At 37.0% G+C, this 57,671-nt stretch carries 47 protein-coding genes (1 of these 47 running past the window's edge); 19 read left to right on the forward strand and 28 right to left on the reverse strand.

Features of this window, described 5'->3' with window-relative positions; all coding sequences use genetic code 11:
• A partial coding sequence (locus tag I215_RS08070) for a hypothetical protein (RefSeq protein WP_008991472.1) occupies positions 1–592 on the forward strand: 592 nt, incomplete at its 5' end.
• A 98-nt stretch (positions 593–690) separates the two neighbouring features.
• On the opposite strand, the gene I215_RS08075 is transcribed toward I215_RS08070, so the two are convergent.
• Positions 691–1,239 (reverse strand): DUF2911 domain-containing protein, encoded by a 549-nt coding sequence (locus I215_RS08075; RefSeq protein ID WP_008991473.1) that lies wholly within the window; start codon positions 1,237–1,239, stop codon positions 691–693.
• Positions 1,240–1,507: 268 nt separating this feature from the next.
• Here I215_RS08075 and asnB point away from each other — a divergent pair, with 268 nt between their 5' ends.
• Both asnB and gyrB read left to right on the forward strand, forming a co-directional pair.
• Positions 1,508–3,178 carry an asparagine synthase B gene (gene asnB / locus I215_RS08080; protein ID WP_008991474.1) on the forward strand — a complete coding sequence of 557 codons (1,671 nt, stop codon included), beginning with the start codon at positions 1,508–1,510 and terminating at the stop codon, positions 3,176–3,178.
• A 365-nt stretch (positions 3,179–3,543) separates the two neighbouring features.
• Positions 3,544–5,484, forward strand: coding sequence for a DNA topoisomerase (ATP-hydrolyzing) subunit B (gene gyrB / locus I215_RS08085; RefSeq protein ID WP_008991475.1), 1,941 nt, complete (start codon positions 3,544–3,546; stop codon positions 5,482–5,484).
• A gap of 118 nt (positions 5,485–5,602) precedes the next feature.
• Here gyrB and I215_RS08090 read toward each other — a convergent pair whose 3' ends face one another.
• The 11 genes from I215_RS08090 to I215_RS08140 form a co-directional block, all read right to left on the reverse strand.
• Positions 5,603–8,464 (reverse strand): glycosyl hydrolase 115 family protein, encoded by a 2,862-nt coding sequence (locus I215_RS08090; protein ID WP_008991476.1) that lies wholly within the window; start codon positions 8,462–8,464, stop codon positions 5,603–5,605.
• Between the two features lie 26 nt (positions 8,465–8,490).
• The gene (locus I215_RS08095; protein ID WP_237738941.1) at positions 8,491–9,525 is read right to left on the reverse strand and encodes an endo-1,4-beta-xylanase; all 1,035 of its coding nucleotides are present in this window, start codon (positions 9,523–9,525) and stop codon (positions 8,491–8,493) included.
• 101 nt (positions 9,526–9,626) lie between these two features.
• The gene (uxuA, locus tag I215_RS08100; protein WP_202802597.1) at positions 9,627–10,796 is read right to left on the reverse strand and encodes a mannonate dehydratase; all 1,170 of its coding nucleotides are present in this window, start codon (positions 10,794–10,796) and stop codon (positions 9,627–9,629) included.
• A gap of 28 nt (positions 10,797–10,824) precedes the next feature.
• Positions 10,825–11,565: an SDR family NAD(P)-dependent oxidoreductase gene (locus I215_RS08105; protein ID WP_008991479.1), complete on the reverse strand. Its 741-nt coding sequence runs from the start codon at positions 11,563–11,565 to the stop codon at positions 10,825–10,827.
• Positions 11,566–11,596: 31 nt separating this feature from the next.
• The gene (locus I215_RS08110; protein WP_237738942.1) at positions 11,597–13,753 is read right to left on the reverse strand and encodes an alpha-glucuronidase family glycosyl hydrolase; all 2,157 of its coding nucleotides are present in this window, start codon (positions 13,751–13,753) and stop codon (positions 11,597–11,599) included.
• Between the two features lie 153 nt (positions 13,754–13,906).
• The gene (locus I215_RS08115; RefSeq protein ID WP_008991481.1) at positions 13,907–14,929 is read right to left on the reverse strand and encodes a LacI family DNA-binding transcriptional regulator; all 1,023 of its coding nucleotides are present in this window, start codon (positions 14,927–14,929) and stop codon (positions 13,907–13,909) included.
• 442 nt (positions 14,930–15,371) lie between these two features.
• A complete protein-coding gene (locus tag I215_RS08120) occupies positions 15,372–16,220 on the reverse strand; it encodes a hypothetical protein (RefSeq protein ID WP_008991482.1) in 849 nt (282 codons plus the stop codon).
• A gap of 98 nt (positions 16,221–16,318) precedes the next feature.
• Positions 16,319–17,113 (reverse strand): hypothetical protein, encoded by a 795-nt coding sequence (locus tag I215_RS08125; RefSeq protein WP_008991483.1) that lies wholly within the window; start codon positions 17,111–17,113, stop codon positions 16,319–16,321.
• Positions 17,114–17,237: 124 nt separating this feature from the next.
• Entirely contained in the window at positions 17,238–17,807 is a 570-nt protein-coding gene (gene traK, locus I215_RS08130; protein ID WP_008991484.1) for a conjugative transposon protein TraK, read from the reverse strand.
• 98 nt (positions 17,808–17,905) lie between these two features.
• Entirely contained in the window at positions 17,906–18,394 is a 489-nt protein-coding gene (locus I215_RS08135) for a hypothetical protein (RefSeq protein ID WP_008991485.1), read from the reverse strand.
• A gap of 750 nt (positions 18,395–19,144) precedes the next feature.
• Positions 19,145–19,855, reverse strand: a complete 711-nt coding sequence (locus I215_RS08140) for a hypothetical protein (RefSeq protein ID WP_040460055.1) — start codon at positions 19,853–19,855, stop codon at positions 19,145–19,147.
• Between the two features lie 544 nt (positions 19,856–20,399).
• Here I215_RS08140 and I215_RS08145 point away from each other — a divergent pair.
• A complete protein-coding gene (locus I215_RS08145) occupies positions 20,400–22,037 on the forward strand; it encodes an AraC family transcriptional regulator (RefSeq protein WP_008991487.1) in 1,638 nt (545 codons plus the stop codon).
• 178 nt (positions 22,038–22,215) lie between these two features.
• Here I215_RS08145 and I215_RS08150 read toward each other — a convergent pair whose 3' ends face one another.
• A complete protein-coding gene (locus I215_RS08150) occupies positions 22,216–22,881 on the reverse strand; it encodes a response regulator transcription factor (RefSeq protein ID WP_040460088.1) in 666 nt (221 codons plus the stop codon).
• Positions 22,882–23,137: 256 nt separating this feature from the next.
• On the opposite strand from I215_RS08150, the gene I215_RS08155 reads away from it, so the two are divergent.
• The gene (locus I215_RS08155) at positions 23,138–23,842 is read left to right on the forward strand and encodes a hypothetical protein (protein ID WP_008991489.1); all 705 of its coding nucleotides are present in this window, start codon (positions 23,138–23,140) and stop codon (positions 23,840–23,842) included.
• A gap of 1,333 nt (positions 23,843–25,175) precedes the next feature.
• Here I215_RS08155 and agaR read toward each other — a convergent pair.
• From agaR to I215_RS08190, 7 genes are all read right to left on the reverse strand, one after another.
• Positions 25,176–25,946: a transcriptional repressor AgaR gene (gene agaR / locus I215_RS08160; protein ID WP_008991490.1), complete on the reverse strand. Its 771-nt coding sequence runs from the start codon at positions 25,944–25,946 to the stop codon at positions 25,176–25,178.
• Between the two features lie 170 nt (positions 25,947–26,116).
• A complete protein-coding gene (locus tag I215_RS08165) occupies positions 26,117–27,553 on the reverse strand; it encodes a Gfo/Idh/MocA family protein (RefSeq protein ID WP_008991491.1) in 1,437 nt (478 codons plus the stop codon).
• 33 nt (positions 27,554–27,586) lie between these two features.
• Positions 27,587–28,573, reverse strand: a complete 987-nt coding sequence (locus I215_RS08170; protein WP_040460058.1) for an amidohydrolase family protein — start codon at positions 28,571–28,573, stop codon at positions 27,587–27,589.
• On the reverse strand, positions 28,566–29,396 hold the full coding sequence (locus I215_RS08175; protein ID WP_008991493.1) for a class II fructose-bisphosphate aldolase: 831 nt from the start codon (positions 29,394–29,396) through the stop codon (positions 28,566–28,568). The genes I215_RS08170 and I215_RS08175 overlap by 8 nt, the downstream gene beginning before the upstream one ends.
• Positions 29,397–29,400: 4 nt before the next feature.
• The gene (locus tag I215_RS08180; protein ID WP_008991494.1) at positions 29,401–30,345 is read right to left on the reverse strand and encodes a carbohydrate kinase family protein; all 945 of its coding nucleotides are present in this window, start codon (positions 30,343–30,345) and stop codon (positions 29,401–29,403) included.
• On the reverse strand, positions 30,335–31,276 hold the full coding sequence (locus tag I215_RS08185) for a 1-phosphofructokinase family hexose kinase (protein ID WP_008991495.1): 942 nt from the start codon (positions 31,274–31,276) through the stop codon (positions 30,335–30,337). Before I215_RS08185 ends, I215_RS08180 begins: the two co-directional genes overlap by 11 nt.
• A complete protein-coding gene (locus tag I215_RS08190) occupies positions 31,273–32,415 on the reverse strand; it encodes an SIS domain-containing protein (protein WP_008991496.1) in 1,143 nt (380 codons plus the stop codon). Before I215_RS08190 ends, I215_RS08185 begins: the two co-directional genes overlap by 4 nt.
• Before the next feature lie 391 nt (positions 32,416–32,806).
• Here I215_RS08190 and I215_RS08195 point away from each other — a divergent pair, with 391 nt between their 5' ends.
• The 6 genes from I215_RS08195 (at position 32,807) to I215_RS08220 (ending at position 42,993) form a co-directional block, all read left to right on the forward strand.
• The gene (locus I215_RS08195) at positions 32,807–35,728 is read left to right on the forward strand and encodes a SusC/RagA family TonB-linked outer membrane protein (protein WP_040460061.1); all 2,922 of its coding nucleotides are present in this window, start codon (positions 32,807–32,809) and stop codon (positions 35,726–35,728) included.
• A 16-nt stretch (positions 35,729–35,744) separates the two neighbouring features.
• A complete protein-coding gene (locus I215_RS08200) occupies positions 35,745–37,394 on the forward strand; it encodes a RagB/SusD family nutrient uptake outer membrane protein (protein WP_008991498.1) in 1,650 nt (549 codons plus the stop codon).
• A 99-nt stretch (positions 37,395–37,493) separates the two neighbouring features.
• Positions 37,494–38,825 (forward strand): DUF3472 domain-containing protein, encoded by a 1,332-nt coding sequence (locus I215_RS08205; protein WP_008991499.1) that lies wholly within the window; start codon positions 37,494–37,496, stop codon positions 38,823–38,825.
• 369 nt (positions 38,826–39,194) lie between these two features.
• Positions 39,195–40,181 carry a sugar phosphate isomerase/epimerase family protein gene (locus tag I215_RS08210; protein ID WP_008991500.1) on the forward strand — a complete coding sequence of 329 codons (987 nt, stop codon included), beginning with the start codon at positions 39,195–39,197 and terminating at the stop codon, positions 40,179–40,181.
• 30 nt (positions 40,182–40,211) lie between these two features.
• Positions 40,212–41,807: a beta-N-acetylhexosaminidase gene (locus I215_RS08215; RefSeq protein WP_008991501.1), complete on the forward strand. Its 1,596-nt coding sequence runs from the start codon at positions 40,212–40,214 to the stop codon at positions 41,805–41,807.
• 379 nt (positions 41,808–42,186) lie between these two features.
• A complete protein-coding gene (locus tag I215_RS08220) occupies positions 42,187–42,993 on the forward strand; it encodes a zinc-dependent peptidase (RefSeq protein ID WP_083852492.1) in 807 nt (268 codons plus the stop codon).
• On the opposite strand, the gene I215_RS08225 is transcribed toward I215_RS08220, so the two are convergent.
• Together I215_RS08225 and rpe are read right to left on the reverse strand one after the other, a co-directional pair.
• Positions 42,986–43,969 carry a YpdA family putative bacillithiol disulfide reductase gene (locus tag I215_RS08225; protein ID WP_008991503.1) on the reverse strand — a complete coding sequence of 328 codons (984 nt, stop codon included), beginning with the start codon at positions 43,967–43,969 and terminating at the stop codon, positions 42,986–42,988. The genes I215_RS08220 and I215_RS08225 overlap by 8 nt on opposite strands.
• Positions 43,966–44,628 (reverse strand): ribulose-phosphate 3-epimerase, encoded by a 663-nt coding sequence (gene rpe, locus I215_RS08230; protein ID WP_008991504.1) that lies wholly within the window; start codon positions 44,626–44,628, stop codon positions 43,966–43,968. The genes I215_RS08225 and rpe overlap by 4 nt, the downstream gene beginning before the upstream one ends.
• Before the next feature lie 285 nt (positions 44,629–44,913).
• Here rpe and I215_RS08240 point away from each other — a divergent pair, with 285 nt between their 5' ends.
• The 3 genes from I215_RS08240 to I215_RS08250 are packed head-to-tail and all read left to right on the forward strand — an operon-like array spanning position 44,914 to position 46,747.
• Positions 44,914–45,741: a sigma-70 family RNA polymerase sigma factor gene (locus tag I215_RS08240; RefSeq protein ID WP_008991506.1), complete on the forward strand. Its 828-nt coding sequence runs from the start codon at positions 44,914–44,916 to the stop codon at positions 45,739–45,741.
• A gap of 49 nt (positions 45,742–45,790) precedes the next feature.
• Entirely contained in the window at positions 45,791–46,375 is a 585-nt protein-coding gene (locus tag I215_RS08245; protein WP_008991507.1) for an FMN-dependent NADH-azoreductase, read from the forward strand.
• A gap of 3 nt (positions 46,376–46,378) precedes the next feature.
• The gene (locus I215_RS08250) at positions 46,379–46,747 is read left to right on the forward strand and encodes a nuclear transport factor 2 family protein (protein WP_008991508.1); all 369 of its coding nucleotides are present in this window, start codon (positions 46,379–46,381) and stop codon (positions 46,745–46,747) included.
• Between the two features lie 166 nt (positions 46,748–46,913).
• Here I215_RS08250 and I215_RS08255 read toward each other — a convergent pair whose 3' ends face one another.
• The 4 genes from I215_RS08255 to I215_RS08270 form a co-directional block, all read right to left on the reverse strand.
• Positions 46,914–47,777 (reverse strand): sigma-70 family RNA polymerase sigma factor, encoded by an 864-nt coding sequence (locus I215_RS08255; protein ID WP_008991509.1) that lies wholly within the window; start codon positions 47,775–47,777, stop codon positions 46,914–46,916.
• A 316-nt stretch (positions 47,778–48,093) separates the two neighbouring features.
• Entirely contained in the window at positions 48,094–49,953 is a 1,860-nt protein-coding gene (locus I215_RS08260) for a M61 family metallopeptidase (RefSeq protein WP_008991510.1), read from the reverse strand.
• A 73-nt stretch (positions 49,954–50,026) separates the two neighbouring features.
• Positions 50,027–50,839, reverse strand: a complete 813-nt coding sequence (locus I215_RS08265) for a Cof-type HAD-IIB family hydrolase (RefSeq protein WP_008991511.1) — start codon at positions 50,837–50,839, stop codon at positions 50,027–50,029.
• A 9-nt stretch (positions 50,840–50,848) separates the two neighbouring features.
• Positions 50,849–52,165 carry a serine hydrolase domain-containing protein gene (locus I215_RS08270; protein ID WP_008991512.1) on the reverse strand — a complete coding sequence of 439 codons (1,317 nt, stop codon included), beginning with the start codon at positions 52,163–52,165 and terminating at the stop codon, positions 50,849–50,851.
• Positions 52,166–52,520: 355 nt separating this feature from the next.
• Here I215_RS08270 and I215_RS08275 point away from each other — a divergent pair, with 355 nt between their 5' ends.
• Positions 52,521–53,291: a S1/P1 nuclease gene (locus I215_RS08275; protein ID WP_008991513.1), complete on the forward strand. Its 771-nt coding sequence runs from the start codon at positions 52,521–52,523 to the stop codon at positions 53,289–53,291.
• Positions 53,292–53,370: 79 nt separating this feature from the next.
• On the opposite strand, the gene I215_RS08280 is transcribed toward I215_RS08275, so the two are convergent.
• On the reverse strand, positions 53,371–54,246 hold the full coding sequence (locus I215_RS08280; RefSeq protein WP_008991514.1) for an AraC family transcriptional regulator: 876 nt from the start codon (positions 54,244–54,246) through the stop codon (positions 53,371–53,373).
• Positions 54,247–54,469: 223 nt separating this feature from the next.
• Here I215_RS08280 and I215_RS08285 point away from each other — a divergent pair, with 223 nt between their 5' ends.
• The 4 genes from I215_RS08285 to I215_RS08300 all read left to right on the forward strand — a co-directional run bounded on the left by I215_RS08285 (position 54,470) and on the right by I215_RS08300 (position 57,286).
• Positions 54,470–55,069 (forward strand): hypothetical protein, encoded by a 600-nt coding sequence (locus tag I215_RS08285; RefSeq protein ID WP_008991515.1) that lies wholly within the window; start codon positions 54,470–54,472, stop codon positions 55,067–55,069.
• 294 nt (positions 55,070–55,363) lie between these two features.
• A complete protein-coding gene (locus I215_RS08290; protein WP_008991516.1) occupies positions 55,364–56,209 on the forward strand; it encodes an alpha/beta fold hydrolase in 846 nt (281 codons plus the stop codon).
• On the forward strand, positions 56,209–56,685 hold the full coding sequence (locus I215_RS08295; RefSeq protein ID WP_008991517.1) for an RNA polymerase sigma factor: 477 nt from the start codon (positions 56,209–56,211) through the stop codon (positions 56,683–56,685). The genes I215_RS08290 and I215_RS08295 overlap by 1 nt, the downstream gene beginning before the upstream one ends.
• Positions 56,669–57,286: a hypothetical protein gene (locus I215_RS08300; RefSeq protein WP_008991518.1), complete on the forward strand. Its 618-nt coding sequence runs from the start codon at positions 56,669–56,671 to the stop codon at positions 57,284–57,286. The genes I215_RS08295 and I215_RS08300 overlap by 17 nt, the downstream gene beginning before the upstream one ends.
• A gap of 28 nt (positions 57,287–57,314) precedes the next feature.
• Here the strand turns inward: I215_RS08300 and I215_RS08305 are convergent, their stop codons facing one another.
• Positions 57,315–57,671, reverse strand: partial view of a hypothetical protein gene (locus tag I215_RS08305; protein WP_008991519.1) — the 3' portion only. 42 nt of this gene lie beyond the right edge of the window; the window shows 357 of its 399 coding nt (coding positions 43–399); its start codon lies beyond the right edge, outside the window — the gene reads right to left on this strand; its stop codon occupies positions 57,315–57,317.

The raw sequence follows: 57,671 nt of genomic DNA on the forward strand, positions 1-57,671 counted from the left end.
AGTAATTCTAAAAAACCTATTTTTGATTGAATTACTTTATGTGATATTGGTGAAGAGCCCTCCAACACCACTAAGGAATACAAACCGAGCAAAGTTAACAGAAGGAGCTTACATCCCATCGACACGCCGTAATCAATGGGTTTATGCTCTGGTTTATAAAACTAAAATTATGCAGAATATCATTAAACTAGCCCTTCGCTTATCTATCGCTTTAGGATTTTTATCAGCGGTGGCCGATCGACTTGGATTGTGGGATGAAGAAATCTCTAATTGGGGTACTTGGGAATCATTTTTGGATTATACAGCATTTATAAACCCGTGGTTTCCTGAGTCAATGATCCCAGCTATTGGATTTGTAGCAACAGTTCTAGAGGTAGTATTTGCTGTCTTTTTATTGATCGGATTTAAAACCTCTCTCTTTGCAAAATTAAGCGGTTATCTGTTGCTGATATTTGCACTGTCCATGACATTTTCCTCTGGAATTAAAGGAGTCTTTGATTATTCCGTATTAACAGCTGCAGCTGCTTGTTTTGCCTTGAGTGAAATGAAAACAAAATACTTAGAAGTTGACTCTTTAATTCAAAGAGGATAAGAGCGCTAAGAAAAATTAGAATAATAAAATAGCGGAGAAACTAACTAAAGTAACTCCGCTCTTTTTATTAACTAGTGGACCATTGTTTGGTCTGTTTTTTAGTACTGGTAGGATAATGGAACTGCTACACGAACAGTATCCCATCCCATTACCATCTGAGCGCCAGCGTCTCCATTAGGAGCAAATGTAATACCAAAGGCCTCAAGACTTTCCTCTGAGGTACTTGGTTTAACAGTGATGCGAGCAACGTCATTATCTGGGTTATACGAATAAGCACCCCAAACATCTAAATCTTTACTTAGGATTATAGTCCACTCATCTTTTCCAGGAATACTGAACAAACTATAAGTTCCTGCTGCGATGGTTTGATCACCAAAACCAGTTTCTTTATAAAATTTGATTTCTGTAGCTTCATTAGCACCAGTTCTCCATACATCGCCAAAAGGTGCTAGGTCGATACCTACGGTTCTGTCTTTTAATTGTGGTCGGCTGTAGACTACTTTAACTAGGGGAGCTGCATTTTTTTCAGGTCGGAAATAAGCAATATCAGCCGGGCTTTTGTCAAGTCCGCTAAACTTTTGAGCTTGTAGTTCTGCTCCAAAAATCATCGTGAGGACAAAAAGGCTTGCAATAATGGTTTTTATCATAGTGTCGTTGTTTGTTATTAATTGAACATTAGGATTTAAATACTTTTCAAACTTAATTATAAAGTGGCAAAAACAACCTAGAACTTACATTTTATTAACACCAATATTAATTTTTTTTATAATTTATTTCATTTATAACTGAATCATTGTTTTTAAGTTTTAATTTGAAAGGTAAATGGTTATATTGGTTTTTATATTGAAACAAATGAACCAATTTTGCCTTGTAAATCATTATTTGAGAATCATCAAATTATAAAAATAGAAAGCTATGTGTGGAATTGTATGCGCATTTGATTTAAAAGAAAGTGCAGAGGACTTAAGACCTCAGTTATTAGAGATGTCTAAAAAAGTCCGACACAGAGGACCAGATTGGAGTGGTATTTATAGCGATGAGAAAGCAATTTTAGCGCACGAACGTTTAGCAATTGTAGATCCAGCTTCAGGGAAACAACCTTTATTGAGTAGCGATGGGAAGCTAGTTCTTGCTGCAAACGGTGAGATTTATAACCACAGAGAGCTTCGTAAAAGATTCGAAGGTTCTTATGAGTTTAAGACAGAATCTGATTGTGAGGTTATCTTGGCACTATACAGAGAAAAAGGTGTTGACTTTATCGATGAGATGAACGGTATTTTTGGATTTGCCATATATGATGTTGAAAAGGACGAGTACTTTGTAGCTAGAGACCATATGGGTATTATTCCACTTTATATAGGATGGGATCAAAACGGAACCTTTTATGTGGCTTCAGAATTAAAAGCACTAGAAGGTGTATGTACTAAAATTGAATTATTCCCTCCAGGACATTACCTTCATAGTTCAAATGGACAATTTAAAAGATGGTATACTAGGGATTGGACAGAATATGATGCGGTTAAAGATAACCAAACAAGTATTGATAAAATAAAAGAAGCATTGGAGGCTGCTGTACATAGACAGCTCATGTCTGACGTGCCTTATGGAGTGTTACTTTCAGGAGGATTAGATTCCTCAGTAACCTCTGCCATTGCTAAAAGATATGCAGAAAAAAGAATCGAATCTGATGATTCTACAGAGGCTTGGTGGCCGAGGTTACACTCCTTCTCTGTGGGGCTTGAAGGGTCGCCAGATTTAGCAGCTGCTCAGAAAGTAGCTGATCATATCGGGACTGTACACCACGAGATCAAATTTACCATTCAAGAAGGATTGGATGCTATTAAGGATGTAATTTACAACTTAGAGACCTATGATATAACAACCATTAGAGCCTCTACTCCAATGTATTTAATGGCACGTGTGATTAAATCTATGGGGATAAAGATGGTGTTATCAGGTGAGGGAGCCGATGAGCTTTTCGGAGGATACTTATACTTCCACAAAGCACCAAACGCTCAAGAGTTTCATGAAGAAACCGTTCGTAAACTAAGCAAACTTCACATGTATGACTGTCTGCGTGCTAATAAATCATTAGCCGCATGGGGGATCGAAGGCAGAGTGCCGTTTTTAGATAAGGAATTCATGGATGTGGCCATGAGCATAAACCCACAGGATAAAATGATCAACGGCGAGCGAATGGAGAAATGGGTAGTGCGTAAAGCATTTGAATCCTATCTTCCAGAGAGTGTTGCTTGGAGACAAAAAGAACAGTTTTCTGATGGTGTTGGATACAGCTGGATCGATACTTTAAAGGAAATGGTTAATGCTGAGGTAAGTGATGAGCAATTGGCAAATGCAAAATTCCGTTTCCCAATTCAGACGCCAACCTCAAAAGAAGAATTTTACTACCGTTCTATCTTCCATGATCACTTCCCATCAGATGCCGCCGCTTTATGCGTGCCACAGGAAGCATCAGTAGCATGTAGTACTCAAATTGCGTTAGAGTGGGACGAGGCCTTTAAGAACATGAACGATCCTTCTGGTAGAGCAGTTGCAAAAGTGCACACCCAGGCTTATGAGAGTTAAAAAATTGCTTTTTATATATTAGAACTTCGGTTTTAAGACACGGAAATCTCGCTTATGCGAGATTTTTGTGTTTTAGGCCGCATCCAAAAACCTCTATAACGCCTAAAAGGCGTTTTAAGGTGGTTTTAAAGCAATTTAAGCAACTTTCGGAAATTAACAATATGTTGATAAGTTTCGTTCTCCAGAGGCTAAAAGCTTTTATTTACGGCTTAATTTTCGTATATTTGTAGGTATTCCAAACAATACAATCCAAGCATTTATTTGATGTTTGAAGTTACCTAAATTAGCATAGAAGGAAAGGTTTAAAAAAGTTTTAGAGCAACTAAACTTTAACCTTCGTATTGAATAATTTGAAAGGAAAATTTATGAGCGAAGAATTGAATAAACAAAATTATTCGGCCGATAGTATTCAGGCCTTAGAAGGAATGGAGCACGTTCGTATGCGCCCATCGATGTACATCGGAGATGTTGGGACTAGAGGACTTCATCACCTTGTTTACGAGGTAGTGGATAACTCCATCGATGAGGCCATGGCTGGGCATTGTGATACCATTCGAGTCACTATCAATGAAGATAATTCCATTACTGTAGAGGATAATGGTCGAGGTATCCCAGTTGACCTTCACAAAAAAGAAGGAATTTCTGCTCTTGAGGTTGTAATGACCAAAATTGGAGCTGGAGGTAAATTTGACAAAGATTCATATAAAGTTTCTGGAGGATTACACGGAGTAGGGGTTTCTTGTGTGAACGCACTCTCTGAATCCCTCACCGCAACTGTATACCGCGAAGGGAAAATTTGGGAACAAAACTACGAGCGAGGTAAAGCAGTTCACCCTGTTAAATCCATAGGGGAAACAGAGCTTAGAGGTACCATGGTGACCTTTAAGCCGGATGATACGATATTTACACAAATCACAGAGTTTAGCTATGACACCCTAGCGAGCCGTATGCGAGAACTCTCCTTTTTAAATAAAGGGATTACTTTAACCCTTACTGATAAACGTCAAAAGGGCGAAGATGGTGAGCCTGTATTTGAAAGATTCTATTCCGAGGAAGGATTAAAAGAATTTGTTCGGTATTTGGATGGAAATAGAGATTCTCTAATTCGTGAGGTGATCTATATGGAAGGGGAGAAAAACGATATCCCTGTTGAGGTTGCAATGGTATATAACACCTCATTTAATGAAAATTTACATTCTTATGTAAACAACATTAATACCCATGAAGGCGGTACCCACCTTTCAGGTTTTAGAAGAGGATTGACTACTACCCTTAAAAAATATGCGGATGCATCAGGGATGTTAGATAAACTCAAGTTTGAGATTGCTGGAGATGATTTTAGAGAAGGTCTTACAGCTATTGTTTCTGTAAAGGTTGCTGAACCTCAGTTTGAAGGGCAGACCAAAACCAAACTAGGAAATAGGGAAGTAACATCTGCTGTGTCTCAGGCGGTTTCAGAAATGTTAGAAAATTATCTTGAGGAGCATCCAGATGATGCCAAATCCATTGTTCAAAAAGTTATTCTTGCTGCTCAGGCCCGGCATGCTGCCCGTAAGGCGCGCGAGATGGTGCAGCGAAAAACTGTGATGAGCGGTGGAGGATTACCTGGTAAATTGTCTGACTGTTCAGAACAAGATCCTGCAGTTTGTGAAATATTCCTTGTCGAGGGAGACTCGGCGGGTGGAACAGCTAAACAAGGTAGAGACAGAAACTTCCAAGCGATATTACCACTTAGAGGTAAGATTTTAAATGTTGAAAAAGCCATGCAACACAAGGTTTTTGAAAATGAAGAGATCCGAAACATCTTTACCGCTTTTGGTGTTACTATTGGAACTGAGGAGGATAGCAAAGCACTCAACTTAGAGAAACTACGCTACCATAAAATTGTTATTATGTGTGATGCGGATGTGGATGGGTCTCACATTGCGACCCTTATTCTAACATTCTTCTTCCGGTATATGAGAGAACTAATAGAGAATGGTTATGTCTACATCGCGACTCCACCTTTATACCTAGTTAAAAAAGGTGCCAAAAAAGCCTATGCGTGGGATGACAAGAAACGTGATGAGTTAAACAAGGAATACGGAGGTAGTGCTGTTATTCAGCGATATAAAGGTCTTGGGGAGATGAATGCTGAACAGCTTTGGGATACTACTATGAATCCAGAGTATAGAACCCTGCGACAAGTGACCATAGATAATGGTAGTGAAGCAGATCGTATCTTCTCCATGTTAATGGGAGATGAGGTTCCACCACGGAGAGAATTTATTGAAAAGAATGCTGTGTATGCTAAGATTGATGCATAGGTCTTAGATATAGCAAAGATTAACATAAAAAGATCAAACCCGATTACTAAGAAAAGTAGTCGGGTTTGCTTTTATTACTAACCGTAGGAATGGGGGGCTAATTGCTAATTAAGTACACTTATTTATCAATCTTTTTGAAACTTTGCTCAGGACCTAAGTATGATTTTTTAAGTCCACCGGTATCAATTACAATCTTTTGAAGCACTAATCCACTATCTATTAAATAATAGTACAGCTGATGGTTTCCAGCTTTATCTAATTTATGGGTGGTAGTGATAACCTTTATGTTATTAGCTACAGACATTTGCCAATCGCGGTGGGTGTTTTCTTGATGAAAATTAACTAGTTGTGGGGCTGTGTCATCTATTGCAATCCCAAATTTTAAACCGTCTCTATCGGTATAATTTTGAGTGGGCGAGAAGTACGCATGTACTTTTACCTCACCAGTGGAAAAACTATGGAAATCATACTGTAATCGGGGTGAGGTCTCAGTAATTTCTTGAGGTCCGATTTTTTCTGGACTGATTGTAACACCAGATGAGGTTTTTCCAATATTAGGTATAACATGCCATTTAAAAGGATCACTGGCTAATTGATCAGTATAGTTCTCGGCATTTATTGAAATCACGCCATCTTGTTCTATAAACCCTTTGGCATGATTCAAATTAATGTGGTTAATAGGTAGTTTTACCACTATTTCCTGCCCATTTGCTTCAATGGTGATTGATGAAGAATATTGACCTATTGGAGCCTTGCTCCAATCGACATTTATCTCAATAGGTTGATCCTGTTCAACCTTTCCTTTTGTCTTAGAAATGTCCACCCATCGATCCTTGGTTTTTATTTTGTATTTATAAGAATCCTTTCCTGCATTAAAAAGGGTAATTTGAGATTCAGAAGGATTGAATAAGCTCAATTCTGGTAATACTAAGGTGTCTTTGGTATTTGGATACCATGCTGTAGAACCGCTTATACCAACACCTACCTTTGCTTTTTTTGGTAATTCTACATAGGTTACCTCGGGCATGTTATTATATCTAGGCTCTTGCCACGAGGTATATCCAATGTGGGTTTGTGACATCATGTGGTTCCATTTACCATCAGCTAGCTGTGTATGATAGTATTGTGTTAGCAAGGAATCTTTTTCAAAATACTCCTTTACCTTATCAGCGTACTTATTCGCGATCACTCTTCCTTGTTCTGCGTATCGTCTATTTTTAGCGGCTGCTATGTAAAGGTGATTTAAGTTAGCACTCGCCACCACTGGAAATTGAACAAGCTGGTAATATGCATCCTGATAGGAAGCAGGGATCTTATCGGCTAGATCTAATGTTTTTTTAACCAAATCGTCAAATTCCTTCAAGATACGATCCGCTTCATTGTAGTGTTTTAAGCTATAGGTAGAAGGACTTAGTAGTTCGTGTTTTCTTCTAGCGTTGTATTTGGTGTATTTCTTTAAAATATCTGCAATGTCCTCACTGTGCTTGACTCCAAAGGTATTTTCTGCCCAATCTTTATAGTATTGAGCAACTTTAGTTGGTGTCCATTTTTGAGGATTCCAAGCATAATCTAAAAAGAAACTAATGGGGAGTTCCATGGGTTTGATATCACCGACATTTACCACCCAAAGTTTATTGGCGCCGTAGTTATAGGCCAAATTCATTTGTTCCCAGACTCTTTCAATCTGGTTGGTGTTCATCCATTTGTAGTTTCTTGGGCCTCCCACATAATCAAAGTGGTAATATATTCCATAGCCTCCTTCTCTAGGCTCGGCATCTAGGTAAGGGAGCTTTCTAATATTTCCCCAGTTGTCATCACAAAGCAACAAAGTGATATCCTCTGGAACGCGCATTCCTTGATCGTAATAATCCTGTACTTCTTTGTAGAGTGCCCACATTTGAGGGGTTTCTTCACTTGGTTTATCGGTAACCTCAGAAATGATTTTTCGCTGTCTATCTACAATTTTTTCAAGAAGTTCGATCGCGGTGCCCTCGGTCATAGGTTCATCACCATCACCCCGCATTCCAACAGTTACAATAACCTCTGTGGAATCCATACGTTGCATTCCTTCTCTCCAGAATTCATCTAAGTTTTCCTCATTTTTAGTGTAATCCCAAGGACCTTCTCCAAACTTTTGCCATTCCGCATGAGCACGACCCAAGGGTTCGTGATGTGATGTTCCGATAACGATGCCATATAAATCAGCCATTGCTTTGTTTTTTGGATCATCGACATAAAACATTCTTCCCCACATAGCTGGCCAAAGGAAGTTTCCTTTAAGACGTAAAATCAACTGAAATACTTTTTCATAAAATTCAGCATTAAACTTTCCGTAATGCTCCGAAACCCATCCTGAGAGGGCGGGAGCCTCATCATTAATAAAGATCCCTCTGTACTGAACCTTTGGTTCTCCCATGGTGTGAATCCCTGGGGTAACGTAAAGACTTTTGTGTTTTTTAGCTGGCACATCCGACCAAAAATGCCATGGTGATATTCCTATTTCATTTGAGAGGTCATAAAGCCCGTAAAGGGTTCCTCTTTTGTCTGATCCAACTATTACAAGTGCCTTCTGAATCCCAGGTGTGGGATCCTCAACAATAGTGGTGATAAACTTTTCCCATTTCCCTTTTAAGGCGCTCTGATCGATTTTTCCTTGCTGAACTAATTGATTAATCAGTTCGCTTTTTCCAAGGGTACCTATAATAATAGCAGTTGCGTTTACAGAGCTTAGCTCACTGCTTAGGTTGGGAGTAATTCCAGTTACCTTTTCAATATCATTTTTTAATTCGCGTGCTACCTTTTGAACCCCAGGATAATCAGCGCTGCTAAAAAGGATGGGGGCTGCCGTGTTTTGCTCCACGATCGCAAAACCGCCTTCAACGGGCTGGGGGGTGATATAGGATTGCTGTGCAAAACTATGGAGCCCTGAAAGCAGTAATCCTAAATAAAATAAATAAATAATCGTGCTTCTTGTTTTCATGGTGTATGATTAAAGAATGTTAAGAATTATTCTTGGTTAAAGTTTACAACTTTCCTGTATACTTTTTTAGGTTGAAGTTCCGTATCAAACAATAGAGGATAGTTTTTTCGACCTTCCACAGGATAGTGATCAAGCCAAGAGTACCGATCCGATATATTCCAAAAGGTTACCCCAGTTAGAACATCTTTATAGTTTCTGAAAACTTCGAAAATAGCCTCGTATTGGGCAATTTGCTTTTGCTCAAGTGAATCAGTAAAACCTTTATTTTCTCCTTCCTTAAGAGGTCTTTGGTGTTTTTCCCACCGATAGAGCGACACATCGAGTTCTGTAATTTGAACCTCCAGTCCTAAGGAGCTATAGAGATCTAAAGCGGAGGTGAGTTCATCTTTGGAAGGTTCGTAAATTGACCAATGACCTTGAATACCAACTCCGTCAATTGGAGCACCATCCTCTATCATCTGCTGCAATAAACTATGGATACGATTGACTTTACCTGGTCGAACTGCATTGTAATCATTGTAATATAATAGTGCGTTTGGATCCGCCTCTTTAGCGAATTCAAAGGCTTTAACTAAATATTCCTTCCCAGCTATTTGATAAAAAGGGGAGGATTCACGGTGAATTTTATGAATCGAATCAGAAACGGCTTCATTGACAACATCCCATGCGTAGACGATGTCCTTATAGCGATTTACGACCGTATGGATATGAGAGCGCATTCTTGCATATAAGGTGTCCTTGGAAATGCGATTCCCATCTTGGTCTTTAAAAAACCATTTAGGGTACTGTTGGTGCCAAATAAGGGCATGCCCTCGTAATTTTAAACCGTGTTCTCTAGCAAAGTTAGCTACTTGATCTGCCTGTTCCCAATTGTAGCGATCGATCTCAGGGTGGATAGGGCCAGCTTTCATGACATTCTCAGCTGTGATACTTGAGAATTGTTCTAAAATTAGACCGCGCTCAAGACTGTCCTTAAAGTTGGAAGGACTCACTGCAACCCCGATTGGGAAATAGTCTTTATAGGCTTGTTTTAAACTAATAAGACTTGAATTATTTTCCATAGAACTATTAGTTTCACAACTAGATGTTATTAGGATACCACCTAGTATCAAGGCTGCTAAAAATAGTGGTTTTATAAGGTTGGTCGATTTCATTTTTGTGTCTATTGTGAGTGAATTAGTTTAAAAAGAATTCCCTGTTCGAGGCCTCTGAGTTCTGCTAGACCTTTTAGCCTTCCCAAAAGCGAGTAGCCAGGATAATGCGTTATATTCCTATCCCTATCATGTAGGAACCCATGGTCTGGGCGCATCGGAATTGATATTTTTCGTTTTTGCATTAAAAGAACCAATTTTTCCATGATAGAATTAATATCGTTGGAACCATCCAAGTGTGAGGATTCCCTAAAAATATGGTCGCCATCCCTTTGAACATTTCGAAGGTGAAGAAAATGAATACGATCACCGAATCGATCGATTATAGCTGTTAAATCATTTTCAGAAACTGCCCCTAAAGACCCCGTGCAATAACAAAGTCCATTATTAAAAGATGGAACTGCACTGAAAATCTGGTCTAGATCATTTTCACAACTAACCACTCTTGGCAGTCCGAGCACCGAAAATGGTGGATCGTCTGGGTGAATGGCTAGCTGGACTCCAGAGGCTTCAGCTACTGGAACAACCTGTTTTAAAAATTCAATAAGGTTGCTTTTTAGATCATCTGCAGTGATATCCTTAAATCCTTGGAGTAATTCCAAAAGTTTATCGGAAGTGAAGTTTTCTGAACTTCCTGGAAGACCTAAAAGTACATTCTTAAATACCTGTTCACGCTCTTTTTCACTAAGGGACTCTCCGAGTGCTTTTGCATCCAAAACCTCCTGTTTGGAATATTGGTTTGCTGCACCTGGTCTTTTTAATAAAAAGACATCAAAGTAAATAAAGTACAACCGATGATAGCCAAGGGCTAAGCTACCGTCTTTGTTCTTATAGTTGTGGTCGGTTCGTACCCAGTCCAGTACTGGCATAAAATTATAGGTAACGATCTTAATTCCAAGCTCGCCAAGATTTTTAATACTTTGCTTGTAATTGTCTATATAGGTTTGATAGTTTCCTGTTCTTTTTTGAATCTCGGGATGAACAGGTAGGCTTTCTACCACTGTCCACTGAAGACCTGCTTTTTCAATGAGTTGCTTTCTTTCTACAATAGCTTCTACACTCCAACTATCTCCCGTTGGAATTTGGTGAAGTGCAGTAACAATGCCTTGTGCCCCACTTTGACGAATATCCGCCAAGGTGGTGCTGTCTTGAGGACCAAACCAACGCATGGTCTGTTGCATTTTAAACATACAATTGTTATTAAAAGAATTAAAATCCAATACTGTTTCCTCCATCCACAGGTAATACCACACCGTTGGTGTATTTGGCCTGCTCGCTAATTAGGTGATAAATAGCATTAGCCACATCTTCGGGTTCTCCAAGAGCTCCCATTGGGGTACGCGAGAGTACTTTGCTTTTACGTTCCGGATCACTATCTAATGCCTTTGATGACATATTGGTTTTTATAAACCCAGGAGCAACACAATTTACTCGGATACCATATTGGGAAAGATCCACGGCCATGGCACGCGTCATGCCCTCAATGGCTGTTTTACTTGCAGTATAAGCTATGACCTTTGGGATTCCATATTGTGCAGCCATGGAGCTGATATTTACGATGCTTCCAGAGAGCTGTGTCTTCATTTGTTTGACAACCTCTCTACTGATGGCAAATACACTAAGAACATTGGTATGAATGATTTGATTAAACTCTGCATCGGTAACCTCCCAAAATTCTTTCTTCATATTAATTCCCGCATTGTTTACCAAAATATCGATACTTCCAGCTTCACTTAAGATATCGCTCACAAGCCTTGGTATCTCTTCAAGGTTATTTAAATCAAATATCACAGGGCGTGCATTGGATCCAAGGACTTGGCAAGCGGTTTTTGTTTTTTCTGGGTTTCGACCGATAACATAGGTGGTGATCCCGCTGTCACAAAACTTTTTTGCCGCAGCAAATCCGAGACCTGCATTGCCTCCTGTTATTATTGCAATTTTATTATTCATCTATGTGTGTTTTATTATAGCGCCCATAGCTTTATATCCCTGGGGCATATGGGTGTTTTAAAGATTTGTAATGTTTTAGAGAGTGTTTTGGTTTTTCCATGGCTTTTGGAAATGGCAGTTTAGAATGCTTTTGGAAATATAACATACAGGCATCCTTCCACCAAATAGCTTCATGGAGTTGAATGTCTAAAAGCATACTCACTTCTTTGTGGGATATAGGGTCGACATATGGGCTCATTTGCTCCCATACTTTTTTCATTTCTCTTACCTGATCTACTCCTTTTTGATAGTGTATTCCAAGAGAGTTCCAAAGGGTTTTCCCGTCAGATAAGGTGTAGTCCCAAGGCAGATGGTGGAACCATAAAAGTAAGTTTTCAGGTACCTGGTCAAGTTGTTCAAATTTCTTTGCAACAGGATCGGCATATTGTGCGATTGCATCACTTCCTTGTTTAGTCCTGTCAAATCCAATACCCTTGGAATCTGCTTTGTGATAATAGGTTGGATTCCATTCTGGTCTTGGTAATTCAGAAACCCATGGTCCTGGTCCATAATGATGATCCGTATCCATCATATGATGTAACCCTAAAGGTGTCATGTAATTGACAACGGCTTCTCTAGATTCTATCAGTAGATCTGTCATTGGTTTAACGAAGTCCTTATCATTGGAATAGGTGCTTCTTAGCCACTGCTCAGCAATGGTTTCTGAATCCAAATAAGGATCCCATGCCAAGCGTCCATACCCATACCAGTTAGCCTGAGCAAAAGGATGCCCTGTCCAATTTAAATCACTTCCAATATTGGAGACTCCTGAAATTGCTGATATTTTATGATTGTCCAAACTACCATCGATCACTTTTGCCACCAAGGACCCTTTTCCTTGTTGGTAGGTGTCTGCTTGCAATACTTCTTCATATAGTTTTGGTAAGAATACTAAATGGGTGCTAAATCCTAAATACTCTTGTGTGATCTGGAATTCCATGGCAAGCGCGGTCTTAGGCATTGCACCAAAAATAGGATGAAAAGGTTCTCTAGGCTGAAAGTCAATGGCGCCATTTTTAACCTGAACAATTACGTTTTCTTTAAACTTCCCGTCCATGGGTACAAACTCCGAATAGGCTTGTTTTGCTCTATCAGTAGCATCATGCTCGGAATAAACAAAGGCACGCCAGAGCACCACCCCATTATGTGGCTCTAAGGCTTCGGCCATCATGTTTGCACCATCGACATGGGTACGACCATAGTTTTGAGGTCCAGGTTGTCCTTCAGAATTTGCTTTGACTAAAAACCCGCCAAAGTCAGGTATTTTAGCATAAATACTATCAATTTTGGTTTTCCACCACTGTTGTACTTTAGCCTCTAAAGGATCTGCGGTTGATAAACCACCTATTTCAATTGGAGCAGAAAAACGGGCGGTGAGATAGACCTTAATGCCATAAGGACGAAAAGCATCTGCAAGAGCAGCAACTTTGTCGATATAACTCGGTGTTAAAACCCACGCATTGGCATTTACATTGGTAAGTACTGTTCCATTAATACCAATCGAGGCATTTGCTCTAGCGTAATCAATATAACGTTGGTCGATATATTTTGGTAGCTTTTGCCATTTCCAAAGTGATTTACCAGCATATCCACGCTCGATTGTGCCATCCAAGTTATCCCAATGGTTTAGAATTCTCAAATCGATTTTTGGAGCATCCAAGATCGCTAAGTTATCGATGGGTTGTTGAGTTTGAAGTAGCCTTATAAAGTTAAATACTCCGTATAAAATACCGATATCTTCCTTGGCGGTAATTACGATCTTCCCTGAATCATGGCCAATATAATAGCCATCTTTGGCAATGTCAATTTTTTTTAATTTCCTTTGAGTTTTTCGCTCTAGTTGATCAAACGTGGCAACTGTTATTGATGCATTGTTAGAATTTGTAGATGAAAAATCAATAGAGGAGCCAAGTAAACTGTTGAGTCCTAATTTTAGTTCCTCTCTCGCTAGATTCAGTGTTTCACTTTCTCCGAGAAAATAAACGGATCGAATCTGATTTTGGTAGTCGCTTAATATGGAAGCATCATTTACTTTTTCATAATCTAGCCAAAGGCCATAACCACTTTGTGAAAAAGCAGTTGAGTAAAACCCCAGCAATAAGAAGCACATTAAAACATGCCTTTGGTGAAACATTGTTTTTATTTTCATGTTGAAATCGATTGTTTTTGATTGGTTAACGATATTCAAACAGTAAAATAAGTGAAAATTCGTTTATAAACAAAATATTTATGCAACCGATTGCGTTAAATTAATTTAAAATAAAAAAGAGGGTATCCGCTTTAAAAACACCTTTTTAGCCTATCATTTTTTATCAGAGGAAGCGCGTTGAATGATTTCGGTCCTCAGTACGGTGATTTCTGAAACTTCTTCATCGTGATTTTTATAGGAGTGGTTAAGGATACGTTTTGCAGCAATTTTTCCCATTTTCATAGCTGGATGACTCATGGTGGAAAGTGCAGGTTCTACTATCGAAGAAATTGGGTCGTCGTTAAATCCTATGATAGCTAGTTCTTCAGGGATCTTCACACCTTTTTTCTTGGCGCATAAAATAGCGCTTACTCCAGCGGTGTCATTGGCTGAAAATATTCCATCAGGTGGAATGGGTAACTTTAGTAATTTGTTGGTGGCTTTTTCCCCTTCTTCAAAACTCAAGGTTTTAAAATGAATGATAAGCTGTTCATCTACAGGGATGTTGTGTTCTCTTAAAGCGTCCAAATAACCTTTTTTACGCTCTTGGTATACATTTCGGTGCTGTGCACCAGCGAAGTGAGCTATGCGTTTGCAACCTTTGTCGATTAGGTGTTTTGTGGCATTGTATCCAGCGCTATAGTTGTCGATCACAACTTTATAGGTGTTGAATCCTTGTGGCACCCTATCCACAAAAACAACTGGAATTCCTTGATTGATAAAGGGTTTGAAGTGATCCGTGTTAACTGTTTCCATGGAAAGAGAAACAATTAACCCGCTGATTCTACTATCGTAGAGTGCTTTTAGGTTTCTGACCTCATTTTCATATTTGTCATCACTCTGGCTAATAATGACATTAAATCCAGACTTTCTTGCCGTTTCTTCAATACCACTAATCATGGAAGATAGGAAGTGTCTATTGATTCTTGAAATGGAAATTCCTATGGTGTTACTTTTGTTGTTTCGTAGTCCAGCAGCTAGGGTGTTGGGCCGATAACCCATTTTCTCCGCCTGCTCTTTGACCTTTTTAATGGTTTTAGGGCTAATGCTTTTGTGATTATTAAGCGCGCGAGAAATCGTTGAAGGGGAGTAGTTGAGCTCTTTGGCTAGGTCGTATATAGTAATCTCTTTTTTCACTTGTAAAGTCTTTTACTTTGTTTGCAAAAAAGCACGCTAAATGATCAGGTCAATTGGTAAATAATTCAGTCCAGACAATAGATGTCATGTGCCATCGACTTTGTCGTTTGGTGTGATCTAGTAAAATTATAGCTTGCCGTTTGTTTTTAAATATAACTTCTGGAAATGCATCCAAATTACTACATGGTAATAAGATGATAATTTTAACGCAACCGATTCCGTTAGAAATATTTGAAATTCAAATGTAGTGAAAATTTATGTTTTTCAATTAAATACTTCTGATCAAAAGACTGAGTTAGGCTATTTTAGTTAATTCCTTAGAGCAAATAGGTTAAATAAACTAACATGAGTTTACCACCAATTTGAAAGCGTACTAAAATTCCATCTCTAGGACGCACTTCCATAAAGGGGTGGGGAAATTAGGTTGTAACACCAAAACACCTTAGCCTTCCTTTGGGCTCTTAGGTCTTATTTTACGTTTGACATTCTGGATTTCGATAGGGTTAGGAGTATTCTTGTGAGCCATTGTCTTGTGAGTTTCTATTACCTTCTTCCCCTTCTTTTGTTTAACCTTCTTTTCCGTTTCCTTTTCTGGTCTCCTTCCTTTTTCACCCAAGTTTTTCGCGGTGGATGGTTTTGGTTTCCAGAACTGTTTTTCCATTTTATCATTATACATAATAATTGATTTGAATTTAGGATTTGCTTCAATAAACCTTATTTCTTCTTTACCTGAAAAATCAAAGGTTACCATTTGCATATTACCTTTTTTTAGCGAGGCAATAATACTGTGTTTAAATTCCTCTATTTCCATTTCAAGTATAGGGTATCTGGAGATGGTTGATTTTAAGTTGAATCCGTAATTTTCGTGGTAATATATTAGTTTGTAGTTTCCGTTTGGAGTAGTGTTAAAGAAGTCTAATTGCACCCAACATGTATAGCTTTTTCCTTTTTTGTTTTTGAAAACCTTGTGCACGGCGCGACCACTCATCAAATTATAAGCCTCCTTTAATGTTATACTATTTCCTTTGTTAATATAAAATGTTTGAGTCATTTTGCCAGCTGGACCTTTTAGATTTACCACATAGGCATTAAAAAAATACATCTCATGAGTTAATGACCTGCTAAAATAAAGTTCTACCTTCATGTCGGTTAGACCATAGGAAGTCTGATAATCAAGGGTGAAGGTTTCTAATTGCTGCTTAATTTTTGCTGATAGCTGGTCTGATAAATTTTCTCCAAATCCAGTATATTTAATTTGGTCTTTCAGGTAATCTACATTGTTTTGTTGCATAATATAAAAAATTTATGGTTAATAGTTTAATAATTCTTCAATCTGTGTTATACTGATTAATAGTCTGTTTTTAATTTTTTTTCTCTAAAACCCCACTACTATTGGTGTCGACTAAACGAGCGATGGTGTTTTGAACATTTTGTTTTTTTATACTTTCTTTTTTTGATACTGAATCCAATATTTTTATCAAAATATGATGTGGGAAGCGCCTCTGAGCCGAGACCACAAACAGGGAAAGTGTGCTTAAAATATGCTTCAACCTTAGCATTTTTAGATGTGGCAACTCGCTTAGTTACGCGCCTAGGATGTTGAATATCTAATGCTGTTTCTAATAATTCATTGAGCTGGGTGCGCTCTATATCATTTATTTGTGAGCTAGAGAGTTGGATCATTATTTCTTCTAGTTGTTCTAGATCCACAATTGAAGATGGATTTGTATGAAAGTTGTGCTCTTTCTTTGTCTCAGAAAGTCGCAATGGATTATTATGGGCTACTAGGTTTTGTGCTTTTCGGAGTAGTTGTTGCTTTCTCTTAAGTATTTCTGTATTTCCAATTACCCTTGATGTTCTAGCAATATATTCTGATGGGATATAAAGCGAGATATCTGATAACCTGATAGTTTCACTACTTACAGAGTTACTAAATTGCATGGTGTGCCAAGTCACTTTTTTGGCATCGGCTTCTTTGTGATAACTTAGCTGGTTATCAATAGCGGAGAGATTTGGGTTAGAAATAGGTGTTTGGCGATTGAAATTCTCGGCCATATTCATTTGAGGGATTAAGGAAGATTGTCTTGGATCTAGAATCCAAAATCCTATAGAGACTAATATAATTAATGGTAGGGGGCACATGAATAGAAATCTACTTTGTGATGTGGTGATCTTGTGTTGCATGTGTTAGAAATTTAAAAGTTACTGTGCCTGTGCTTTCGGTGGTAATTATGATGCTATAGTTATAGTTTAAGGGCTGCTGTGGTGTTCGGTTTTGAGTTCTTTGTTTTGAATGACTTTCCAGTTTTCAATCAAGAAACCGTGCGCATTTTTTTTTACTTCTAGAGATGGTTTTCAGTTGTCCTTCGGTGACGAGGTTCAAAGTAACTTTGCTACTGCTACTCATTAAATTTTGTGTGGCATAACACTTAAATTTATAAGGATGTTTATCTAAGTTTAATAGAATGCTATCAATGACGATTCGTTGGCTTGTATTACTACTTATAAGTTTGGTATAATATCCTTGCTCACTTAAATTCTCATGGGCATTTTTAGCAGAATTATCCGCCAAATAGAAGGCTCTTGCTATGGTTTGTTTGATTTGTGGGTCATCGGGATTTAGATTAAAGAAGTAGAGGTGAAAGCTTCGTATATGATCTTTGGCTTCAATAGGGATATTTATAAGTCTTGTTGAGGCATATGCTTGGATCACCTTACCATCGGCTAGCACATATATTTGGTTTTGCATACGCTTTATTATTGAGTAATTAAATCCTTGGGCTACTATACCCATTAAGGCACTAGCGCAAATAGCTATAATAGAGACTCTACGGACCTCCTTATAAGCGGTGCTTATATTTTTGAGTTTTTGAAACATCAGTTTGTATTTTATCTTTTAAATATGAGTCTTGGCAAGTCAGAGATTCCCAAAAACCGAAGGGTGGTTATAAGGCTGTATTTTTTCCTTATCATAATTTATTGGTTTAAGGGTTTTAACTCATATAGTGACATGAGATGTTCTCGCTGAACTGCTGATTTGGCTCTTTGAAGACTGATAAGTCCATTGTGAAAGTTGTAGTGCTGCAACACTTTTAAATTCTCTTTCACCTTCGTCTCTACATCGCTAATTAGCTTTATTCGCTCTGATTCGGTCATGCTTACTGAAAAGGTAGAAATGACATAGATTAAAAGGTCCGTGTTCTCCAAACTACGCTCTAGGATGCTCTGGTAATTACCACTCATTTGCTTTAGTTCTTCGGATGAAAAATTCGGATCCTTTTGCAGTAACCACCATACCTTTTTATAATCTGATACCACAAGACTTTGAATTCTTGCGATTTCTCGGATTTTATAATACTGTGTCATCAAATGCTTTGCATTTTTTAGGTCTGAAAAAAATTCATGGTAGAGGTTTTCGTAGAATTGAGATGATTTGGTAATCTCGTTTTGTTTTAGTGCTGTCATGTCGTTCTCAAGTATTTTTCAGGCATTTTGTTGCCCATATGGTTTTATTTTGTAATCGAGGAATTTTAAGATCTACCGCCTTTTATGGTTCTTCGAACGGCGGTTATAATGGGTTCTGAGAAGCTTATAAGAAAGCTATGTGGAAGTAGCACTTGTGGTACAAAAACCATGGAGGGTGAATAACACCACGGTGATGATAATTTTTCGACATTGGAATAGCAGGTTTTATGAATTATTTTGTTTTGATTGTTCTATTGTATTAATAGCCTACTGAAAATCTACATGGAACTACCCTCGAGTGAGGAGTTTTCCTGTATTTGCTTTAATCCTTCAGCGGAAATAGGTCAGGTATTCTTCTAAAGTGTTCTCCTTCTACCTGTAAATGGTGCTAGAAGGTTATGGTGCCTAGACTTTAAAAGAATAATTAAAAAGCGATGTATGTCTCCCTCAATTGATGACAAGAGTGTAGATTAGTTAGAGAAGGAGACACCTTCGCTTAGGGTATGGCAGGTAATGTTTTCGCTCTCCACAGACCCTTCAATTCTAAATTGCGAAGACATACTGAGCCATACCTTTTACATTGATTTATAATAGTTTGAATAATATGATCCCTTAAAATGCAGATCAAAACAACAATCTTCAATAAAGGAATCTTCTGCTCAACCTTTTTTTCAGATTGTTCACAGACTGATGATCAACAATAAATTTTTGATAGCTGTTTCTTTATTGATTAAGTCCTGAGGGGATGCCTTAAAGCCCTTTAAAGCTTTCGTACATGGCCTGAACCATTTCTTGAATAGATTCGCTTAGTGAAATATCGAGATACACAACTGTTTCCCCAACAGAAATATCCCAGTCCTGATCTTCCAACTCATCTTCATCTTCATTGGCTTGATGTGCAAGCGCGTTTTGATATCCATGAGAATTTTTAACAAGTGAGGTGAAACTTAGAATGACTTGTCTATCATAGCTCGTGAGATATTTGTTGTTAATGGTTTCTGATTCGTATTTGTAGACTTGCGCTAATACGAAATCATAATTATCTCCATTGTAATTCAGAAGATCTTGCATAAACTCATACAAACTTGTTTTAGCGGTTTCGTTTAGCGCAGAATTTTCGATGATGCTTAAAAGAGTAGTTTCATCAGCTAAAAAATAACTAGGAATTTCATTTGGCATAGAATCATTGTTTGACCCTTTTACTTCGATATTATATGCTAAGAGGGTTTGGTTAAGTTGGTTGTAGATGTCTTTAAGCTTCATGTTATTTTGAAGGTTATAAGTAGTCCTCATCCGTTGATAAAATGGCCCAATCTGCTCGAATGGATTTGCGCCAAAGGTTTCTTCCGCATTAATTGCATCGGTTTCTAAGTCTTCTAAACCTATAGTAAGGTCATTAGAAGTGCTACAGCCAATTATAAATAAAGCCATTAGCATACATAATTTTTTAAGTGTTCTCATTTTTGATTATTTAAGAATTACTGAATGATTAATTCAGTTCATCTTACCCGGGTAATCAGAACCATGAAGTTGCTACTCAGTAAGTAGCTAACATTCCATAAATGTTAAACAAACTTAAAAGCAGTTTTTTTATTAAGCAAGATGTAGGTCGGTCATATTCAGAATATGACCGAATTAAGAGAAGTCATAATAGTAACTGAATCAGAGTTTAAAAATTATGTATTCATTTTCTTTACATACTTTATGATAAACTGCAAAATGCTATATATTAGTATATTATGTGGTTTTGTCGATTTAATTTGATGCGGTCATATTCAGAAAATGACCGAGTATATACCCTTATTTTTTTGAGGTGTATTGACCATTTATTTTTTTTTAGTTTATAGCTCTTGTAGAGTTCTAAAACTATATGAATCACTCCTTTGCATTCTACATAGAGGCTATAGTTATTTGATTTTTTGTATTTTAGTAAGGAACACTAGGAGAATACTGATAATCTCCGCATTAATCTTATACCCTTAAACCAACCAATACTAACCGTGTAATGAGTAAATGGATATGTATCATTTCAGTGCTATTTGGACAATTGCTTTTGGTGCAAAGTCCTGAAAAAATTTCTTCAGACTCTTTACTAAGTTTCAGTTATAGCCAGCTACTGAAAGAGTATAAAAAGGAAAAAGATTCTTCGCAAAGAACGCTCTATTTGCTCGCTTATCTCCATAAAGCAAAATATAATCAAGACTCTAAAAAAATTATTGCTGGCTATAAAAATTTATTGCATAATGCACCAGAGAATCATCGTTTGTCTTATGCCGATAGTATGGTTATAACGGCCGAAAAATCCCGTGACAGTGTCCTTCTAGCAACAGCTTATTTAACCAAGGGAGTTGTGTTTTATAGAAAAACAATGTACTCGCGGGCATTGGAATATTATCTAAAAGCTGATGATTTGGCTACAAGTGCTGAAGTATCACCTTATTTACGCTACAAAATAACATATAGTATTGCGCATATTAAACAATACTTAGGCGATTACCAAGAAGCTTTAGTACTCTTTAATTCTTGTTTGGAATTTTATATGGACAACCATCCCCGTGCTTATTTAAATACGTTGCACTCAGTTGCTTTATGTCATAGTAATTTGGGTAATTATTCGTTGAGCAACGATTTTTGTCAATTGGGACTTGAATCTGGTTTGGAAATCGCTAATCATACGATGGATCCTTACTTTATATTATTACAAGGCGTGAATACCTATCATTTACAATCCTATCACCAGGCCATTGATACACTCTGTGCTATTCTTCCCGAGATTGAGAAAAAGGAGGATTTTGCCAATGTGACTTCTGCCAAAGTGCATATCGGACTAAGCCTATGGAAGTTGGATCGATTCGATGAAGCGATCCTGTACTTTCAAGACATGGACAGGACCTTTTCGCTTAAGAATTATATCAACCCTCAGTTTCTCGAGGCTTATAAGCTCTTGATTGAATATTATAATAAAGAAAATGATCAGCAGCGTCAAAACTTTTATAGTCAAAGGCTAATTACAGCTGATAGTGTAATTCATAACAAATACAAGGAGCTTTCTTCCACCGTTTATAAAGAGTATAACCTAGCCAAACTACAGAACGAAAAAAATGCACTTCATCAAAGGTCAACAAGGATACAGCTGTATAGCTTCCTTTGGAAATTACTCGTTGTTTTTTTAGTAGGCTATTCAATGTGGCGCTGGTACCAACAAAAACGCTCTGATAAACAATACCACCTTCCAGAGAAAATTCGACCGAGGAGTGAAAAATACTACGATCAAAATGTCCCATCTGATACCCGAGAAACGATCCTTTATAACCTTAAGAAATTTGAGAAGGAAAAGGAGTATTTAGATGATATAAATCTTAGTTCTTTGGCTCTTAAGCTTAATACCAACTCTAAATACCTATCCATCATAATAAAGGATACTTATGACAAGACCTTTACCTCTTATATCAATGATTTAAAAGTTGATGAGCTTGAACGCATACTCAGAACTAAAAAACACGTTCGACATTATAATTATGCAAATTTAACTGAATTGTTAAACTTTGGGAGTATCTCAAGATTTACAAGAGCTTTTAAATCACGAACAGGTATGACTGTTCAAGGATATATAGAACAAATGGAGAAAACCGAGCGAAGTTAAAACGGTCAGCAGTGATGTGATAAAAAGAAAGTCCTGTGCTAAAATAACACAGGACTAACTGACCCTCACCACCGTAATAATGGCTCAATAATAAAACTATTATCATTGTGGTTGTAAAATTACTTTGATTCAAGGGATACCTATTACGGAATCCCGTAACCATGGCTTTTTCTATAAATTAAATCAACCCAAAATCCTTCACTTGCGAAATTAAGTGAACTGTATTTTTAGCTTTAAAGTAAATTTTTAATTTGTTAATTCGTTTCTCAATACTGCTCACACTAGAAGGATGAATTCCTTGAGCTTTTAGATTCTCAGAGATAATATCTTGATTGTGCCCATAGGATAGTTCTTTTAAAAGACTGATATCATAATCTTGGATCTCGTAGACTGGTTCTTGATTTAACATGCGTACTAGCTCTGGAGAAAGGTAGGTGTCATTCTCTTGAAGATTTTTAATTGTACTAATCATTTCTTTAGAACTCTCCCTTCCTTTACATATATATCCATTCACTCCAGGATTTTTCAAAAGAGATTTTATTTTTTGAGGTCTATCATCAATAGAGTAGATAATGATTTTTATCTCAGGTTGCAATGCCAGAATTGCCTTTGCGAGTTCCTCACCAGAGTTTATTATGCAATCCCTGTGATCCTGCATAAAAGAAAGATCTGAAATCAGCAGATCATAAGGTTCGTTGTCTAGTATCGCTTTTTTACATTTTAAAATCGCATCATCACAGTATTTTGCATGGTGGATTTCAAAATCAAAGGATTTATTCAACTCATCAATCAATCCAAGATTGATAGTATCTATGTCTTCGGCAATTAAAACTTTTTTAAACATCTGATTGTAATTTAATTTAAAATCAACAACTCCACCTAAATATAGGGAGAAAGAATAATTCAAAACTAAGGCATAGGTTTTGTTAAATACTACGGATTTCCTCAAACTAGAAAATAAATTTAAAATAAATAATTTATGGAATTTTTATAGCGAGGGATTTGATTTGAGGTTTTCCGTAATTAGATTTTAAGGGTTTTATATAATTTAGCTTCCAATTAAAAAGTGATTCCACCCAAATTTTAACATTTCAAAAACTATGGATCCTCGGATAAAGTATCTAATTAAAGAGATATTTAAAAAAGCTAAAGAAGAATCAGGTCAAACCTCTGTTTATGCATGCTGCAAACATCTTGAGAATAGATTCAGAGAAGATTTTAAGTGTCATGAGGGAACCTCTTCACGGTCCTTCGCAAGATTACACCAAAAGTATGTAGAAGAGTCACAGAGAGAAAATTCAACTCCAAAGCCTGGACTTTTAGATGCGATGAGCCAGTATTTAGGCTATAGTGATTATCGAAGCTTTTTGTTAGAAGATAAGCCCATATCTTTTAATGGATTTATAAATAGACTTACCAAGATCAGTGTCTCAGAGCGCACCTTAATCGGCATACTTATTCTAATTATATGTTTGATGCTGTCCTATACTATATTTATGAATAATCCTAGCGGTCCTCCTCCTCCTGAATGTATGATCTGGAAAATCACGCATTTTGAAATTATTTCTTGTGAGTTGAGCTTCAATATTGACAAAGCTGGAGAGATTATTGGATTTGATGAAAAATTATACGAGAACATGAAAATGATTCCTAAGAGCGAAGTAAGAGTAGGAAGTTCTTATTATTACAAAGTAGATAGGGATTCGTTGCAATTTTTCTCCTGGTACGGATTACATCCTGTTAATGGCGAAGATTTAAAACCAGTAACAAATTATATCATGGATAAGTATATCGGAAATCAGTAATGTTCTAACTTACAGTGTGTAATTTTTGTTTTTTCTGGTAAGTTGTTAATAAGAAAAAGGGGATTTGTAAAAAATATCTTCTCGGATTGTAATCCGAATTAATAATTTTTTTATATATTAGCCAACAATTAAGTGTTAGGATAGATATCAGTAATTTATCCTTTTTGATTAAGATCCAATTTTATTGAATATTTAGATTTTTCATTTGAAATCTTTAATATGAAAGAGCAACCAACCATTGCACAACCATTATTAAATTGGTCCTTACATCTTGTTTATGGTTTAAGGGTGTCGGTATTTGACAGGTTGAACAGTAAGAAACCAAAAAAGCCAATTTAGTAGTAATTTAAGTGAACTCAATCTTTAGTTCACATAGTAGGATATATGCCTTGTTTGTATAATCCTGCATCTGAAGTATAACTTTCCTTTGAATGTAGCACCATCGATGATGGTAGAAATAATGTATTTAACTTGTTTTTTGCTTATGGCTAAAAATTTAGTTAACCAGTTTATTTCCACCCTTTTTTCAATGGTAGATTTTTAAATAATAAATTTTAGAAAATGATTAATTATAAACTTAAAATATAGCCTGGGATATGGGATAGATAAAGAGAATTAAATAGAAGAAATAGGCCCTCTGTGCATTTGACAGGTGACAGAGAGCCGTAGGAATTAACAAAACTATCGTTTTATTAAAACAACATTCAAAATTATGCAAAAAAAGTGTGTTGACAAGGATTTCTACGCTCAATTTTTCTTATTGATTGCCTTGCTCAAATTTCCCATTTCTACCTGTAGTCAATTACAGGTAGAAGCTTCAAAACATTCTATGTGTTGATTTTTTCCCAGGCTTTAAAAACCAGTAGCTTTCGGTAGGGAGAGCCGTTATAACTGTTCAGTTAGTTCCTATCCAGGTGTTCACGTTCTCATTCCTAATTTGGTTGGAGGAGCTCACACTGACCTAATGGGGTTTCTTGCTTGAGAAACCACTCCCGCCGAATTACTGGTAATTATTAAGATTCGTCCTAAGTCATCTCACAACGAGCTTAGGACCAAATACGGTACGATAGGAATTTTTAAACCAAGGTCCTAATCCAATAAACGACTTTTGATTCTAGTACATTAGAAACGAAGTTACTTATGATGTGCAGATAAATAGATTCTGTTGTTGTGAGCGCAACTAGATTATATGGTCAAGCTTTATGACCGCTAAGCCAAATATATAGTTGAACTGTAGCTTGTTTTCAGCTTAAACGAGTTACATTTAGTAATTAGTTGTACCTGATTAATTCGACAACCAATAAAACCGTATCAGTTGTCTTGAATCCCTTGTTTAGGGTCTAGCTATAATAACTTCAACGTTTTTCTTCTGAAGAATTTCAATTGTTTCTTCATCGATCTTTTCATCGGTAATCAACTTATCGATTTTATCAAAATTACTGATAAAAGCAAAGCCACTACGAGTGAATTTTGAAGAGTCAGAAACCACGATCACTTCTTCTGCGATCTCAATCATAATCTGATTCAGATAAGCCTCCTCCATATAGTGGGTGAAAATACCTAGATTAGGTTTAATACCATCCACACCTAGGAAGAGTTTATTGCAATAAAGTTGTTTGAAATTACGTTCTGCCATTGGTCCGACTAAGGACATGGAAAATTCTTTTAGATATCCTCCAGGCATGAATACTTCCAGATTTTTATAGTTAGCAAGATTATTGACAATGTCAAGAGCATTACTAATTACTGTAAGCCTTTTGAAATGACTTAAATTGTTTCCGATCTCAAAGGTTGTTGTTCCGGAATCCAATATGATACTGTCATCTTCTTTGATTAAACTTGCAGCCTTTTTACCGATCACCCTTTTTATATCGTGATTGATTCGCTTTTTCTCTGTAACGGTCAATGCTAAATTGTTGGTCTTAAACGCCCCACCATGTGCTCGGATCAACAAATTGTTTTTTTCTAATTTATCCAGATCATTTCGGATAGTGACCTCACTCACTCCTAAAAGTTCACTTAACTCATTTACATTTACTTGGCCTACTTCGTCGAGTTTTTGCAGAATGAACGATCTTCTTTGAGCGGTCTTTTTCATTTTCATTGTTGGTGATTTAGCAATTTTTAATTTATTTCCCGCACAGTCTATAGAACTTTTACGGATTGTTCTTGGTAAAAATAATAATTAAATTCTAAATGTATGGCAAAAAAGCATATGACCGAAAAAATCGGCCATATGTATTTGAAAAATGATGTAATTGTTGCTTTATTTTTTTATAAAAGCACATTGGTGTTCCCTGCACCCTGAAGAGAAATATCTACTGGAGCATTTGATTTCCATGCACCTCTTGTGAAATCAGGTACGTCAATAGATTGTGCTCTATTGGCTACTGATTGTTCGCTCAAAGGAGAAAAAGCACTCCAAAGGGCTGCATCATATACATCCTGATCAAGAGCAAGTCCATTTCTTAGACAGTCGATAAGTCTCCAATCCATGATGAAGTCCATACCACCGTGACCACCTACTTGTTTGGCAAGTGCTCCAACCTTTTTGATGATTTCAGGGGTGTATTTTTCTTCCACCGCATTCATTTCATCTTCTTTTAACCAGCTGTGACCTTTAGCGATTCGCTGTGGTGATGGCCATTTTCTAGCCATAGCTTCTGTACCACTTACTAGGTGAATTCTAGAATAAGGTCGCGGTGAGCTAACATCGTGTTGGATCATTATGCTACGACCGTTTTTAGTTTTTACCATAGTGGTGTTCATATTACCACGGAAGTCAGCACCAGTATAATCTTGATAGAAACTATCTTCTTTGGCAAGTTCAACAGCACGTTGGTGCATGCTGAAGTCATTAGAAGAAAGCGAGGTTAAATAATCCATTTGATCCCCTCTGTTTACATTCATGATTTGACAAATAGGACCTAATCCATGAGTGGCATATAAGTTTCCGTCTCTACCGATATTTTCTTTAAGACGCCACATGCTTTCATAACCGTTTTCCTTTTCGAAGTTTAGATCCACAAGGTCGTGAATGTAAGCGCCCTCACCATGAATGATTTCACCGAAATAACCTTGTCTGGCCATATTTAAAGTAAGTAGCTCAAAGAAGTCATAACAACAATTTTCGAGCATCATACAATGCTTTTTAGTACGCTCAGAAGTTTCCACTAGCTGCCAACATTCCTCCACAGTTTTGGCTGCAGGAACTTCTACAGCTACGTGTTTTCCAGCTTCCATTCCATAAACGGCCATAGGAGTGTGAAGGTCCCAAGGAGTTGCTATGTATAGAAGGTCGATATCATCACGATCGAACATTTTTTTCCAAGCATCTGGACCATCAGAATATAAATCAGGTTTGTGTGAAGTTCCTTTTATGGATTCTAAAACCTTATCCAATTGCTTTGGACGAATATCACAAAGTGCTTTAATTTCTACACCTTCTATATAGCTCATACGTTTAACTGCATGAGGTCCACGCATTCCTAATCCGACAAATCCGATTCGAACCTTGTCTAATTTTGGTGCCTTATAGCCAGACATATTAAAAATTTGGCTTCCGTTTTGTTGCCCCGAAGAGGCTGAAGTAGCCGCTACTATCGTATTGTTTTCAGTCTTGGTTTGACAAGCTGCAAGAACACTTCCACTGGCAATTCCTAAACCAGCAAGAGATCCTATTTTTAAAAAATTTCTTCTATTGTCATTCATAATGTTGGAGTTAAAGTGTTTAATAAATGCCCATTAGAACCCATAGGTATCCACAGCATTTTGGTAAAATATTTTTTGTAAAACCGTTTCTGGTAATTGAAGTCCCTTAAATTCCCCTTTAAATTCTGGGGCAGTCATTGTTTTATTAGTAGCAAAGAAATCCCAATGGCTGTTCCACAGGCTTTCAAATCTTTCAATAAGCTCTTTCTCATTCATGCTACCATCATCAATTACATCAGTACCATAAATGATTCTATCTTGATATTTAATAAAGAAGTCTTTAACTTTTTCAGCATCTTCTTTTGCCTGAAGTTGAACGTGACAAATACGCTCAGCTAAGTCTGTTTTACTGTTGGGATATTTATCTAGTCTTTCAGCGACTTGGTCAATAGACCACTCCATGCTGAATAGGTGAAGCCCAACGTATTTTAAATTTGGGAATTTATCCAAGACAGCGTCTCTTGCCTGCATTTGCTGCTCATAAGTGGGATACTCTGGAAGTAAATGCATATGGTATTCAGGATGCGCTGAAAAATAATTTCTATCTGAATCCACGGTCATTTCCTCCAAAGGCAACCAACAGTTTCTCGGTTCTCCTTGATGACCGATCAGAAGTATATTATTTTCCGATAAGTACTGGTAAATAGGATCAAATCGCGGATCATCTAAAAGGACAAAGTTTCCATCCTGATCCTTGACACCAGGATCCATACCGATGTTTTTCCAGATTTTAACACCTACAGCTCCTTTTTCAAGCCCTGATTTTATTTGCTTCATAGCATGAGGCAACCACTGTGGTGTATTCCAATATGTAGTATCAAAACTGGTAAAATATCGAATACTACCAGGGTATTTCTCTAACAGATCGTGTACGATCTGTTGTTGCTCTTCAAGCGGGTCAAAAAATGGAATGTCGGTATTGATTGACAAAAAGCGAGCATCGTACTTTTGAGCCAGCTTCATCTTCGCCTCCGACCTAGTGTTTAAATGGACATGTGCATCGATAAAAGGTTTAAGCATCGGAATAGTTTTTTATCATGATGAGTTTAGTTTTTACCAGATCTGTAACCTGGGAAGTAGCTTTAGGAAATACCTTTCTCAAATCGATCTCATCATTATTGCTGAGCTCGTTCTGTAAGGTTTTCATAAATATATTTTTAATTTCAGTAGCTAGATTGACTTTACAAATACCGTTGCTAATAGCCTGTTGTACCTGATCATGAGGAACTCCAGAACTCCCGTGTAACACCAGAGTAGAGGGTGTTACTTCATGAATCGCCTTTAATAGGTCGATATCCAATTTTGGTGTTTGCTTGTAGAAACCATGCGCAGTTCCAATGGCGATAGCCAAGGCATCAACGCCAGTTGCCTCTACAAAATCTTTAGCTTCTTGTGGCTGAGTGAATCCTTGAGCACCATGCTCTTGTCCTAACTTTGCCACATAACCCAATTCAGCTTCTACATGAGCGCCATATGCTTTAGCGCGCTGTACCACGTCTTGGGTGATTTTTATATTTTCTTCAAATGGCAATTCACTTCCATCGATCATCACTGAATCAAATCCAGCATCTAGGCATCGTTGAACTAAATCAACGGAGCCGCCGTGATCTAAATGGATCCAACCCTCCACATTAAATTGCTCCAGGCTAGCGCGACCGAGTTTAACTGCAGTCTCTAAGCCCATATAATCGATGGAGCTCTGGGTGAGTTGCAGAATCACAGGTTCATTTAATTCTGAAGCAGCCCTTAACACCCCGTGTAGGGTTTCCAAATTATAATAATTAGTGGCTAGTAAACCACGTTTTTCTTTGGTAAATTGTTGTAATTTTTCTTTTAATCGCATTGGTTTAATATTCAGAATTAAATTTTTCCTTTAAGGTCTTTTTTATTGTATCTATAGAAGAGAATGCAGCAGTACCACCAGCAGCGGTCGTACTTAATGCACCCATTAAATTTCCGTATTCAAGGCATTGCTCAAGAGAGCTTCCGCTGATGTATTTTTTGATGAATCCAGAATTAAACGAATCCCCAGCTCCAATAGTGTCCACTGGATTATCATTGGTAAAAGCAGCTGCAGAAATACGTTTTCCATTCTCTACGGCTAAACTTCCTTTATCTCCTAGTTTTATCACCGAAATATTACTATAGGGAGCAATGGCCTCAAGTCCTTGGTCGAGGCTCTCCTTTTTAGTTAATGCCAGCAACTCAGCCTGGTTAGGCATGAATATATCCACAAGTGGCAAACAATTCTTAAAATCAAAATCCCAACGATTTTCAGGATCCCATTGTAAGTCTAATGATGTGGTGAGTCCTAAGCTTTTCGCCTTTTCAAATATTTTGACAATATCCTGTCGTATTCCTTTTTGAATAAAAAAATTAGAGAGATGAAGGTGTTTGAAGCCAGTAAGATCAGCCCATGGAATCTTTTGGTATGTTAAAGCTTCCATTGCCCCACAATAAGTGACATTGGCACGGTCCTGATCATAACTCATCACTACAGTGATTCCAGATTGATGTTCTGATGTTTTTTGTATAAAATCTGTTTTGACTCCTTTTGAATCTAACGAATTAAGGATGAATGTTCCAAAATCATCCGTTCCTATAAGGCCACAGAAATAAGTATCTACTCCAATAGCTGAAGCATTTGCAGCCATGATGGCTGACGAACTTCCTAAGGTAAGGTTCATCTTTTGCGCTAGAATTTCGGTTCCAATTTCTGGAAACCCTTCGATCTGGTTTAAGATCAAATCGACATTCAGCTCTCCGATAACCAATAATTCCTTAGTCGGCATAATTTGATGTATTAAGTTTAATATTTTTCACTACTACTTTTTTAAGCAGCTCCTCTACCGTCTCTTTTCGAAGCTCTCCAAGTTCTTCGTGTAAACAATTGGCAGCTCCACAAGAGGCTCCGTAAGCAGCTATCTGCTCACTCGAGAAATTGTTGTGCACAGCATAAGCAATCCCAGCCGTTAGACAATCTCCAGCGCCAACTGTACTAATAACTTTTTCTAAACTTACATTGGAATGATAAAGTTCACCCATGTAATAAAGCCATAAACCTTCAGCTCCTTTGGTGATTGCTATAAGTTCCACCTTTTCCTTTAGTTTCTCTATGATCTGCTCAATAGAATCAGTTCCCAGCAGTTCGCTCGCTTCATGTTCATTTAAGTGAATGCCGAAAAAGGACTCAGAGATACTCTCCTTAAGTTGATCCCCAGAGCAGTCGATTATTATTTTCTTTCCAGCCTTATTGACACAATCGATCAAGTTTTTGGTAGCTGTTTTAGGAGCGCCCTTTGGCCATGAACCAGAAAGGCAGATCAGCTCGTGATCCTTAATTTCTTTTTCAAAGGCTGTTTTAAATTCATTCCAATGGTCTGAATTAAACACAGGACCTGGTTCTAATAATTCGGTATTGGCAAATGTTGGATTGTTAGATCTAAAGGTATAACATTTTCTGTTTTGTCCCTCGATGGAAATGCCACTAATGTTAATTCCACGTAAATCCAACTGCTGTTGTATCCACTGGCCAGTATTACCAGCCCAGTTGGCCATTAATGTATTTTTCTGTCCCAATTCCTGTAATGCCATGGCAATATGTGTCGCCTTCCCTCCAGGAAATTCTTCCAATTTGGTAATGCGATTCGAATGCCCTGGCTTTAGATTCTCCAACCAAGCATAGGTGTCAATCGATGGATTTGGACAGACGCTTAAGATCATTTTTCTTTTCTTTTGTAGATGGTAACACCCTGGACAACTCTATTGATAGCTCCCGATACAGAAGGATTGTCTGGATCAAGGCCAAGTGTTAGAGATTTATGAAGACCTAATAGCTGCCCTACCAAAGTAGTAGGCACTGCATTAAGGTTATCAGAATGTTTAAAGGCTGATGTTACTATATGTTTAGAATTCTCCAATTCAAGTGTAGGCTCATCTGTGATTGTCAGTGATTGAATTTTTCTCGCATCACGTGCAATATCCTCAGCAAGATCTTTTTCATATCTAAAAACATGAGGGTCATTTGAGAATAAATAAACCACTAGGGTGTTGGCGTTTACAACAGCTCTAGGACCGTGTCTAAAACCTAAAAATGAATCGTGTTTACAGATCACTTGGCCATCGGTAAGTTCCTGAAGCTTTAAGTGACATTCTCTAGCGATCCCTACCATAGGACCTGATCCTAAAAATACAACACGTTCAAAGTTACTCTTGGCAATTTCTTTAAAGACATCTTCGGCCTTTAGGAGATCCTCTCCAATAGCAATCATATTAGTTACGGCCTGTTGTTTGCTCTCGATGTTATCGATGTCAAAAACCAAAAGGGCCGTTAATAACATGGCTGTAAAGCTACTAGTCATAGCTAAACTCTTATCATTGGTCTCCTCAGGAAGCTGAATACTATATAGAGGATTCTTAGTGTCAAAATTAGCAAGTTTACCTTCTGGATTACACGTAATAATAAGGTGATATGCATTGTCACAGTGCTGATCTAAAAGGGAAGCAGCCTCTAAACTCTCTGGGCTATTCCCTGATCTAGCAAAGGAGATTAAAAGCGTCGGTCTTTGCTTTATAAAAAAGGCCTCAGGATGTGTTACTAAATCAGTAGTAGCTACAAGTTGTGTAGGTAAATTTGTCTGCTGTTGGATGGTGCCTTGAGCAACTTCTCCGACAAATGCTGACGAACCAGCCCCCGTGAGGATGATTCTTAAATCTTTCAGTTGTAAGATAGGCGAAAGAAATAATGCAATATCTTTCTTAGTTTCTACCAGTAAAGAAAAGGTTTCATTCCATAGTCTAGGTTGTGCCTTAATTTCTTTTTCTGTGTGTTTGTTGATATAGGTTGTGATATCCTTTTCCATATGATATTCGTTTAAAGCATTTGTACTATAACTGATGTGTTAATCTACAATAAAAATAGTCCATACTACTTTTCTTGACAAATTAAAGTAAATAAAACGTAAATCAAAAATCTTTCGTTACCCTTTTTTTAAATTTATTCATAAGGCCGCGCGGGAAGGTGCTGTCAACCCTATAACGATGTCGTGTATGACTAATTCATTAAAACTGTTAAAACTATAACAAAACAATACGTAAGTTATTTTAACGCCAAAATTTGTTTATTTTAAAATTATTTTTACTTTAGCGCCTAATATGAAATAAATTAGCTTTCTATTTCTTATTAAATTTTTAAAACATGATAATAATAACTAAACGGAAAAACTAATTGTTACTTAAAAACCTAGAAGTATTATGAAGAAATATCTTTTTACATGGATTGGCATGTGCTGTTTCTTGTTTTCCTTTGCACAGGATAAGCAAGTCTCTGGAACAGTAACAGATGCTGAAACCGGTGTGCCCATTCCAGGAGTTAGTGTTCTGGTAAAAGGTACTAATCGAGGATCTGCTACTGACTTTGATGGACTTTTTGAATTGAATGTAGCAGAAAATGCTACGCTGGTATTCTCTTATATCGGCTATGAAAATAAAGAAATTAGTGTAGCTGGACAGTCTGAGCTTCAAGTTAGCTTGGCTGTCTCAGCAGCTCAGCTAGATGAGGTGGTGGTCGTTGCCTATGGAACTCAAACCAAAGAAGAAGTAACAGCTTCGGTCTCTACCATTGACGCTGAAGAATTAAATGATGTTACCTCCACCGACGTATCAACAATGATGCAAGGGAAGGTAGCAGGTGTACAAGTAGTACAAAGTTCAGGTCAGCCTGGTTCTGTACCTGATATCCGTATTCGTGGAGTGTCATCTATTGATGGTGGCGTTAGTCCATTATGGGTTGTAGACGGGGTGATTATGCATGGAACTCCCAATTTAAATCCGAACGAAATTGAAACTCTTTCTGTATTGAAAGATGCTTCGGCTACATCTTTATATGGATCACGTGGTGCTAATGGAGTAGTTGTGGTGACAACAAAGAGTGCTAAAAAAGGAAGAAGTGAACTGACCTTGATATCTAAAACAGGATTTTCAACATTTAATGCTGGGAATTTTGACCTTATGAACTCAGCTCAAATGTACGATCATTATGGGGAGTTTGGAGATAGTTTTATTCCGTCAGATAATCCTTGGTTCACTCCAGATTTGCTTAATCGCGATTACGACTGGGTTGCTCAGGGAACTCAAACTGGAGTAGTTCAAGATCACAACCTTATTTTTACTGCTGGTGAGGAGAACTCTAAAACATATGTATCACTTGGATATTATGATGAAACAGGTACTATAAAAGGATACCAATATGATAAGTTAAGTTTTCGAATCAACCACGATCACGAAATCGGGGAACGTTTGACTATTAAACCTAAGATCGCTGTTAATTATAATACCAGAGAAAGTAAACAACATTCGCTTTATGCAATGCAAACTTATATGCCTTGGGATTCTCCTTATGATGCCTCTGGAGAAATTGTAAATCCTCAGGAAAATGGTGTTCCATGGATTGGAAGGGATAAGAGTAATTACCTTTATGATCTGCAGTGGAACCACGGTAATTCTTCTGTATTCAATTTATATTCAAATTTCGATATTGAATTTAAAATCACTGATCATTTGAAGTTTATCTCCACCAATGGATATACACTTTACAGATCAGAGAGCAAATCTTATACTGATCCTGCCTCTAACGGTGGAATGGCAGATGGAGGTTTGTTAGGCCAGTCAACTTCAAAACGTATCACGCGATTTACCAATCAAATGGTAAAGTATATGAATAATTGGGGTGATCATAATTTTACAGCTTTGGCAGCTTACGAATACAATGATTATGTATATGATGATTTTTCCGCCACAGGTGCTGGTATTGTTGCAGGTACTGAAATTCTCGCTAATGCAGCCACGCCAAAGAGCGTTGGAGGTTTTAAAAACGAATATGCATTACAATCCTTTTTGTTCAATGCTAACTACGGCTTTGATGATAGGTATATGACTCAGCTATCTATTCGTAGAGATGGGGCTTCCAATTTTGGTGAAAACAACCAATACGGAACCTTTTACTCTGCTAGTGTGGGTTGGAATGTTCACAATGAGGAATTCTTTAACGTGGACGCCATTCAAGAGTTAAAGTTTCGTGCCAGCTATGGTGCGGTCGGAAATAGACCAAATTCATTATACCCTCAATATGATTTATATGCCTTGACAAACACCTATAATGGTGTTCCAGTAACCACACCTTCTCAATTAGGAAATCCTGATGTGGGTTGGGAAAAATCATATCAAACAAATATCGGATTTGATGCATTCTTACTGGATCGCATTGGACTTACTTTTGACTATTATATAAAGGATACCTCTGACTTACTTTATTTTATCACTATTCCTGAAGTTACTGGTTATAGTGGTTCTTGGGAGAATATTGGTGGTGTGAAAAATAATGGATTTGAGTTATTTGTAGATGCAGATGTGATTCGTAGCCAAGACTTTTTATGGTCTTTAAACTTTAATATCGGTTTCAACACCAATGAAATTACTGAACTCTATCAGGGAGAGCCGATTATTCGCGGAAATAAACGTCTTAATGTTGGACAGGATATCAATACCTGGTTTATGCGTAAATGGGCTGGAGTTGATCCAGAAAATGGAGATCCACTTTGGGAGCTAATTGATCAGGAGACTGGTGAGGTGACAACTACCAATAACTGGAATGATGCTACCCAACAAGAAGTGGGTACTTCAACACCTGATTATTACGGTGGTTTTGGGACTTCTTTCAGCTATAAAGGAATTAACCTTTCGGCCAACTTTGCCTATAGTAAAGGAAATGAGGTCTACAACTACAGTAGAGAGTTGTATGATGCTGACGGAGCGTACCCTACCTACAATCAACAAGTCCTAGCCGATGGTTGGAGTCGTTGGGCAGCTCCTGGGGATATTGCCACACACCCAAGACCAGTATATGGAGGTAATAATTTATCAAACAAGACTTCTTCTAGATATTTAGAAGACGGAAGCTTTTTGAGAATGAGAAATGTTCGATTAGGATACAACTTTGATTCTCAATGGATAGAGAATCTTGGTATGTCTAATTTAAACCTGTATATCTCAGGTGACAACCTATGGACTATTACTGATTTTTCAGGTATGGATCCTGAGGTTGGTGTAGATGGAACCTACAATACTTTATATCCAGTGGCTAAAAGGTTAACTGTCGGAATCTCTGCTTCATTCTAATTTTAAATCGAGAACAATGAAAAAAGTACTATATAGCATATTAATAGCAGCGAGTTTAATCAGCTGTGATTTGGATCGATTTCCATACGATTCTGTTGCCTCTGATGAATTATTTGAGAGTGAGGGCGGTCTTGTATCCGCTACTGCAGGATCATATTCTTTATTAAAGGGAAATGGTAATGGATATGGATTTGCAACTCAGTTGCATCGTCTTTGCGAATATCCAGGAGATAACGTTTCATTAAGTGGTACTACCACTGATCCGTTGTTTTATACCTACAATTACCACAACATCACCACGGGATATCGTACAAATGATGTTTGGAGTTCTGGCTATAAAGCAATTGTAGGATGTAATAAGGTAATAGAACTGGCCACCGAAGGAGAGTCTGCAGAATCAGATCAGTTGATAGGTGAAAATTACTACCTAAGAGCTTATACCTATTTTCAGTTGGTTAATGTACTCGGTAGACCTTATGTACAAGGAACATCTAACTTAGGAGTTCCTCTAAAATTAACCTCTGATGTGAATGATATCCCAGATAGAAATACTGTAGGAGAGGTTTATGATCAAATTGTAGCCGATCTTCTAAAGGCTGAATCATTGATGAATGTAACTAAAACAAATGCTTACGCTACTAAAGAAGCAGCTCAGGCTTTGTTGTCAAGAGTTTATCTTTATATGGAACAAAATGATCAGGCTATCGCTTATGCGGATAAAGTGATCAATTCAGGAAAATTCTCTTTAGTTCCTCAAGATAAATTAGCTGATTATTTTGCAATGACCCCTGAAGATAATCCAGAAACGATCTTTTGTCTGCGCCATACTGAAGAGTCTGATTATACCAATGGATGGTATACAGTAGGGTCACTTTATGCAACTATTGAGGGTTCTGGTTGGGGTGAAATGTATGCCTCGAATTCATATTTAGAACTTATCAATGAACATCCTGAGGATGCGCGTAAAGGATTCATCAGTCCTCAATATGAAACTGATCAAGACGGAAATAAATATCCAGCAGTGTATTGGATAAATGATACGTATACGTATCAGTTTAGAAAAACTTTTGAGCAAGACGGTCAAACTTTCTTCACCGAAGAAGGCGTTAATTATCAGGTAATAGAAGAGGAAGTTGATGGCCAGCAAGCCCACTACTTTACCAATGCATCTAATGAAAAAGTTTATGTAACCAAGAGCTTTGAGATGTTCAAAAGAAACGGTTATCCTAAGTTTTATATTCTAAAAGCATCTGGACAGGAAGGCGTGCCACATTTATGGTCACCTGTGGTTTCTCGATTGGCAGAATTATATTTGATAAAAGCAGAGGCTTATGCCAAGCAAAATAACCAAGCTAAGGCTTTGGAAAATGTAAATATCATTCGTCAAAGAGCTGGAATACCTGTTTACGAAAGTGCAGCGGATTTTCCAGAAGGTCAGGACCTATTAGATGTAGTGTTGGATGAGCGTAGATTAGAATTTGCTTTTGAAGGACACCGTAAATTTGATGTCTTTAGAAATAACAATACTATGGATCGTAGATATCCAGGTACTCATTTAACAGGTAGTAATCCTTATTACGAAATACTACCAACCGATGATAGAGTTATCGAATACATTCCAGAGCGCCAGATTAATGCGCAACCGAGTTTGATTCAGAATGATTAATAACATAGGTTAAGTTTAACTTTTTTTCATTTTTATTTTTATTTAACCAGGCTACTATGGGGTACACAATGGTAGCCTGGTTAACTAACACCACCGAGGATGACAATTTTAAAAACCACCAAGACAATTGCAATGTTGATAGGAGTTATGGCTCTTGTAGCTTGCAATAATGATGGCAATAGCCAAAAGGAAACGATCTCCGCTACTTATAACCATCAAATCCCACCTGGAGGAAACAGTTGGGTGGTGAGTAATAATACAAACAGTAGCGCTCGCATTGATGAACAAGGAATTCAGCAGTGGACCCAATCTTCTACAAAGATCAATACGTATGTGTTTCTTGAAGATAAAGGGGAGCTTCATGTTGGTTTAAATGCCAAGGTAAATCAAGGTAGTTCAACCATATCGGTTGGTGTTAATGGCCAAACTAAGGAGGTTGTTTTAGATAATACGGAATTTAAGGTGATAAATGTTGGTTCATTTAATATAAATCAGCCCGGATATCACGCGATTGAAATCCAGGGAATTGAAAAAAGTGGAAATGAATTTGCCTTAATCAATACCATTGACATTGGAGGGTCTGCTACAGCACAAGGCGTAACCTATGTGGAGGATGACTTTTATTGGGGACAAAGAGGACCCTCGGTCCATCTTACCTATGAAACACCTCAGGATAAAGATATTTTGTGGTTCTATAATGAAATTACGGTAGCTCCAGGCCAGGATGTTATTGGTTCTTACTTTATGGCCAATGGGTTTGGAGAAGGTTATTTTGGAATGCAGGTAAATTCTGATAAGGAGCGACGTGTACTATTCTCTGTATGGAGTCCCTATGAAACGCAAAACCCAGATGAAATTCCAGAGGACTATAAGATTATAATGCTTGGTAAAGGTGAAGGAGTTCACACTGGAGAATTTGGAAATGAAGGTTCTGGTGGGCAAAGCTATAAAGTCTTTAACTGGCAAGCGGGGACTACCTATAAATTTTTACTCAAAGGAGAGCCATCGGTTAATAATTCAACCGATTACACCGCTTACTTTTTTGATCCAAACCAAGACAAATGGAATCTTATCGCTAGTTTTAGAAGACCATATACCTCTACTTATTTGACACGTCCTCATTCCTTTTTGGAGAATTTTGTAACTACAACGGGCTACATCCAAAGACAAGGAGCTTATGGTAATCAATGGATTTACGATACCACTGGTCAGTGGCATGAACTTACTAAAGCTAAATTCACCGCAGATGCGACTGCTAGAAAAGGTGCGCGATTGGATTATGCAGGTGGAGTGGACGGAAATACTTTTTATATGAAGAATTGTGGGTTTTTTAGTGAAAATACCCCTATTGATAGTGTGCTTGAGAGAACGGCAAATGGGCAAGAGCCATCGGTTGATTTCTCAAAACTTGAAGTACCAACATTAGAATAATACAATTTGAAAAGATTGCAAAACAATAAATTTTAGAGTTAGCTATTTCGGTAATAAATTTTGGTTTTTTTCCAAGTTAGTTTGTGTGTAGGGCTGTTGTAATGACAGCCTTATTTTTTTGGCAAAAATCCTAAAACTACTTAGGATGTAAACCAAAAAGCTTCTTCATATCAGGTGTGAAGAGTAATGCATTACATGGCAGATCACCTTGAGGGTTATCCCATTCAAATAGTTGTAGTTATCTGTAATTTCGGGTTAGTCAAATTTGTTAATTTGTTGTAAAAATGATAGTTTTACCATTTACTATTTAAGATTATTGTTTCAATCATGTGCGATAATCAATCGATTTACTAATCTAACACTTTAAAAATGAAAAGAAGACAGTTTGTCAACAGAGCAGCGACCTCTAGTTTGGCGCTAGCCTTTATGGGTACACTTGCCTGTAAGGGAGATTCAAAAAAAGCAGCTGCTTCAGGAGCTGAGAATAATTTAGATCCTGCGCAGGTAAAAGCCGAAGATGCAGCTATGTTTTTTCAAATTTCATTAGCACAGTGGTCCTTCCACAGAGCGTTGAATGCAGGAAAAATGGATAATTTGGATTTTGCAACTAAAGCTAGAGAATTAGGTTGTGAAGGACTTGAGTATGTCAACCAGTTTTTTGCAGATAAGGCTAAGGATAAAGCTTACTTAACCACAATGAACGAACGCGCAGCTGCTGAAGGATTACAAAATGTCCTTGTCATGATTGATGGAGAAGGTAATCTAGCGGATGCAGATGCCAAAAAGCGTCTACAGGCAATTGAAAATCACTATAAGTGGGTTGAAGCAGCTAATTTCTTAGGATGCCATGCGATTCGAGTAAACTTAGGAGGTGGTAAAGAAATGGAAGCAGCAGCCAAAGCAGGGGCAGATTCCCTTACCACGCTTTCTGAATTTGCTAAAGATGCTAATATTGAAATTTTAGTAGAAAATCATGGTGGATTCTCCTCTAACGGAGCATGGCTTGCTGGTGTTATGCAAGAGGTGAATTTGGAGAATTGCGGAACTCTTCCTGATTTTGGAAATTTCTGTATTGAGTACGGTGAGAATTATAGTTGTGCAAAAGAATATCCACGTTACCAGGGAATAGAAGAAATGCTCCCTTATGCCAAAGCTATCAGTGCAAAATCACATAATTTTGATGATCAAGGTAATGAAACTAATATTGATTATATGAGGGTTATGAAAATGGTCAAAGATTCAGGATACAGAGGATTCGTAGGGATTGAATATGAAGGGAGTGTTCTATCGGAGGAAGAAGGAATCATAAAAACTAGAGACTTACTTCTAAAAGTAGGTAAAGAGCTCGGTGTTTAGATTTTAAATTAGCTAAACTAACAACTCAAAATGAAACAATTGAAAATTAATTTAAAGAATCACCTTGCTTTTGATTTCAAAATTTGGTGTATTGCTGCTATAACACTATGTGTTTATAGTTGTGCTAAACCCACCCCTCAGGCAAGCTTGGAAGAAAGAAGCTTAATTCCCACTCCAGTGTCCGTACAGGCCTTGGAAGGAACTTTTCAGATTACTTCCAATACGCAGTTTTATATTCAAGATACCTTGCAAAAGACAACTGTTGAATTTATGGATAAACTGGTAACTGCAACAGGATTTAATCTAAAAGTAAATGCCCTACCATCTTCAGAGCCATCTGAAGGTGTCGTTATTAAATTATCCGACCAGGTTTCGCAAAAAGAAGGGTATGCTCTTAAGGTCTCAGCTGATAAATTAGTGTTGCAAGCCAGTACACCGGCAGGGATTTATAGAGGTCTGCAAACAGTGGTACAGTTACTGCCTTCGGCCATCGTAGCCAATGAAGAGTCACCAATAGATTGGTTGATCCCAGCGGTAGAAATTACGGATTACCCGCTGTATGAATATAGAGCTGCAATGTTAGATGTTGCAAGACACTTTTTTAGTGTTGACGATGTAAAGAAATACATCGACTATATCGCAGCCTATAAGATGAATAATCTTCACATACATCTAACCGATGATCAAGGATGGCGTATTGAAATAAAATCTTGGCCTGAACTCACCGGAATTGGAGCAAGCACTCAAGTCGGTGGAGGAGAAGGTGGATTCTACACTCAAGAGCAGTACACAGAAATTGTACAATACGCTGCGCAGCGATACATAAACATTGTTCCAGAAATTGATATGCCAGGACATACTAATTCTGCTCTAGCTTCTTATCCAGAACTAAACTGTGATGGTAAGGCTACGGAGCCTTATACAGGAATCGAAGTTGGATTTAGTACCCTGTGTATCGATAAAGACATTACCTATGAATTTATCGACGATGTCATTAGAGAACTCGCAGCACTTACCCCAGGAGAGTACATCCATATAGGTGGTGATGAGTCTCATTCTACAGAGCCAGAAGATTTTATTTTCTTTATGGAAAAAGCACAACAAATAGCTAAGGATCATGGCAAAAAAGCAATCGGCTGGGATGAAATCAGCAATGCCGAACTCTTGGATGAAACCTTAGTGCAGTTTTGGGCTAAGGATGAAAACGCTAAAGCTGCCGTTAAGCAAGGTAATAAACTAATTGTCTCTAAAGCTGCCAAAGCCTATATGGATATGAAGTACGATACACTGACTCCGATTGGTCTTAATTGGGCAGGACTAATCAATGTAGAAACAGGCTACGACTGGGATCCAGCAAGCTTAGTTGAAGGTATTGATCGAGATGATATATACGGAGTAGAAGCACCTTTATGGGGTGAAACACTGACCTCAATGAGGGATGTGGAATATTTGATGTTTCCACGAATATTAGGTTACGCTGAAATTGGATGGTCCCAAGACTCATTAAGAAATTGGGATACCTACAAAGAAAGACTCGCAAAACAACATCACAGGTTTGAATTGATGGATATTAACTACTATCAATCGAAGGAGATAGATTGGGATAAATTAGAATTTTTAGATTGATCAATCTCTTTAAAATGTAAGCTCGTATTCATGGGATCATTGCATTTTTAAGATTATACGATAAAAAATATCGCTCTTAGATTAATTAATAAGAGCGATATTTTTTTGTTTAAACATTAACTTGATATTTGGATGCGGAGAATACGGGGTTTAATCTCCGCATATTTTGCGGAGATTAGTAACTCAGTTTTGAATAGAACTACAATTTTTTGGTTAATAAAGTTCTATTTTAGAAACCCTTGAAGGAAGAAAATAATCTTTTTTACAAAATTATCCAATGCAGTAAGCTCAAGCCTTTGCGGGTGAAATAATTGAAAATGAGCAGACTATTGAGGAAAACCTCTTTTTTATTAGGACAAAATGTTGTATTTTCATTCTCATGCTAACATCATTACTACTAGCGGTTCCAGCCGTGTTTTTGTTTTCGTACTGGGGTTATAACCTCACTGATTTCGCCTATACAAAAATCTATGGTAGACCCTTAGTGGTATACAATCATTTTCACCTTAAGAACTTATTCACTGACGATATATTAGTCCTTTACCATCACTCTCCTTTTTACAATAGGTTGGACGCATATAAGAAACAAATCTTTAAGCACCGGTTGAGTGTCTTTATGAAAAATAAGGAGTTTATAGGTCTAGACGGTTTTGAGGTTAGTAGGGACGTTAAGGTAACAGTTTCATCTGTTGCAGTGATGCTCTCCTTCGGAATGCGCAATTACTTAATTGAATCGGTAGAAAAAATAATTATCTATCCGGGGCCTTACTTTTCATCTCTTAACCAAGATTATCATCTAGGGGAGTACAATCCCTTTTTAAAAACCATTGTATTCTCTTGGCCTGATTTTGTTGCAGGTATTGGTAATGAAAACGACAATTTAAATCTTGGCGTACACGAATTTGCACATGCGCTTTATTTTGGATCTATACAATCGGATGATAATAGTTCTCTCGTGTTTTGTCAAGGCATAAGAAAAATAGATCGCCTATTAAAGCAGACTGATTTCCGGAATCAATTATTGCAAAGTAAATACCTTCGAAGCTACGCCTTTACAAACAAGTTTGAATTCTTCGCCGTGTGCTTGGAGCATTTTATTGAAAGCCCACAGATGTTTCAAAAAGAGTTTTCCGATCTATTTAAGACCATAAAGCAAATGATAAATTTTGAACTTGAGTTTACCTAATCTGTGCACTCAATTTGTGAGTAATACTGTCCATAATCATCTTTGCATGAATCCTTGAGTTTTCAATAAACCAAAGATGCGTATCCATACCACCGCATATTACCCCAGCTAGAAACAGGTTCTCGATATTTGTTTCCATAGTCTCTTGGTCGTATTGGGGGTAGAATTTACCATCCTCTGAAAGCTGAATCCCTATTTTTTCTAAAAAGCTAAAATTTGGTTTGTAACCCGTGAGGGCCAGTACAAAGTCGTTTTCAATGCGTATTTCTCCATCGGGAGTATTAAGAACAAGTTGATCCGATTTTACTTCCTTGATGGTACTGTTAAAATAGGCTTTAATGCTACCTTCTTCAATTCTGTTTTCAATATCAGGTTTTACCCAATATTTAACCCTTCGGCCTATTTCAGGTCCTCTTACAATCATGGTCACATCAGCCCCCTTTCTATAACATTCCAGTGCTGCATCTACTGCAGAATTACTTGCCCCAACTACAGCTAGCTTTTGCATAGCATAAAAATGAGGGTCTTTGTAGTAATGAGCTACTTTAGGTAAGTCTTCTCCTTTAATGCCCATGGTATTGGGAATATCATAAAAACCAGTGGAGATGATTACAAATTTTGCGCTGTAGGTTTGTTTGTCGGTCTTAATGATAAACTGATCTTCCTCGTTCTTTTCAATGTTTTGAACCTTTTCAAAGAGTTGGATGTTTAAATCATTGGAGGTAACAATACGCCTGTAGTATTCTAAGGCTTCATTGCGCTTTGGCTTGGCTTCCTTGCTAATAAAGGGGATCTGGTCAATTTCTAGCTTTTCTGAAGAGGAGAAAAACTGCATATTTGACGGGTAATTAAACAACGAATTAACAATGGTTCCTTTTTCTATGATAAGATAATCTAAGTCCTTTTTCTTAGCTTCCAATCCACAAGCAATCCCAATAGGACCGCCTCCAACAATCACCAGCTCCTTTTGTATCATTTTGAAATTATCGATTTTAAATTTGAAATGGTCTGTATTGGCTTTTCACTTTTAAAAATATAACTACCAGCCACCAATACATCTGCGCCACAACTGATCAGCTTAGCTGCATTTTTATCGTTTACCCCACCGTCAATCTCGATAAGGCAGTTGGCGTTCTTAGCTTGTATTAATTCTTTTAATTCTTGAATTTTAGCATAGGTTTGATGAATAAAACTTTGTCCACCAAAACCTGGATTCACACTCATGAGTAACACCAGATCAAGATCTTTTATAAGATCTTTTAATAAACTTACAGGGGTATGAGGGTTTAACGCCACACCAGCAGTCATACCATGATCTTTGATAGATTGCACACAGCGATGCAAGTGAACACATGCTTCATAATGTACTGTAAGGTTCGTCACTCCAAGATTTGCAAAGTCTTTGACATAGCGATCAGGCGCCTGAATCATTAGGTGGGTGTCCAGGGGTTTTTTTGCATATTTAGCAATGGCTTCAATCACTGGCATCCCAAAGGAAATATTGGGAACAAACATACCGTCCATCACATCGAGGTGAAACCAGTCTGCTTCACTGTAATTTACCATTTCTATATCCAATTGTAGGTTGGCAAAGTTGGCTGCCAACACCGAAGGAGCAATCATGTTCTTATTCATTTTTGCAAGTGATTTATACACAAAGATATTATATAAAAAACAAACTACTATAATTCGTGGATTCCTTTTGTCCTTTAAGACTAAATCCAATAGGAAAGTAAAAAATAAAATGCATCGAGCAAAATGATATGAGAAGTCCTTTTTTGTATTTTAGCAAGTAGAAGCGTATAAAAGACAGTGTATAGAGCTGCTTGCATTATGGTAATTGGAGAAATGTCACTAAAATATTTGTAAGCATTCTTGTCACAGACCACCCCCTTTAATTGTCTATTAGTTAAAACAACCATGCAAGAACATTATCGCAAACTTTTAACCTATTCCTATAATATCGTTGGATCCTATGAAGATGCCAAGGATTTAGTACAGGATATTATTGAGAAGTATATCTCTTTAGATAAATCAACTATAAGAGATGAATCTAATTTTTTGATTAAAAGCGTTATCAATCACTCAATAAACTTTAAAAATAGACAAAGTAAAAAAGATACCTTCGGACAGTGGCTTCCAGAACCGATTTCCTTAGACCAAGCCGATACGAACCTAATTAAGCAGCAAACAGCTGGCTATACTATGCTTGTACTACTTGAGAATCTGAAGCCCAAAGAAAGAGCCGTATTTATTCTAAAAAATGGTTTTGAATATTCACACCAAGAAATAGCAGAATTACTAGAGATTTCGCACGATAACTCTAGACAGTTATTTTCCAGGGCCAGTAAAACCATAAAAGAGAAGGATTTTATCTCTCCAGAGAAAACAACTGTTCAATCCGAAGTTTTAAAAAAGTATCAAGAGGTACTAGGCCAAGGGAATATTGCAGCTTTAGAAGACCTATTGATTGAGGATATAAAACTTACTGCCGATGGTGGTAGAAATGTTCGGGTATTTAAAGCAGTTGAAATAGGTGTTAAGAATACCGCTAAATTATTAAACCTTATCCAGCAGCAGTTCTTATTCAATAAAACGTTCAGTTTCCATACGCTAAATCATCAGCCTGCTATTTGCTTTTGGGAGGGTTATAGCTTGTACAATTGTCAAATTCTCGATATCGATACAAAAGGACAAATTCGAAATATTTATTCCATCGTAGATCAAGTAAAACTTAAAAATTTGTGATTTTCGTCACATTCTTAAAAGCGAGTTTGTCTTTATTAAAAGAAAACTCATGAACACATCAATACTGAGAATTGACAGCAGCCTTCGCAAAGAGGGATCGTATTCTAGATCCTTAGGGGATTTTTTTATCCAGCAATGGGCCAAGCAAAATCCTTCTTCTACAATAAAGCGTAGAGACCTAGTCGATAATGAGATCGATCATTTAAACCAAGAAACCCTTGAGGGTTTTTTTGGGAAGCCTTTTCATACCAATTTACTTGAGCTCTCCGATAAACTGATCGATGAATTGTATAATACTGATATACTGCTTTTAACTGTACCGATGTATAATTTCGGAATTCCATCGGCACTAAAAGCTTATTTTGATTTGGTGGTGAGGGTCGAAAAAACATATACCTATCAAGGTAGTACCCCTGGTCTTTTAAATAATAAAAAGGCCTATATCATTTGTTCAATGGGTGGACAAAACGCAGAAGAAAAGAGTTTGGTAGAGATTCACCTTAGACGTATTTTAAGTTATATCGGAATTACTGATGTTCATTGTTTTACCATAGATAGCACGGCTGATCAGAAAGCTGTGCAAGCTACGGTGAGATCCAAAAAAAATGAAATAATAAATCTATTAAACCAATAACTTATGAAACAGATCAAACAAACCATAGAAGCCTTTGTTAAAGGCGGAGATACCAATGATAAGGAGCTGCTTGATAAAGTAGTACATCCAGCTTATCAGAATATTCAAGACGGATTTTTTAAAGAAAAAGGAATTTATGTAATCTCAAAAACGGAGTATTTAGATTTAGTAGATAAGAAAACCTTTGGTGGAAGTCCGAGGACCATACATTATGAGTCACTTGAGCAAATGGGGAACATAGCTATTGCAAAAGTTGTTTTAGAGAGTAAGTATCTTAAATTCTTCTCAACCATTGTCTCTGTTTTTGAATCAGATCGATGGCTGGTTATTAGTAACATTCCAATAGTTGAAATAAAGGAGCCCATAGCGTAGCAGCGGCGTGGTTCCATTAAGGATTAAAATTGAAAAACTCCGGTAATCAGCCGGAGTTCATTCATCAATCAAAAAACGAACAGTTATGATAAACTGTTGTTATCTTCTATATTTTAATTGCGTTTTTAACTTTAAAGCAGTCAAAATACAATTTTTTTCCCAATTATTAACCCAAATACGTTTTGAGAATCTTGCTTCTTGAGGTATGTTTCAACCTACGGATCGCTTTTTCTTTAATTTGACGTACACGCTCACGAGTAAGATCAAAGGTTTCTCCTATCTCCTCTAAAGTCATTGGATGCTGATCTCCTAATCCAAAATACAAGCGAATAACATCCGCTTCTCTTGGTGTAAGTGTCTCTAAAGCACGCTCAATTTCTGTACGAAGTGATTCGTGTAATAGATCCTTATCAGGGTTTGGAGACTCCCCACTACGAAGTACATCGTAAAGGTTAGAATCTTCTCCTTCAACAAGTGGTGCATCCATCGATACGTGTCTACCAGAGTTTTTCATGGACTCTTTCACATCGTTGACAGACATATCCAATTCCTTTGCAATTTCCTCTGCAGAAGGCACACGCTCATGTGCTTGCTCTAAGAAAGCATACGTTTTATTAATCTTGTTAATAGAACCAATCTTATTTAAAGGAAGCCTTACGATACGAGATTGTTCAGCAAGTGCTTGTAGTATGGATTGACGAATCCACCATACGGCATAGGAAATAAACTTAAAACCACGTGTTTCATCAAAACGTTGCGCAGCTTTAATAAGTCCAAGGTTCCCCTCGTTAATTAAATCGGGTAGGGTTAAACCTTGGTTTTGGTATTGTTTTGCAACCGATACCACAAAACGTAAATTCGCTTTAGTAAGTTTTTCAAGTGCAATTTGGTCACCAGCCTTAATACGCTGTGCTAATTCCACCTCTTCATCAGCGGTAATCAAATCTACTTTACCGATCTCCTGAAGATATTTATCTAATGAAGCGGTTTCACGGTTTGTAACCTGTTTGGTAATTTTGAGCTGTCTCATCTATTCTCTGACTGATTTATAAATAAAATACAATGGGTGTGTAGGGATTATACGTAACGAATGCTGAAAATGTTACAAAATATTGAATAAAAAAAATTCTAAATACTTAAGATGGTTTGCAAGGTGTTAGAATTTAATCGATTACAATCTTTTTTAGAGTCGTTCTAATAAAATAGTTTAGATCAAATTATCATCATCAATAGTAGCACTGTCCGTTATAGAATCTTGTGTCATGTTCTGATAAATATATTCCATACAAAAAACCCAGTAAACTATTATTAGGATACTGGGTGTTGATTTTGTGTTCTAACAGGTGTTATTCCTTTAACCAAGAATGTCTTAAGTCTTTTTGAACCTGGGTAGCATCTTTAGTTTCTTGAATTTTTCCAGATTCTATTACGGGAGTGCCAAGTGTTCCATGGAGTTCTAACTCTTCACCATCACGCTCGACGGTAAGGTTGATTTCAGAATCCGCTTGCCAAGCCATAGATTGCATGATTACATTTTGGATACTTTCTAAAGTAAACTCAGTCCCATTGACTTCTTTAATGATATCGCCACTTTGTAATCCAAGAGCATTCATACTAGAATTTAAGGTAGTATTTCTAACAAAAATGGCTTTGGTTTGTGGATTGACATCAATAAACGGGATCTGTCCATGTATAAAGAACATGGTAGGTTCTAAAACTGTAGAGGATTCTAAACCAACTTTCTCAAAGAAAGTGTTATAATCAATTGGCTCACCACCTTTGATGTGCTTTTCGATAAAGGTTTTTACCTCAGGGTAGGTCAAGGAGACGATTTTATCAAACAATTCATCATCCTTAAACGGCTTGTCCATCCCATACTCATTGGATAGCTCCTTCATTAGCCAAAGAATGCCTTTTTCACCCTGACTTTGTTCTCTTATGATGATATCTAAACACATACCGATTAGAGCACCTTTTTCATAAACATTTGCAAACTCTTTTTTATATGGTTCAACCAGAATATTTTTACTGATCTTGGTAAAAGAAGTGCTGTCGTTGTAATTTCTAGAATTTTCAATCTTTTCACCCATACGATCATAAAAGTCCTGATTATCTATAAGACCTTGGTTGATCTGGAATAGATTGGCAAAATATTCGGTAACTCCTTCGTACATCCATAGGTGTTGAGACATCTGAGGATCGTTGTAATCAAAGTCTTGAATTTCTTCAGAATGAACAGTAAGAGGAGTTACAATATGGAAAAACTCATGAGAGACCACGTCGGTCATTGTTTTTACAAGTGCTTCCTTAGGCATGGTCTCTGGCAATACCACGGTGGTACTAGTATGATGCTCCAAAGCTCCAAATCCTGTTGGACTTCCAGGTTGCATACTTCCTAAGAAAAGTAGAATGTGATAGCTATTAGTAGAATTAATAGGCCCAAGAAAAGCTTTTTGAGCTTTCATCATTTCTTCCATTTCCTCGCTGATACTAAGGGCAGAGTATACTTTGTTAGGTGAATAGACAGAAAGGGTCACGGTAATGTCGTTTACAGAGAAGGTCTCAGAATCCGCTCTAGAATACATAATTGGATTATCAGTCACTTCAAAGTAGCGGTTGGCAATATAAGTATCCGTATTGGGATTATCAGAAGTTGTTTCTATCTTTTTTAAAGAAGTACTACCGCTCATGCTTTGCTCATGAGCAATACGAATTTGATAAGGACGCTCTTCTAAATTGTCAAAGTACCCCACAAACATATGCATGTTCATAAAGTAATTTTCGCCCTCTTCAATATTACTACCCGCAGGGGAGAATACGGCATCCTCATATTGTGTTTCAGTATCAAAGGAGTCGTTTACACTATAGGTGATTTTATCAAGTTGGGTGGCGTTCTCTATTTTCCAAGTATTTTCATCCACCGAAACAATTGCTAAAGGATTGTCATCGTAATCAAGTGCCTGTAAATCTTCTATGAATTTCCCATAATTGTCATTGCTATAGGTCCCAGGAACGGTTTTTGGAATATAAAAATTGACGGTCTCACTAGTAAATCTACCTGGATTAACCTGGACAACTACCTTGTCATCTGTGACATTAATAAGGTCGATATCCACCATTATAGCAGATTCACTTGCAAGGTCACTTACTTTTGGCGTACAGCTCAATACAAGAACTGCAGCTAAGGAAAATATTAATTTTTTCATTATTATTGTGTTTTCAAATTCTAGAATTTAAGTAATAGGTCTAAATTACGTGTCTTTGTTTCTTAAATAAAAGTTAAAAAATACTTTGTAGACTTATGGCCACACCATCCTCTTTATGATGTTTTGTAATCTGATCTGCTACTTTTTTAACCTCTTCTCTAGCATTAGCAACAGCTACACCAAGCCCTACACCTTGAAGCATTTCAATGTCATTGTAATTATCTCCAAAGGCAACAGTCTCTGACAGTGTTATATCTGGATAACACTTATTAAGTACTTCTTTGATCCCTGTTAGCTTTGAGACTTCTTTATTGGCGATTTCAATATAGGTGTCCTTTGATCGGTACAAATGCAATTGATCTGAAAAGATTTCTTCAAGATAATTGTAAAGTCCTTGAATTTTTTCCTGATCACCCATACACATAATCTTATGTGCTCCAAGGTTTGTTGATTTCCAAAGCTCTAATACCTCCCTGTTGGATTTAACCTCTGGGCTAGCCTTCGTATTGGATTCTTCGCGTTTAGCCCAATAATCCATTTCTTCCACATACCAGTTATCGGCATGAAATAGACTCAGGTGAACCTTATTTTTCGGATCGCTCTCATTGTAATCCACAATGTTTTGCAAGATATCAATTGGAATTTCAACAGAGAACAATCCCTCTTTTTTATGTGAAATATAACCTCCGTTGTAAGCAATTAGAGGTAGTTCTAAACCTTGAAGATCATTTTGCAAATGATACATCTGACGTGGCATCCTAGAGGAGACCAGTATGAAAGGGATCTCATCTTTTATTTTAATTACTGCAGCGATGGTTGCAGGAGTGAGTTCACGATCTGGTCCAAGTAAGGTGCCGTCAATATCAGTAAAAGCAATTTTATACATGTATTTATTTTAGGGATTTGTTTTGACAAATTGAATTTCTTGTCCGTTTTGGTTGAGTAATAAGCCGACCACAGTGTTGTTTTCATCCTTTTCAAAAACCACCTCAGCTTTAACTACCTTATAGATGAAGCTCTCACCTCCTTGATAGAATATCGGAAATTCGGGTTGTTGATTGAGTTTGGCATAAAGATGATCGTCTTTTAGAACGATGCTATAGTTAAGCCCAAGTCCATCATTGATATATTCGCCTTGGTATGGCTGTAATTGTTCTTTGGATATAGCAACCTCTTCTTTATCTATTTGTAAAGGGTATGCTTTGGGGTTTATAAGATATTTTGCCAAGTCTTCTATGGAGCTTGATCCTGAATTTGTCATCACGCTGATGACTCTATTTGAGTTAAGGTCAATGGCAATAAAGGTTCTAAAACCTCCAGTTCCACCTCCGTGAAACACGATCCCGTCTTGATCGATAAACCAACCCAACCCATAATGATTTCCATCTTTATCGGTAAAATAGCTTTTGGTGGCTACCTTGTTACTTTTAGCAAAAGGCGATGAGGTTTCCAAAAATTGTTTTCCAAACCGTTGCAAATCAGTGATAGTGGTTTTTAGTCCCCCTGCTGCATCCATGACTTTAAAGTTCCAATGAGGAACGTTTTGTGTTCCTATATATCCTTTGGCTAATTGATGTTTCTCAGCACTGCTCACATCAAAATAGGTGTCAGAGAGTTGCAGCGGTTTTAATATCTGATCCCGAACTAAGGTTCTAAATCCAATTTGCTTGTAAGTGGATAATACATCTCCTAATAACCCAAATCCAAGATTTGAATACACAAAATTTTCTCCTACCGATCTTGGGATATGATGGCTGAGAAAGCTGTACATTTTAGATTGATCATAATCTGCATAAGGATTAAGTTGATTAGATAAATCCAAATTAGAGGGAAGTCTAGGTAATCCAGAAGAATGGGTAGCTAAACTCTTAAGGGTTACTGGGTTTCCTTTTTTGTCTGTAAGATCAATAGAATCAGGTAAAAATTCATTCACTTTTTGAGATAAACTCAAACTATCCTCCACGACATATTTAGCTAAAAGTAAACCTGTAAAGGATTTGGTGATGGACCCAATTTCATATAAAGTATGTTGATCTGCCTTAACTTGTTTTTCAAGATCACGCCATCCATGAACGTAGAAATGTGTACCTGTACTATCTGTTAAACCTACGGCAATTGATGGATTGATGTGGTTTTTAACACGATACTGAACTTCTTTTTTTAAAAGTTCTGGTATTTGACTAATTCCAAGATTGACACTTAGAAACATCATCAAAATTAAAGTGTATGTGCGTTGTCTATTATTACTAGAATACATCTATGTTATATTATCATCATTCTTTGATACGTTGAGGTTATGGGGTTTAGATCTTTAAAGAGGGCTTTTTTTGTGGAATAATTTTTCCATTAAAATGTTTTGTAAAGATATGAAAGAACAAGAACATTTAACAATTAGCAGCCCCTTAAAGTACTGGACTGTCATAGTTACAGATTAAATACAACCATTTTAGCTATTAATGCTATAACTTTTAAACGAAGCTTTGAACCATCATTAAGACAATATTGCAAATCTTTGTTAAACAAACAACGGTTCAATTAAAAGCTTTATTTTTGCCAAAAAGTAGGATATGCGTTTATTAGTTTTTGTGCTATTGTTGAGCTTGCAGCAAATGACAGCTGCTGATTTTTTTTGGGGAAAGACTGGTCATAGAGTCGTAGGTGAAGTTGCCGAGCAACACATTAAAAAAAGCACCTTAAAAAAGATTGATAAGATACTTGATGGACAAAGTTTAGCGGTAGTGGCTAACTTTGGGGATGATATTAAATCTGATCCGCGGTACAGAGAATTTGGGCCATGGCATTATGTGAATATCGCTCCAGGTAAAAAGTATGGTGATGATCAGCCCTACAGAAAAGGAGATATAGTAACGGGTATTCAAAAATGTATTGAAGTAGTTCAAGATAAGAATGCCTCTAAAGAGCAGCGCGCCTTTTACTTAAAATTATTAGTTCATTTTGTGGGTGACCTTCATCAGCCTATGCATGTAGGTTATGCCCAAGATAAAGGAGGGAATGATATCCAAGTTCGCTGGTTTAATAAAGGTACAAATCTACATCGGCTTTGGGATACCAATATGATCGAATCCTATGATATGAGTTTTACTGAGTTAAGTGAAAACCTTCCTGTTCTAAGTAAGCAGCAACAAGAATTTATCATCCAAGGAGATCTGTTGGACTGGGTCGCTGATTCACAAAAAATCGCAAAGCAGGTCTATGAATCAGTAGAGGTAGGAGAGAAATTAGGGTATACCTATATGTACGAGCATTTTGATACTGTCAAAATACAACTCCAAAAAGGAGGACTTCGACTTGCTAAATTACTTGATGAGATTCTGTAAAGTGTTTCTTATTATAAAAAGGCATCAAAGCTAAAGATGATTAAACCAGTAGTAGTTTTAAAATTATCCACTACCGGTTTTAATTTTCCAGTACCGTCTTTAACTCATTACGGTATTGTGAAGGAGACTTACCTGTAAACTTTTTAAAAGATTTGTTGAAATACGAAAAGTTGTTGAATCCACTTTCAAAACAAATATCCGTAATACCGATTGGTTTTTCTGCTAGTAGTTTAGAAGCGTGCACCAAACGGTACTCATTGACAAAGTTAGTAAAAGTCTTACCTGTGATGTGTTTAAAGTACCTACAGAAAGAAGGGACGGTCATCCCTGATACATTTGCTATTTCTTCCAATGGAATCTGCCGTTGAAAATTTGTCTTTACATAATTAAAAACAACATTGATTCGTTCATTATCCTGTACATCCGCCTGAAGAGAAAACCCTTCTGCGTTTAATATTTGGTAATCCGGTGAATGTTGAAGCTGTTCAAGAATAGATAAAAATCCCAAAAGTCGCTGGAAATTATTCATTCCTTCCAAAGCCTCAATCTTTTCACCTACGATCTCTTTGGTCTTACCCGTAAAAGCCAATCCTCCTCTACAGCGTTTAAAAAGTAATTTAATATTTGCCATCTCTGGTTTGTCCATCATCTGGGTGCCTAAAAAATCAGGAAGCATCTGAATGACTACTTCATTTTCATTCCCAGTAAACTTATCGGTAAAACCACAGTGTGGAAGATTTGATCCAATTAAAATCAAATCTCCTTCTGTATAATAAGAGATATGGCTTCCAATTTGGCGTTTTCCAGCTCCTCCTTTGACATATACTAATTCAATTTCAGGGTGGTAATGCCAATACGAAGTATTTTGATTTTGATTCTCTTTAAACTTGATAAATGAGAACGAACTTCCGAAACTTGGATTAATAACCTCTAATGCTGGTTTTTTAATACTCATATAATCAGTTGTTTATAATGTGAAATTCACGATTTATAGCTAATTGCAAGATACAAAATTTTAACCAGAATATGTCTTATTTTATCCTTAACATTAAATTAACATTGCAATCATGTTAATATAGCACATAAACTGGAAAATTTGGAAGTAGTATACGCCCCATTACAGAGGTATATTTGTACTGTAGTTAAAATGAAAAAAACAACTATTAAAATTGCAAGAAATGAAAAACATAATTAAAAGAAGTTTGGCAGTTGTAGTGTTGAGTATTGCAACTTTAGCCTCCGTTAGCGCGAAAGATTTTGACATGGAAGTGAAAAAGGTTGATGACAGAACGGTTGACCTTATTATAGAGAAAACTTCTCAGCCAGTTGATATCGCATTTGTTGACGCAAATGGTGTGGTTTTATACAAATACTCATACAAAGAGTTACCAACAAGCACTAAACGATATAACTTTAAAGATTTACCAAAGGGAACTTACTATTTCAAAGTAGAAAGTGCTACTAAAATAGAAACCATCCCAGTGGTAGTTACTCAAAGCGAAACTGTAATTAACAGTGATAAAAAGGAAATAACTTACAAGCCTCATTTCAGAGTAGATGGTGATGTTGTTAGTATAAACCTTTTAAACATTGACGAATCTGTTGTCGATATCAAAGTTTTTGATCAGACTTCAAATTCATTAGTACACCAAGAAATATTGCAGGGAAAAAAGAGCATAGGAAAAAGATTTGATTTCTCTTCTGTTAACGATCGTAGAGTTTACAGATTAGAAGTTACCCACTTAGGGAACACTTATTACAAAACAGTTAGCTTGTAATCTTAAATTAGATTTTTGAAGTTGGAAAAGGGAGAGGTTAGACTCCCTTTTTTTTTGCCTTAATTTTAAGGCAAGCACCTCTAGAAAGCTCCGTTGCACGACCTTCTTCTGGAGGTTTTTTATTTTTCCTTCAAAGGGTTTTATTCCTGAACTATGGACTTTTGCAACCCATAGTTTCTCTCAGAACAACTAGTCCCTGAAGGTTGTCTTAATTCCTATTTATTTTTTTTAAGTGTAACATTTTAAGAATTCCCGTATCTAAAAGTTGAATTAAACACATTTAATATTTAGGTTATGAGAATTTCTATTGTATTATTATGTTACACCATTTTGGCAACCAGCAGTGGTTTTAGTCAAACCAAAACATATCCTTTTGAGGTTCTAAAGACTGGGAAGGGGATTGAGTCCATGATTTTCATTCCAGGCTTTGGATGCTCGGGTAAGGTGTGGGAACAGACAATATCTAATTTTGAAAATGATTTTAGTTGTTATACCCTTACTATGGCTGGTTTTGCAGGAGTTCCAGCACAAGGAAGCCCAACTTTTAACTATTGGAAAACATCCATTGCAAGCTACATAAAGGACAATTCAATTGAAAAGCCAATACTCGTTGGTCATAGTATGGGCGGAGTATTAGCGATGGAAATTGCTGCGGATTATCCCGATTTACTTGAACGAATCGTTGTTGTAGATGGACTTCCTAGCCTGCAAGCATTATCTAATCCTGATTTTAAAGCTTCAAAAAACCCAAGTTGTTCTAAGATTGTAAACCAAATTACTGCCCTATCAGAGGAGCAATTTTATCAAATGCAAAAAGCGAATATTCCTAGAATGGTTACAGATACTACCAAGCAAAAGGAAATCCTTTCTTGGACAATGGCTTGTGATCGGAATGTTTTTGCCATGATGTATTGCGATTTTTTAAATACCGATTTAAGAACAAAAATCGGTAACATCAAATGTCCTGTATTAGTGATGTTATCTCCTGGGATGGAGAATTTTAAAAGAAACATCGATGATCAATTTAAAAACCTTCAAACTGTGGAACTTCAATTTGCTAAAAAAGGGCTACATTTTATTATGTTTGATGATCCCCAGTGGTACCTTGACCAACTAACCAATTTTACAAGCTTGAATTAATGGACTTTGAAAAACTATATAAAACATATTGGCAGCGGATATTTCGAGTTTGTATGGGATATGTGAACAATTATAGTCTTGCCCAAGATTTAACCCAGGAGACTTTTATTATTGTGTGGAAACAGCTCCCGAAATTTAGAAATGAATCCAATATTGGGACGTGGATATTTCGCATAGCTTCTAATAATTGTTTACGTCATATAGAGGTGGAGAATCGAATGAAAAAAACCACACTTCCTATTGATCTAAAACAGGAGACTTTAGTTTCTGTAGAGCCGAAAATACAATTTCTTTATAAATGTATTTCAGAACTAAAAGAAATTGATAGGATCGTGATTTCCTTGGAATTAGAGGAGATCAAGCAATCTGAAATTGCTAAAATAGTTGGACTTTCAGAGGTTAATGTACGGGTGAAAATCCATAGAATAAAGGAAAAATTAACGCAAAAATTTAAGGACCATGGAAACCAATATTGATTTGAAAAACATATGGCAACAACAAAAAAGTGAGCAACCAGATTTCAAGGAACTACTAGAGAAATTAAGCCGGTATAAAAAATCCAATCTGCGTAAACTAGCCTTTACCAATATTATACTTTTACTTACCTGTGCGTTTATTCTCTTTATTTGGTTTTATTTTCAACCTCAATTGGTGACAACCAAAATTGGGATTGTTATCTGCGTTTTGGGCATGTTGATTTATCTTTTATTTTACAATAAATTCTCTAGAAATCTCAAAACCATCGATAGCACGGACTCCAATCATGAGTATATACAAAATCTCAATGCTTTGGTAGTTAAACAAAGGTTTATGCAAACCACCATGTTTTCTCTTTATTTTGCCATGCTCTCAATTGGTTTGTCTTTATATTTTATCGAATACACATTAATGATGTCTCTATTCTGGGCATGTTTTACTTACCTTATGACTTTCACGTGGTTGGCTATTAATTGGTTGTACTTTAGGCCAAGGGTGATAAAAAAGCAGCGTGCGAAACTTGATGAGCTCATCAGTGCCTTTAATCACTTAAACGCCCAGTGGCCAGAAGATAAAAACAATAATGATGCACAGGCATAAGGCGTATAGAATAGGAAGTACTTTACGTTTACTTTTTAATGTATTCTGCCCTACGGAACCGGAGCGCTTCCCAGTCGGAGTCAATTTTCAACCTCTTAATCTGATCGTAACCTTTTTTAACTAGAGGGTCCCACTGATAATCATTGGTGATGTCAGTGCGTAAGTTTTCAGATTTTTTCCTTGGATGTGCCACCCATAAGATAACATCATCCTTTAATTTTGGAAGCAAGGTCTGCAGTTGATCTTCAAACTCTTTTATAGAAGAAACAAAAAGGAGTGCAAATTCCATTTTATTAACCTGGATGAGAGATTGATAGATATCAATATTTACAAGTTTGGCTAATTTCTCTGCAAAACCTTCGGGCTCATTGATAATTAGGATTTC

The organism is Galbibacter marinus (assembly GCF_000300875.1).
Lineage (GTDB): Bacteria > Bacteroidota > Bacteroidia > Flavobacteriales > Flavobacteriaceae > Galbibacter > Galbibacter marinus.

What these genes read in the sequence shown, in the direction of transcription:
- I215_RS08075 (WP_008991473.1), bottom strand. Translation starts at nt 1,239, where the DNA reads ATGATAAAAACCATTATTGCAAGCCTTTTTGTCCTCACGATGATTTTT.
- asnB (WP_008991474.1), top strand. Translation starts at nt 1,508, where the DNA reads ATGTGTGGAATTGTATGCGCATTTGATTTAAAAGAAAGTGCAGAGGAC.
- gyrB (WP_008991475.1), top strand. Translation starts at nt 3,544, where the DNA reads ATGAGCGAAGAATTGAATAAACAAAATTATTCGGCCGATAGTATTCAG.
- I215_RS08090 (WP_008991476.1), bottom strand. Translation starts at nt 8,464, where the DNA reads ATGAAAACAAGAAGCACGATTATTTATTTATTTTATTTAGGATTACTG.
- I215_RS08095 (WP_237738941.1), bottom strand. Translation starts at nt 9,525, where the DNA reads ATGGAAAATAATTCAAGTCTTATTAGTTTAAAACAAGCCTATAAAGAC.
- uxuA (WP_202802597.1), bottom strand. Translation starts at nt 10,796, where the DNA reads ATGCAACAGACCATGCGTTGGTTTGGTCCTCAAGACAGCACCACCTTG.
- I215_RS08105 (WP_008991479.1), bottom strand. Translation starts at nt 11,565, where the DNA reads ATGAATAATAAAATTGCAATAATAACAGGAGGCAATGCAGGTCTCGGA.
- I215_RS08110 (WP_237738942.1), bottom strand. Translation starts at nt 13,753, where the DNA reads ATGAAAATAAAAACAATGTTTCACCAAAGGCATGTTTTAATGTGCTTC.
- I215_RS08120 (WP_008991482.1), bottom strand. Translation starts at nt 16,220, where the DNA reads ATGCAACAAAACAATGTAGATTACCTGAAAGACCAAATTAAATATACT.
- I215_RS08125 (WP_008991483.1), bottom strand. Translation starts at nt 17,113, where the DNA reads ATGCAACACAAGATCACCACATCACAAAGTAGATTTCTATTCATGTGC.
- traK (WP_008991484.1), bottom strand. Translation starts at nt 17,807, where the DNA reads ATGTTTCAAAAACTCAAAAATATAAGCACCGCTTATAAGGAGGTCCGT.
- I215_RS08135 (WP_008991485.1), bottom strand. Translation starts at nt 18,394, where the DNA reads ATGACAGCACTAAAACAAAACGAGATTACCAAATCATCTCAATTCTAC.
- I215_RS08140 (WP_040460055.1), bottom strand. Translation starts at nt 19,855, where the DNA reads ATGAGAACACTTAAAAAATTATGTATGCTAATGGCTTTATTTATAATT.
- I215_RS08145 (WP_008991487.1), top strand. Translation starts at nt 20,400, where the DNA reads ATGAGTAAATGGATATGTATCATTTCAGTGCTATTTGGACAATTGCTT.
- I215_RS08150 (WP_040460088.1), bottom strand. Translation starts at nt 22,881, where the DNA reads ATGTTTAAAAAAGTTTTAATTGCCGAAGACATAGATACTATCAATCTT.
- I215_RS08155 (WP_008991489.1), top strand. Translation starts at nt 23,138, where the DNA reads ATGGATCCTCGGATAAAGTATCTAATTAAAGAGATATTTAAAAAAGCT.
- agaR (WP_008991490.1), bottom strand. Translation starts at nt 25,946, where the DNA reads ATGAAAATGAAAAAGACCGCTCAAAGAAGATCGTTCATTCTGCAAAAA.
- I215_RS08165 (WP_008991491.1), bottom strand. Translation starts at nt 27,553, where the DNA reads ATGAATGACAATAGAAGAAATTTTTTAAAAATAGGATCTCTTGCTGGT.
- I215_RS08170 (WP_040460058.1), bottom strand. Translation starts at nt 28,573, where the DNA reads ATGCTTAAACCTTTTATCGATGCACATGTCCATTTAAACACTAGGTCG.
- I215_RS08175 (WP_008991493.1), bottom strand. Translation starts at nt 29,396, where the DNA reads ATGCGATTAAAAGAAAAATTACAACAATTTACCAAAGAAAAACGTGGT.
- I215_RS08180 (WP_008991494.1), bottom strand. Translation starts at nt 30,345, where the DNA reads ATGCCGACTAAGGAATTATTGGTTATCGGAGAGCTGAATGTCGATTTG.
- I215_RS08185 (WP_008991495.1), bottom strand. Translation starts at nt 31,276, where the DNA reads ATGATCTTAAGCGTCTGTCCAAATCCATCGATTGACACCTATGCTTGG.
- I215_RS08190 (WP_008991496.1), bottom strand. Translation starts at nt 32,415, where the DNA reads ATGGAAAAGGATATCACAACCTATATCAACAAACACACAGAAAAAGAA.
- I215_RS08195 (WP_040460061.1), top strand. Translation starts at nt 32,807, where the DNA reads ATGAAGAAATATCTTTTTACATGGATTGGCATGTGCTGTTTCTTGTTT.
- I215_RS08200 (WP_008991498.1), top strand. Translation starts at nt 35,745, where the DNA reads ATGAAAAAAGTACTATATAGCATATTAATAGCAGCGAGTTTAATCAGC.
- I215_RS08205 (WP_008991499.1), top strand. Translation starts at nt 37,494, where the DNA reads ATGACAATTTTAAAAACCACCAAGACAATTGCAATGTTGATAGGAGTT.
- I215_RS08210 (WP_008991500.1), top strand. Translation starts at nt 39,195, where the DNA reads ATGAAAAGAAGACAGTTTGTCAACAGAGCAGCGACCTCTAGTTTGGCG.
- I215_RS08215 (WP_008991501.1), top strand. Translation starts at nt 40,212, where the DNA reads ATGAAACAATTGAAAATTAATTTAAAGAATCACCTTGCTTTTGATTTC.
- I215_RS08220 (WP_083852492.1), top strand. Translation starts at nt 42,187, where the DNA reads ATGCTAACATCATTACTACTAGCGGTTCCAGCCGTGTTTTTGTTTTCG.
- I215_RS08225 (WP_008991503.1), bottom strand. Translation starts at nt 43,969, where the DNA reads ATGATACAAAAGGAGCTGGTGATTGTTGGAGGCGGTCCTATTGGGATT.
- rpe (WP_008991504.1), bottom strand. Translation starts at nt 44,628, where the DNA reads ATGAATAAGAACATGATTGCTCCTTCGGTGTTGGCAGCCAACTTTGCC.
- I215_RS08240 (WP_008991506.1), top strand. Translation starts at nt 44,914, where the DNA reads ATGCAAGAACATTATCGCAAACTTTTAACCTATTCCTATAATATCGTT.
- I215_RS08245 (WP_008991507.1), top strand. Translation starts at nt 45,791, where the DNA reads ATGAACACATCAATACTGAGAATTGACAGCAGCCTTCGCAAAGAGGGA.
- I215_RS08250 (WP_008991508.1), top strand. Translation starts at nt 46,379, where the DNA reads ATGAAACAGATCAAACAAACCATAGAAGCCTTTGTTAAAGGCGGAGAT.
- I215_RS08255 (WP_008991509.1), bottom strand. Translation starts at nt 47,777, where the DNA reads ATGAGACAGCTCAAAATTACCAAACAGGTTACAAACCGTGAAACCGCT.
- I215_RS08260 (WP_008991510.1), bottom strand. Translation starts at nt 49,953, where the DNA reads ATGAAAAAATTAATATTTTCCTTAGCTGCAGTTCTTGTATTGAGCTGT.
- I215_RS08265 (WP_008991511.1), bottom strand. Translation starts at nt 50,839, where the DNA reads ATGTATAAAATTGCTTTTACTGATATTGACGGCACCTTACTTGGACCA.
- I215_RS08270 (WP_008991512.1), bottom strand. Translation starts at nt 52,165, where the DNA reads ATGATGTTTCTAAGTGTCAATCTTGGAATTAGTCAAATACCAGAACTT.
- I215_RS08275 (WP_008991513.1), top strand. Translation starts at nt 52,521, where the DNA reads ATGCGTTTATTAGTTTTTGTGCTATTGTTGAGCTTGCAGCAAATGACA.
- I215_RS08280 (WP_008991514.1), bottom strand. Translation starts at nt 54,246, where the DNA reads ATGAGTATTAAAAAACCAGCATTAGAGGTTATTAATCCAAGTTTCGGA.
- I215_RS08285 (WP_008991515.1), top strand. Translation starts at nt 54,470, where the DNA reads ATGAAAAACATAATTAAAAGAAGTTTGGCAGTTGTAGTGTTGAGTATT.
- I215_RS08290 (WP_008991516.1), top strand. Translation starts at nt 55,364, where the DNA reads ATGAGAATTTCTATTGTATTATTATGTTACACCATTTTGGCAACCAGC.
- I215_RS08295 (WP_008991517.1), top strand. Translation starts at nt 56,209, where the DNA reads ATGGACTTTGAAAAACTATATAAAACATATTGGCAGCGGATATTTCGA.
- I215_RS08300 (WP_008991518.1), top strand. Translation starts at nt 56,669, where the DNA reads ATGGAAACCAATATTGATTTGAAAAACATATGGCAACAACAAAAAAGT.